Below are 57,671 nucleotides of genomic sequence, written 5' to 3' on the forward strand. Positions count from 1 at the left end.
CTGGTGTGCCAGTTGTTCTGCCAAGGGCATGGCTGGTTGGCTACGTTCGGGAGGGATAACCGCTGAAAGCATCTAAGCGGGAAGCCTGCTTCGAGATGAGGACTCCCACCCACTTGATGGGGTAAGGCTCCCTGTAGACCACAGGGTTGATAGGCCGGAGATGGAAGCCTAGTGATAGGTGGAGTTGACCGGTACTAATAGGCCGAGGGCTTGTCCATAGATGCTCGCGTCCACTGTGAAGTTCGTTGTACGGCCACGCCTTTTAGGGTTCCGGTGGTCATGGCGAAGAGGAAACGCCCGGTTACATTCCGAACCCGGAAGCTAAGCTCTTCAGCGCCGATGGTACTGCATGGGGGACCGTGTGGGAGAGTAGGTCGCCGCCGGACAATTATTGAATAGAAGGGGTGGGGTTCACCGGTACCAATCGGTGAACCCCACCCCTTTTTTGTATTTCTGCATCTTTGGTTCTTTCGGGTATCCCCGCTTTCCGCTTCTACCGTGGACCGGTCACAGCTTGCCGGATGCCTTGAGGGAGAGATACGCGTCCGCGAGAGCGGGCGGGAGCTCGGCCGGTGGGGCCTCGACGACCGTGACGCCCATCGCTCGCAGCCGCTGTGCGGTGCGCCGGCGTTCCGCCCGGTGCTGCGCGGCGGCAGCGGCCTGGTAGACGGCGGTGACGCTGCCGCGCCGCTCGGCCAGCTCCTGGATCTGGGGGTCCCCGACGGCGGCGACCAGCACGGTATGGCGTTCGGTGAGCCGAGGCAGGATCGGCAGCAGGCCGGCCTCCACCGGCGCGGCGTCCAGGCCGGTGAAGAGCACCAGCAGGGCGCGGCGGGGCGCCTGGGCCAGGGTGGTGGCCGCCATCGCGCGGGTGTCGGTCTCCACCAACTCCGGTTCCAGCGCGGTGATCGCGTGGACCACGGCGGGCAGGGCGTCCGTTCCCGTTCGGCCGCGCACCGTGGCGCGGGTGGTGCGGTCGAAGGCGAGCAGATCGACCCGGTCTCCCGCGCGGGTGGCGAGGGCGGTGAGCAGCAGGGCCGCGTCCATGGCGGCGTCCAGCCGGGGGATGTCGCCCACCCGGCCGGCGGAGGTGCGGCCGGTGTCAAGGACCAGCAGCAGATGGCGGTCGCGTTCAGGGCGCCAGGTGCGGACGGCCACCTCGGACTGGCGCGCGGTGGCCCGCCAGTCGATCGAGCGGACGTCGTCGCCCGGCACATAGTCCCTGAGGCTGTCGAACTCCGTGCCCTCTCCCCTGGTCAACAGGGTGGTGCGGCCGTCGAGTTCGCGGAGCCTGGCGAGTTTCGCCGGCAGATGGCGGCGGCTGGTGAACGGGGGCAGCACCCGGACCAGCCAGGGCACCGAGTGGCTGCCCTGGCGTGCGGCCAGGCCCAGCGGGCCATGGGAGCGGATGGTGACCCGCACCGCCCGGTGGTCCCCGCGTCGGGTGGGGTGGAGCACCGTCGTCAGCCGGCGGCGTTCGCCGCCGGGGACGGTCAGCCGGTGCCGGGCGGCGGTGAAGGCGGCGCCTGGTTGCCAGGCGCTGGGCGGCCAGGCGTCGCGGAGATCGGCGCGGAGCGGGCGGCGGCTCGGGTTGGTGACCAGCAGCTGGACCTCGGCGGTCTCGCCGAGCCGTGCCGAGGTGCTGCCCGCGCGGGTCAGCCGCAGCGGGCGCACGGGCGCTGCCCGGGCCAGATCCCACAACACGCCGGCGAGCAGCGGCAGCAGCACGGCGAGGACGCCGTGCCAGCCGGGCAGCAGGCCGACGATCAGGCTGCCCAGCGCGGCGAGCAGCACGGTGCGCCCCGAGATCGCCATCAGCGCGGGACCGGGACGCGGGCCAGCAGGCCGGTCAGCACGCTGTCCGCGGTGATGCCCTCCATCTCCGCCTCGGGCCGGAGCTTGACGCGGTGGCGGAGCGTGGGCAGGGCGAGCGCCTTGACGTCGTCGGGGGTGACATAGTCGCGTCCGGAGAGCCAGGCCCAGGCGCGGGCGGTGGCCAGCAGCGCGGTGGCGCCCCGGGGCGAGGTGCCCAGGGAGAGCGAGGGCGAATCGCGGGTGGCGCGGCAGAGGTCCACCACATAGCCCGTGACCTCGGGCGCCATGGAGACCTTGTGGACCGCTTCGCGGGCGGCGGCCAGATCGGCCGCGGTCGCGACGGGTCGCACGCCGGCGCTCCGCAGATCGCGTGGATCGAATCCCGAGGCATGGCGGGTGAGAACGTCGATCTCCTGATCGCGGGTGGGGAGCGGAAGCGTCAACTTCAGAAGGAAACGGTCGAGTTGCGCCTCAGGCAGGGGGTAGGTGCCCTCGTACTCCACCGGGTTCTGGGTGGCGGCCACCATAAACGGGTCGGGCAGTGGGCGGGGCTTTCCGTCCACCGTGACCTGGCGTTCCTCCATGGCCTCCAGCAGCGACGACTGGGTCTTGGGCGGGGTGCGGTTGATCTCGTCGGCGATCAGCAGATGGGTGAAGACCGGGCCGGGCTGGAAGGAGAACTCCGCGCTGCGGGTGTCGTAGACCAGGGAGCCGGTGACATCGCTGGGCATCAGGTCGGGGGTGAACTGGACGCGTTTGGTGTCCAGTTCGAGCGCGGTGGCGAGGGTGCGGACCAGCAGGGTCTTGGCGACGCCCGGGACGCCTTCGAGAAGGACATGGCCTCGGCAGAGGAGCGCGACGACCAGGCCGGTGACGGCGGCGTCCTGGCCGACGACGGCCTTGCCGATCTCGGCGCGCAGGGACTCCAGTACCGCGTGCGGGGTTTCGGCTGATGGTGCGGTCACGAGCTGCGGTCCTCGCCTTCCGTGGAATCGGGATCATCGGGGGACCCGGGGTGTTCGGGGCCGGTCTGGTGGGTGACGCGGCGTTCCAGCGCGTCGAGTTGGTCGGCGAGGCGGATCAGCGCCCGGTCGTCGCCGGGGGGCGGGCCGAGGAGCAGGGCGTGGACGGCGGTGGGGGAGTCGCCCGTTCGGGCGGCGACGGCCGCCGGCAGGGCCTCGGCGTCCTGGGCGGCCGCCGGCGGGACGCCGACGAGCGGGGCGAGACGGTCGCGGGTGGCGGCGCGGAGCGCGTCGGCCGCGCGGTCGCGGGCGTCGGTCCGGTGGTAGAGGCGGGCGCGTCCCTCGGTGGTCTCGCTGGCCCGGACGGTGATCGGCAGGCGTTCGGTGATCACCGGGCCGAGGCGGCGGGCGCGCCAGAGCGCGGCCAGCGCGGCGGCGATGGCCAGTTGGAGCGCGGCCCAGCGCCAGCCGTCCGGGAGCAGTGCGGTCAGCGAGCGTTCGTCCGCGCTGTGGGGCGCCTCCTCGCCGCTGGGCAGGTACCAGACCAACCGGGGGTGGGCGCCGAGGAGTTGCAGGGCGAGGGAGGCGTTCCCCAGCTCGTCGAGGTGGTCGTTGTGGAGCAGTTCGGGGGTGCCGAGCAGCACGGTGTCGGCGCCGTCGGATGAGGCGCCGGCGGTCGGGGCGATCAGCAGCGTCGCGGCGCCGTCGGCCGGGTAGCAGGCGATCGTCCCCGGGGTGTCGTCCGGCGGGGCGTAGCGGTAGCCGCCGATTCTGGTGCTGCCGGCGCGTTCGGCGAACGGGGCGGCGCAGTGGGGCGCCCGTTCGGTGGCCTCGGCGGGCGGGCCGACCGCGATGTCGGGGGCGAACGTCTCGGTGGCGGTCGGCCCGGGGGCGACCAGCACGGTGCGTCCGCTGCCTCGGGCGGCCTGGCGCAGGGTGGCGGCGGCGTGGTCGGTGAGGGCTTCGGGGTGGGCGATCAGCAGGGTGGTGTCGGGCCCGGTGGCCTCGGCGGCCTCGGCGGCGGTGCCGGCCAGGGTGGTGGGGACGCCGCGTTCGGCGAGCAGTTCGGCGATGGCGCGGCTGCCGGTCGGCACGGTGGAGCGGGGGTGCAGGGTGCCGCTGTCGCCGGAGTTGAAGAGCGCCAGGATCAGCCCGGCGAGCAGCAGGGCGACCACGGCGAGCAGGGGGCCCCGGGAGCGGCGCCAGAGGTCGCGGGCGGTGGGGGAGAGCGCGGTCGGACGGTCGGGGCCGGCGGTGGTGGTGCTCATGGCGCGGTCCAGCCGGGTGCCGTCGCGAGCCGGGGCCTGGTGTCGCGCTGGGCCTCGTCCAGCGCGGTGAGACGGGCGTAGTCGTCGGCGGTGGCGGGCTGTTCGCCGTAGCTGACGGCGTCGAAGAGGGCGGCGGCGGCGAGCAGTCGGGGGCCGAGGTCGGGGAGGGCGTGGGCCGCTTCGGTGGCGGCCTCCGTCGCGGTGCGGCCCGGGCGTGGTTCGAGGAGGGCGCGTTCCTCCAGGGCGCGGACGATGGCGCGCATGCGTTCCCTGACGGCCTCGTTCCAGTGTCCGGCGGCGGCGTGTTCGGCGGCGGCGGCGCGGTGTTCGGCCGAGGTGCGGGGTCGGTCGGTGAAGAGGGTGCCGCCGCGTCCCGGGCCGGCCGCGCCGCGCAGCGCTCCCAGCCGTAGCCGGATGGCGAGCAGCAGCGCGGCGACCAGCAGGACGATGATCAGCAGCCCGAGCCAGCCGCCAGGGGCGTGGAAGGCGGCGGACTCCAGCGTGCCGAAGAGCCGTTCCCAGAGCCAGTTCCAGGCGCGGCGGACCAGTCCCGGCTCGTGCTGGGTGTAGGCGTGCTGGGACAGTTCGCGTTCGGCGGCCTCCCTGGCCGGGTCCCTGGGCACGCCGAGGGGAGCACCGGGCTCGTCCGCCGCGTGCCGCACGGGGTCACAGCCCCGGGCCGTCGGGGTCGGTGGGCCTGTCGATGCCCGCGGCGCGGGCGAGTTCGAGGTCCAGGGCCTCGCGGCGGATGCGTTGGTCGATATAGAGGAGGGCGGTGACGCCCGCGCTGATGGGGAGCGTGATGGTGGCCGCGATCACCGCGCCGATGCCGGAGAGGATCAGATAGGTCCAGCTGGTGTCGCTGAGGCCGCCGGTGAGGGCGTCGGTGCCGCTGCCGTCGATGAATCCGGCGATGGCGGCGGCCGGCAGTTCGATGATGCCGCTGACCACCAACACCAGGACCAGGACGAGGAGTTGGATGCCGAAGACTCGCCACCAGGCGTCCTGGACCAGTTTGGCGGAGCGGCGCAGGGACGGGATGACGCGTTGCCGTTCCAGCATCAGGGCGGGCGCGGCGAGGGAGAAGCGGATGTAGAGCCAGACGGCGAGCACCGCGCCGCCGAGGGTGGCGAGGACGGTGAGGCCGAAGTTGCCCGTGGCGGCGGCCAGGAGGGCGGGGACGGCGACGGCGAGCACGGCGAGCAGGGGCACCAGGAGGACGACGCCGAGCAGGCGCAGCAGTCGGTCCCTTGAGTCGGCCCAGGTCTCGGCGAGGGTGACGTCGCGGCCGAGGACGGCGCGGCTGACCACGATGGTCAGCATGGCGGTGGCGAGGACGCTGCCGAGCAGGGTGACCACGCCGGTGACCGAGCTGAAGGCGAACAGGTCGCCGAGGGCCTGGCGCAGTTCCTCGTCGGTGGGCTCGGGGTTGTTCTCCAGGGCGGCCAGGCCCTCGCTGTCGCTGAGCCAGAGCCGCATGGCGATGGTGGCGACGATCTGGGTGACGATGGCGACGCCCAGGCCGATGACCAGCACCGTGCGCCAGTGGGCGCGGGCGGTGGAGACGGCGCCGTCGAGCATCTCGCCGACGCCGAGGGGGTGGAGGGGGATCACGCCGGGTTTGGGGGCGCGGGGTGGTGGCTGCCAGCCGCCCCGGCCGGGGGCGGGGGCCTGGCCCCAGCCCTGTGGCGGTTGGCCGCCGGGTGGCGGCGCGCTCCGGTCGCCCCGGCCACCGGGGCCGTGCTCGGGGTCGGGGGACGAGGATCCGGGCGAGGCCCAGCCCGGCTTGTCGCTCACGGCTACTCCCTTTGCGTGTGGTTCCCCTGCGGCCGATTGACGGTCCCGCCGCGGTTCTTGGCGCCCATCGTGCCATGGCGGTGGTGACGCCGGGTCGGCCGCGTTCGCCGCGCCGACGTACCTTCTCTCCGCGGCCCCTGGGCGGCAGACTGGGTCAATGGTTGATCTCAGACTCCCTTCCCTGCGCTGGGCCGAGCCCCCCGAGGGCCCGGTGCTGGTGCTGCTCGACCAGACGAGGTTGCCCGCCGAGGAGGTGGAGCTGTCCGTCACCGATGTGCCGGGGCTGGTCGAGGCGATCAGGTCGCTGGTGGTGCGCGGTGCCCCGTTGCTCGGGGTGACGGGTGCCTATGGCGTGGCGCTGGCCGCCGCGCGGGGCTATGACGTGGCGGAGGCGGCGCGGTCGCTGGCCGAGGCGCGCCCGACGGCGGTGAACCTGGCGTACGGGGTGCGTCGGGCGGTGGCCGCCTATGACGCGGCGGGTGGTTCGGGGGAGCGGGCGGCGGCCGCGGCGTTGGCCGAGGCCAGGGCGCTGCACCGGGAGGACGTCGAGGACAGCGAGCGGATGGCGGCGTTCGGGCGTGAGCTGCTGGGCGAGCTGCTGCCGGGCGGGCGGTATCGGCTGTTGACGCACTGCAACACGGGTGCGTTGGTGTCGATGGGGGACGGTACGGCGTTCGCGGTGGCGCGGGCCGCTCATCTGGCGGGCGAGCTGCGGCGGTTGTGGGTGGACGAGACCAGGCCGCTGTTGCAGGGGGCCAGGCTGACGGCCTGGGAGGCGGCGCGCGCGGGGATGCCGTACTCGGTGCAGGTGGACGGCGCCGCCGGTTCGTTGTTCGCGGCGGGTGAGGTGGACGCGGTGCTGGTGGGGGCGGACCGGATCGCGGCGGACGGTTCGGTGGCCAACAAGGTCGGCACGTACGGGCTTTCGGTGCTGGCCAGGCATCACGGGGTGCCGTTTGTGGTGGTGGCGCCGGTGAGCACGGTGGATCTGGCGACGGCGGACGGTGCCGGGATCCGGATCGAGCAGCGGTCGGGGCACGAGGTGACGGAGTTGGCGCCGGGGGTTTCGGTGGCTCCGGTGGGGGCGCAGGCGTACAACCCGGCGTTCGATGTGACGCCGCCGGAGCTGGTGACGGCGATCGTCACGGACCGCGGGGTGGTGTCTCCGGTGGATCACGGTGCCCTTGCGGAAGTGTGTTCCAGATCACGTTCATATCAGTCGCCATCGGGCAATGGGATGATGGGTTCATGAAGGGACGCGTACTCGTCGTCGATGACGACACCGCGCTGGCGGAGATGCTGGGCATCGTGCTGCGTGGGGAGGGGTTCGAGCCGTCGTTTGTGGCGGATGGCGACAAGGCGCTCGCGGCCTTCCGGGAGATCAAGCCCGATCTGGTGCTGCTGGACCTGATGCTGCCCGGAAGGGACGGCATCGAGGTCTGCCGGCTGATCCGTGGCGAGTCGGGGGTGCCCATCGTCATGTTGACCGCCAAGAGCGACACGGTCGACGTGGTGGTCGGTCTTGAGTCGGGGGCCGATGACTACATCGTCAAACCGTTCAAGCCGAAGGAGCTGATCGCCCGGATCAGGGCGCGGCTGCGGCGCTCCGAGGAGCCGGCTCCGGAGCAGTTGGCGATCGGGGATCTGGTGATCGATGTCGCCGGGCATTCGGTGAAGCGTGGCAGCCAGGCCATCTCGTTGACTCCGTTGGAGTTCGACCTGCTGGTGGCGTTGGCGCGCAAGCCGTGGCAGGTGTTCACCCGTGAGGTGCTGCTCGAACAGGTGTGGGGCTATCGGCACGCGGCGGACACCCGGCTGGTCAATGTGCATGTGCAGCGGCTGCGTTCCAAGGTCGAGCGGGATCCGGAGCGTCCGGAGATCGTGGTGACCGTGCGGGGCGTCGGCTACAAGGCCGGATCGAGCTGAGACCCGGTCCAGCGGGGACTGGACCGAGCGAAAGAAACGAGCGACTGGAAGTGTCCGACCGGATGTGGTGGCACAGCTCCCGGCTGCTGTCGGAAGGAGCGACCAGCGGCCGGGCCCAGCCGGCGATCCGGATTTTCGGGCGGGTGGCGCGTGGTCCGCTGCTGTCCGTGATGCGGCTGTGGCGGCGCAACATCCAACTGCGGGTGGTGGCCAGCACGCTGCTGCTGTCGCTGGCCGTGGTGCTGGTGCTGGGCGTCGTGGTGGTGGGCCAGGTGCGCAACGGGCTGCTGGAGGCCAAACGGCAGACGGCGCAGAGCCAGGCCGACGGCGGGTTCGCGGTGGCCGAGGACCTGGCCGCCGACGCCGGGGAGAACGGCGACGCCTCCGCGGCGCAGAGCGTGGACACCAGCAGCTGGCTCAACAGCATCGTCGAACAGCTCGCCAGCGGCGGGCAGGGCGTCTACTACGTGGTGGCGCTCAGCTCCGAGCTGTCCCGGCCGCCGTTCGGCTCGGACTCCAGCCCGGCGCCGCCCAGGGGCACCCGTTCCATGGGGGACATCCGGGCCGGGGAGAGCATCTCGGCCGAGCTGCGGGAGGCCGTCGACCGGTATTCGGCGGCGCATCGGCAGTACGGCACCGTGGTGCGGCAGAACGGCGAGACCGAGGCCGCGCTGATCATCGGAAAGCGGCTGCCCGACAACGAGGGCAACCAGTACCAGCTCTACTACCTCTTCCCGTTCACCCAGGAGGAGAAGTCGCTGAGCCTGGTCACCGGCACGCTGGCCACCGCCGGGCTCTTCCTGGTGGCGCTGCTGGGCGCGATCGCCTGGCTGGTGGTCCGGCAGGTGGTGACGCCGGTGCGGATGGCGGCCAGGATCGCGGAACGGCTGGCGGCCGGCCGGTTGCAGGAGCGGATGAAGGTCAGCGGCGAGGACGATATCGCGCGGCTCGGCGAGTCGTTCAACAAGATGGCCCGCAACCTTCAGCTCCAGATCACGCAGCTGGAGGAGCTGTCCCGGATGCAGCGCCGCTTTGTCTCGGATGTGTCGCACGAGCTGCGCACCCCGCTGACCACGGTGCGGATGGCGGCCGATGTGATCCACGAGTCGCGCGGCGACTTCGACCCGGCGACGGCGCGCTCCGCCGAGCTGCTGCTCAGCCAGCTGGACCGGTTCGAGTCGCTGCTGGGCGATCTGCTGGAGATCAGCAGGTTCGACGCGGGCGCCGCCCATCTGGAGGCGGAGCCGGCCGATCTGCGGGATGTCGTGCACCGGGTCGTCGAGGGCGCCGAGCCGCTGGCCGAACGGAAGGGCGGTCGGCTGCTGGTCAGGGGCGATGGCTCGCCGGTGGTCGCCGAGGTCGATCCGCGCCGGATCGAGCGGGTGCTGCGCAATCTGGTGGTCAACGCGATCGAGCACGGCGAGGGCCGCGATGTGGTGGTGCGGCTGGCCGCCGGCCGGGACGGCCAGGCGGTGGCCGTGGCCGTGCGGGACTACGGCATCGGGCTGCGGCCCGGCGAGGCGGAACGTGTCTTCAACCGCTTCTGGCGCGCGGATCCGGCGCGGGCGCGCACCACGGGCGGCACTGGCCTGGGGCTGTCCATCGCGATGGAGGACGCCCGACTGCACGGCGGGCTGCTGGAGGCGTGGGGCGAGCCGGGCGGCGGCGCGCAGTTCCGGCTGACGCTGCCCTGCACGGTGGGCGCCACGCCGCGCAGCTCCCCGCTGCCGCTGGAGCCGGACGACTCGCAGGCCCGCCGGGCGCTGCGGGCCGGCGCGGTCGCGGGGGCCCGCGCGGTCTCCGCGCCGCCGGGCGCGCCGCCCGGCGCGGCGTCGGACGCGGACGCGTCGGACGGTTCGGACACGTCAGCGCCCGGGGAGGCCGGCCATGAACGGTGAGCGGACGCGGGGCGGCTGGCGGTGGGTCGGGCTGCTGACCGCCGCCCTGACCCTGGCCGGCTGCGCGTCGATGCCGGGCAGCGGCTCGGTGCAGCGGGTGGACGCCTCGCAGCGGGCGGAGGGCGATTCCCAGGTGCGGGTGGACGGCGTCAGCCCCCAGGAGAACGCCTCCCCGCAGGAGATCGTGCGCGGCTTCCTGGAAGCGGTGACCAGCGACGACGCCGAGTACGAGACGGCGAAGGAGTATCTGACGCCGGAGCGGCGCGAGGCATGGGATCCGTTCCACAGCATCACGGTGCTGGCCAACGGCCCGATCTTCGAGCTGACCGGCCGGGACGCCGTGCCGGACGAGGACGCCGAGACCGACCAGGTGGAGGTCAGCGGCTCCCGGCTGGCCGAGGTCAACGACGGGCATGTCTACACGCCGCGCGACGACGACTTCCGGACGGTGTTCCTGCTGCGGATGGTCGATCAGCAGTGGCGGATCGACAGCCTGCCGGACGGGCTGGTGATGGGCGAAGCGGACTTCCGCCGGATCTACCACGCCGTCAGCACCTACTATTACGCGGATCTCGCCGCCGAGTCGGACCGCGCCCAGCGGGGCGACGGGGTGCTGGTGCCGGATCCGATCTATGTGCGGCGCCGGGTGGAGCCGGTCTCCGAGGCGGTGCGCACCCTGCTGGCCGGCCCCAGCGAATGGCTGAGCCCGGTGGTCACCTCCGCCTTCCCCAGCGGTGTGCGGCTGACCGACGACGGCGTGAACATCGACGGCGGCGGTCGGCTCAGCCTCCGCATCGACGGCATCCCCGACGAATGGCCGGCCCCGCGCTGCGAACGGATGGCGGCGCAGGTGCTGCACACCGCGCGGGACGTGGCCTCCGTGGAGATCAGCGAGGTCCGGCTGCGCTCCGCCTCGGGCGGTCAGCTCTGCACCCAGACGGCCGCCGAGGTGCGCGATCTGGCGCCCGGGCTGCTGGACGGCGACGGCGGCCAGGGCTACTTCCTGGACGAGGCGCGGCGCCTGGTGTCGCTCTCCGCCGACCACGCCGACAAGCCGTATCCGGTCAGCGGGCCGCTCGGGCAGGGCGATGTCGTGCTGCGCAGCGCCGCCGTCAGCCGGGACGGCGACTCGGCGGCCGGGGTGAGCGAGGACGGCAGCACGCTCTATGTCGCCCCGCTGGACGGCCGGGACGCGGAGCTCGAAGCGCTGCCACTGGCCGATCCGGCGGACGAGAACGGCGGGCTGACCGCGCCGAGTTGGGACGGTCTCGGCGATCTGTGGCTGGCCGACCGGGATGCCGAGGAGCCCGGGTTGCTGCGGCTCAGCGCCGGCCGGGGCGAACCCCGCGAGGTGCCCGTCGACGGGCTGGGCGCGGGGCAGCGGATCGAGGCGCTGCGAGTGGCGCCGGACGGGGTGCGGATCGCCATGCTGATCGGCGACGGGGAGCGCAGCTCCCTGATGCTCGGCCGGGTGGAGCGGGTCGGCTCGGAGCAGGGCGTCGCCGTGACGGTGAACGAGCCGAGGCCGGTCGCCCCGCAGCTGGCGGACACGGTGGCGGTCTCCTGGGCCGGCGACCAGGGGCTGGTCGTGGTCGGCCGGCCGGTCGACGGCGTGGAGCAGATCAGCTATGTGGAGACGGACGGCTCCACGGGGGGCGCGCCCAGTGTGCCCGGGCTCAACGATGTGCGCGCGGTGGCCGCGAGCGAGGAGGAGAGCCGTCCGATGCTGGCCGAGAGCGGCGGCCGGATCGCCAGGCTGGGCGACGACGGTCAGTGGAAGCTGGTCGCCGAATCCGGCTCCGCGCCGTTCTACCCGGGCTGACCCCCCGGGCTCGTCCCCCTGCGGGGTGGACGGCGCGGCTCGAAGTTGACCTCGCCTCGCCCGTCGGGGGGAACCGCCCCGGTTGACGGCGCCCCGCCGGCGTGGATCGGGGACGGTGGGGCCATGCGCGGATGGTGGCGGGAGATCTCCTCCCTGGTGCTGCCCACCGAGTGCGCCGGCTGTGGCCGGGGGCGTTCGGCGGTGTGCGCCGGGTGCGTGGCCGAGCTGGGCACGGGGCGGGCGCGTCAGGTGCGGCCGACGCCCAGACCGGCGGGGCTGCCGCCGGTCTGGGCGGCCACCGCCTACGCGGACCGGGCGCGCGGGATGCTGTTGGCCCACAAGGAACGCGGGATGTTGGGTCTGGCCGGGCCGCTGGGCGCGGCGCTGGCGCGCAGCGCGCGGGCCGCCGCGGTCGCCTCGGGCGGCGAGCCGGGCCCGGGCGCCGTGCCCCTGGTGCTGGTTCCGGTGCCGTCGGCCCGGCTGGCCGTGGCCAGGCGCGGGCACGATCCGACGCGCCGGATCGCGTTGCGGGCGGCGGCGCGGCTCCGCCGGGACGGGCTGGCGGTCCGGGTGCTGCCGGCGCTGCGCTTCGTCCGCCCGGTGCTGGACCAGGTGGGCCTGGCGGCGCCGGAGCGGGCGGCGAACCTGGCGGGGGCGCTCGGCGTACGCCCCGGGCCGAGCCTGGTCGGGGTGCCCGTGCTGGTGGTGGACGACGTGGTGACGACGGGCGCCTCGCTGGCCGAGGCCGCTCGGACCCTGCGTCGGGCCGGTGCTCTGGTGTGGGGCGGCGCGGTGGTCGCCGGGCCCTCGGGGGAGTGGATCGACCGGACGCGTGGGTAGGGGCGCCACACCGGGACGGACAGCGGTACGTTCGAAAGAGACGGAAGCGATCGAAGCGGCCGAAGCGACGGGACAGACGGAACAGATGGAAGGGGACGGTTTGTTCGCCCCATCCGTTATAAGTGCATACAGGTTTGTGATCGCGATCGGTCGACTCTTGAGCGTCTGCCCAGGGCAACGGGAGGTGTTGATCTTCCTCACCGGGGAAGGGGAGGTGCAAGTCGTAACCCCGACGTAACGCCGGGGTCGGGCCGTGGACACCGGCTCGCCCCGCGCCATCGCACCAAGGAGGGGCCGCGCCGAGAGGCGGGTTCCTTCGGGAACGGAGTTCGCGTGGACATCGTCGTCAAGGGCCGCAAGACCGAGGTGCCGGAGCGTTTCCGGCGGCATGTGGCCGAGAAGCTGAAGCTGGACAAGATCCAGAGGATCGACGGCAAGGTGACACGCCTCGACGTGGAAGTGTCCAAGGAACACAACCCGCGTCAGGCGGACCGTTCCGACCGGGTGGAGATCACCCTGCGCCATCGCGGTCCGGTGGTCCGGGCCGAGGCGGCCGCGGCCGATCCGTATGCCGCGCTCGATCTGGCGGTCGAGAAGCTGGAGTCCCGGCTCCGTCGGGAGAACGACAAGCGCACCTCGCGCCGTGGGCGCGGTCGCATTCCCGCCAGCGAGGTGGCCGACGTGGTGCCGGACGCGGTCACGGTGGATGTCGGCGGGGTGCCGGCCCCCTCGGCCGAGCCCGAGGTGCCGGTGCGGCGGGTCGGGCCCGTGGTGGTGGAGGGCGACGGTCCGCTGGTGGTCAGGGAGAAGACGCACACGGCGGCTCCCATGGGCCTGGACCAGGCGCTCTACGAGATGGAGCTCGTCGGCCACGACTTCTATCTGTTCGTCGACATCGAGACCAAGCAGCCCAGCGTGGTGTACCGGCGGCACGCGTATGACTACGGTGTGATCCGGCTGGAGACCGATCCGCTGAGCGAGGTCGCCCCCGAGGGCGCCGGCGGCGCGCTCGGCGGCTGACCGGGCCCGTTCACCTGGGCACCCTTGGCCGGATCGTGGATCCGGCCAAGGGTGCCGCCATGGAATCATGGGGTTGCCGAGTGTGGCGGCGCGTACCAGCCCGGCCAGGGGGAGGATTCGATGGTGGACACGTTCGGGCCCAGGATGCCCAGGGGGCGGCCGGCGGCCCGCGAGGAGCGGGCGCCGGCGGCGGAGCGCGAACCGATCCGGGTGTTGGTGGTGGACGATCACGAGCTGTTCCGCCGGGGGTTGGAGATCGTGCTCGCCCAGGAGGCGGACATCGAGGTGATCGGGGAGGCGGGGGACGGCGCCGAGGCGGTGGAGAAGGCCGCCGACCTGCTGCCCGACATCGTGCTGATGGATGTGCGGATGCCCAGGCGGGGCGGGATCGAGGCGTGTACCTCGATCAAGGAGGTGGCCCCCTCCGCCCGGATCATCATGCTCACCATCAGCGACGAGGAGGCCGACCTCTATGACGCGATCAAGGCCGGCGCCACCGGCTATCTCCTCAAGGAGATCTCCACCGACGAGGTGACGGCCGCGATCCGGGCGGTGGCCGACGGGCAGTCGCAGATCAGCCCCTCGATGGCGGCCAAGCTGCTGACCGAGTTCAAGTCGATGATCCAACGCACCGACGAGCGCCGGCTGGTGCCCGCCCCGAGGCTCACCGACCGGGAGCTTGAGGTGCTCAAGCTGGTGGCCACGGGGAAGAACAACCGGGACATCGCCAAGGAGCTGTTCATCAGCGAGAACACCGTCAAGAACCATGTGCGCAACATCCTGGAGAAGCTGCAGCTGCACTCCCGGATGGAGGCCGTGGTCTATGCCATGCGGGAGAAGATCCTGGATCTGGAGACGGGCTGATCGGGGTCCGGGTCATGGCGTCGCCGGCTGGGCCACGGCCACGGCGGCGGACAGCGGGGCGGTCAGCTCGGGCGGGGTGCAGCGCTCCACCCTGACCTGGTCGCAGCCGACCCAGCTCGCCGCCTCGACCAGCGCCTCGGCCATCGCCGGCACCGCCTTGGCCGCCTGCGGAAGGGCGCCCTCGAAGGCGGCGTGCCGGGCGACCAGCGTGCTCCCCTCGCGGGCCGGGTCCACCCGCCCCAGCAGCCGGCCGCCGGCGAGCAGCGGCATCGCGAAGTAGCCGTATATCCGCTTGGGGCGGGGCACATACGCCTCCAGCCGGTGGGTGAAGCCGAAGATCCGCTCCGTGCGCGGACGGTCCCAGACCAGGGAGTCGAACGGGGAGAGCAGCGTGGTGCGGTGCCGGCCGCGCGGCGGTGTGGCCAGGGCGGCGGGATCGGCCCACGCGCGGTGCCGGCCGCTCCGGCTCTCGGCCGCCGGCCAGCCGGCCACCTCGACCGGGACCAGCCCCGTGTCCCTGATCACCGCCTCCACGGCGTCGGCCCGCAGCCGGTGGTAGTCGGCCAGATCCGCCTGGGTGGCGACCCCCATCGCGGCGCCGGCCTGGGCCACCAGACGTCGCAGGCACTCCTCGTCCGTCAACCGATCGTGGTAAAGCTCCTCGGGCACCGCTCGCTCCGGCAGGTCGTAGACGCGCTTCCAGCCACGGCGGCTGGTGACCACCACATCGCCCGTCGACAGGGCCCGCTCGACGGCGACCTTGCTCTCGCTCCAGTCCCACCACAGGCCGCCGTTCTTCGCGCCGCCCAACTCCGTTGCCGTGAGCGGGCCCTCGGCGCGCAGCTGGTCGAGCACCCGGCGGTGGTCCGAGCCCGACGGCCGCTGGCCGTCCCGGTACCGCTGCTGATAGCCGCGGCGGCGGAAGGCGAACAGCGGCCACTCCTCGATCGGCAGCACACAGGCCGCGTGCGACCAGTACTCGAAGGCGCGCTCGCCCGTCCAGTACGCCGACTCGACGGCCTCCCGGCCGACCGCGCCGAGCCGGGCGTAGGGGAGCAGCTCGTGCGAGCGGGCGAGCACGGAGATCGTGTCCAGCTGGACGGCGCCGAGACGCCGGAGCACGCCGGGCACCCCGCCACGGCGGTCGGGGGCGCCGAGCAGCCCCTGGGCCCGGAGGGCGATGCGGCGAGCCTCGTCGGCGGAGAGGGAGAATCCAGCAGCAGTCATAGCGGGATGGTAGGACCGACCACTGACACCCGTCGTGGCGCTCGCATACCATGGCCGGTGCGGCGGGGCCATCTCGCTGTGCCCGCGCCTTCAGTCGCGCCAGGCCCGACCGGCAAGGAGACCAGCCCTCGTGTCCGTCTTCAACAAGATCATGCGTGCAGGCGAAGGCAAGATCCTGCGCAGGCTGCAGCGCCTCGCCAGAGAGGTCAACTCGATCGAAGAGGACTTCGTCAACCTGACGGACGCCGAGTTGCGGGCCCTTACCGACGAGTACAAGGAGCGGTACGCCGGCGGCGAGAGCCTGGACGATCTGCTCCCGGAGGCGTTCGCCACGGTCCGTGAGGGGGCCAAGCGGGTACTGGGCCAGCGGCACTACGACGTGCAGCTGATGGGCGGCGCCGCGATGCATCTGGGCTATGTGGCCGAGATGAAGACCGGTGAGGGCAAGACCCTGGCCGGCACGCTCCCCGCCTATCTCAACGCGCTCTCCGGCAAGGGCGTGCACATCATCACGGTCAACGACTACCTGGCACAGCGTGACTCGGAGTGGATGGGCCGGGTGCACCGCTTCCTCGGCCTGAGCGTGGGCTGCATCACCTCGGGGATGCGTCCGGCGCAGCGCCGTGAGCAGTACGGCTGCGATATCACCTACGGCACCAACAACGAGTTCGGCTTCGACTACCTGCGCGACAACATGGCGTGGTCGAAGGAGGAGTTGGTGCAGCGCGGCCACAACTTCGCCACCGTGGACGAGGTGGACTCGATCCTGATCGACGAGGCCAGGACCCCGTTGATCATCTCGGGCCCCGCCGACCAGGCCACCAAGTGGTACGCGGACTTCGCCAAGCTGGCCAAGCGCCTGGAGAAGGGCGAGGCGGCCGTTCCCACGCGGCAGCAGGCCGAGACGGGCGACTACGACGTCGACGAGAAGAAGCGCACGGTCGCCATCCACGACGCCGGGGTCAGCAAGGTCGAGGACTGGCTGGGCATCGACAACCTCTACGAGTCGGTCAACACCCCGCTCGTCGGCTATCTGAACAACGCCATCAAGGCGAAGGAACTGTTCAAGAAGGACAAGGACTACGTCGTCATCGACGGCGAGGTCGTGATCGTCGATGAGCACACCGGACGCATTCTGGCCGGGCGGCGCTACAACGAGGGCATGCACCAGGCGATCGAGGCCAAGGAGGGGGTGAAGATCAAGGACGAGAACCAGACGCTCGCCAAGATCACCCTCCAGAACTACTTCCGGCTCTACGACCGGCTCTCCGGCATGACCGGTACGGCGATGACCGAGGCGGCCGAGTTCCACCAGATCTACAAGCTCGGCGTGGTCCCGATCCCCACGCACCGCCCGATGGCCCGCAAGGACCAGGCGGACCTGATCTACCGCACCGAGGTGGCCAAGTTCGCCGCCGTGGTGGACGACATCGTGGAGAAGCACGAGAAGGGCCAGCCGGTGCTGGTCGGCACGACCTCGGTGGAGAAGTCCGAGTACCTGTCGCAGCAGCTCAACAAGCGCGGCGCCCGGCACGAGGTGCTGAACGCGAAGAACCACGAGCGGGAGGCGGCGATCGTCGCCAAGGCCGGCCGCAAGGGCGCGGTCACGGTGGCCACCAACATGGCCGGCCGTGGCACCGACATCAAGCTCGGCGGCAACCCGGACGACATCGCCGAGGAGGAGCTGCGCGGCAAGGGGCTCGACCCGGTGGAGAACGCCGAGGAGTGGGCGGCCGCGCTGCCCGCCGCGCTGGAGCGCGCGAAGCAGGCGGTCGAGGCCGAGTTCGAGGAGGTCAAGGGGCTCGGCGGGCTCTATGTGCTGGGCACCGAGCGGCACGAGTCGCGCCGGATCGACAACCAGCTGCGCGGTCGTTCCGGCCGGCAGGGCGACCCGGGCGAGTCCCGTTTCTACCTCTCGCTGGGCGACGACCTGATGCGGCTGTTCAAGGCGCAGATGGTCGAGCGGGTGATGGCCATGGCCAACGTGCCCGACGATGTGCCGATCGAGAACAAGATGGTCACCCGCGCGATCGCGTCCGCGCAGGGACAGGTCGAGCAGCAGAACTTCGAGATCCGGAAGAACGTCCTCAAGTACGACGAGGTGCTCAACCGGCAGCGCGAGGTCATCTACAGCGAGCGGCACCGGGTGCTCTCCGGTGAGGATCTGCACGAGCAGGTGCGGTTCTTCATGGACGACACCATTGAGGCGTATGTCCAGGCGGAGACCGTGGAGGGCTTCGCCGAGGAGTGGGACATGGAGCGGCTCTGGGGGGCGTTCAAGCAGCTCTACCCGGTGTCCGTGACGGTCGAGGAGCTGGAGGAGGAGTGCGGCGGCCGGGACGGGCTGACGCCGGAGTTCATCGCCGACTCCGTCAAGGAGGACGTCTCCAAGCAGTACGACAAGCGCGAGGAGGAGCTGGGCTCCGAGGTGATGCGCGAGCTGGAGCGCCGGGTGGTGCTCTCCGTGCTGGACCGCAAGTGGCGTGAGCACCTTTACGAGATGGACTACCTCCAGGAGGGCATCGGGCTGCGGGCGATGGCGCAGCGCGACCCGGTGGTGGAGTTCCAGCGCGAGGGCTTCGACATGTTCACCGCCATGATGGACGGCATCAAGGAGGAGTCCGTCGGCTATCTGTTCAACCTGGAGGTCCAGGTGGAGCGGCAGGTCGAGCAGGTCCCGGTGCAGGGCGGCGACAAGGAGCAGGAGGCCGCCGGCGAGGAGCGGCGGGCCCCGGCCGGCGCCGCGCAGGGCGGGGCGCGCCCCGCGATCCTGGCCAAGGGCCTGGAGGCGCCCAAGCGCGCCGAGGGGCTGCGGTTCTCCGCGCCGACGGTGGACGGCGCCGGCGGCGTGGTGGAGGGCGACTTCGCCGCGGGCGACGGTGCTCCGGCCGCCGAGGCCACCAGCTCCGGCTCCGGCCAGACCCGCGCCGAGCGCCGCAAGGCCCAGAAGGGCGGCGGCCGGCGCCGCAAGAAGTGACGGCACGGCGTTGAGCGGCCCTCGGGGGCGCGTCCCGGGCGGGACGCGCCCCCGAGGCGTGTCCGGCGTCAGGGCACCGTGTCCAGCTCGACGGCGGTGCAGCGCCAGCCGCCGCCGGGACGTCGCTCCAGCCGGAAGGCGAGCGCCCTGGTGCGCTCGCCGACCCGGACCAGGGCGCACGCCTCGATGGCCGAGCTGGCCGGGCAGGAGCCGCGCACCAGCAGGAGCCTGGGCGCCGGGCCGCCGCCCTCGGGGCGCAGCGGGGCGAGGGGGGCGAGCTGGCCGAGTTGTTCGTACGCCGTGTCCCTGACGTGCCCGAGGAGGATCGTGACCGGGCGCTGACCGCTGAGCACCAGCAGGAGCCGGCCGGCGAACCACTCCTGCGGGCGCGGCGGTGGGCTCGGTCGTGACCGGTGTCGTGGGTGCCGGGAGTCGACGCGCCGGCCGGCTGGCCCGGTCGGCCGCGGGCCCCGATTGCTGAGCATTGTCGCTGGACCGTCCCCGTGTGTCTGTCGCGTTACCGGCCAGTAGCCAATGCGGAGTGTAATCAACTCCGCACCGAGCGGCAAGAGTTGTCCGGCGCACGCCGGAGGCGCGGGCGCTGTGTCTCTGTGCCCCGTGCGCCCCCTGGTAGGGTGGGCCGGCTTACGGCCAGGAAGGAGACGGCGGTTCCGTGCGCGTCTATGTTCCCCTCACGCTCTCCGGGCTGGCCCGGCTGCACGAGTCGGGCGAGGTCGGTCCGGCCCCGCTCACGGCCTACGCCGTCACTCCCGCGCTCCGCGAGTGGTATCTCTCTGGCGGCGAGGAGGAGTTGGAGTACGCCGCGTTGAGCAGGGCGGCGGCCGCCTCGCTGCGGTTGGTCGCCACCGATCCCGAGGTCGCCAGGCGGCGGGTGGTGCTCGCCGCCGAGGTGCCGGACCGGGCGGCGGTCGCCGATCCGGATCTGACGCTGGCCGTCGAGGCGTTGGGCGAGGTCAGGATCGCCGAGGTCGTTCCGCTGCGCTGGCTGGCGGCCGTCCATGTGGACGCCGAGGAGGCGGCGGACGATATCGCGCTGGCCGCCGCGGCGGTGGGCGCGGCCGACCAGGGCGACGACGACGCCCGGTTCACCGTCGACGGGGCGGCCGACCACGAACTGCTCTGGTACGGGGTGCAGGAGATCGACGGGCTGCTGTAACCGGCCGCTCGCCGGCGCTCTGTCCCGTTGTCAGTGGCGGCCCGTAATGTGCGGGGTATGGCTTTTCCGCACCTCCCGAGCACTCCGAGCCCCACGAGTACCCCGAGCGCACCGAGCAACCAGGTAACCGCCCCGCATATCGTGTGGGACTGGAACGGCACGCTGCTGCACGACATCGACGCCGTCATAGCGGCGACCAACGCCTCCTTCGCCGAGGTCGGGATGGCCGGCATCACCCTGGAGCGCTATCGCGAGCTGTACTGCGTTCCGGTGCCCCTCTTCTACCAGCGCCTCCTCGGGCGGGCGCCGAGCGACGAGGAATGGGCCGTGATGGATGCCACATTCCACCGGCACTACTTCGCCAGGGCCGACTCCGCCCGGCTCACCGAGGGCGCGGAGCGGCTGTTGGCCGAGTGGGTGCTCGCCGGCCGCACCCAGTCCGTCTGCTCGCTGGCGCCGCACGAGCGGCTGGGGCCCTGGCTGGCCAGGCTGGGCATCGCGGAGCACTTCATACGGGTGGACGGTCATCTGGGCGAGGGCGGGAAGATCGGCAAGGCCGCGCAGATGGTCCGCCATCTGGCCGGTCTGGAGGGCGTCTCGCCGGAGTGGGTCGTGGTGATCGGCGATGCCACGGACGACGCGGTGGCCGCCGCGCACGCGGGCGCCAAGGCCGTGTTGTACACGGGCGGTTCGCACAGCCGGCGCAGTCTGGAGCGGGCCGGGGTGCCCGTGGTCGACAGCCTGGCGGAGGCGGTGGCCGTGGCCCAGGAGGTGGTGGGGCGAGGCTGACGCGCCCTCCCTGGCGCCCTGGCGCCCGTTCGCTCTTCAGGTTGGGGCGCTAGCCTTGCCATGTGATCAGTGCGATATCGGCCGTCACCTCGGCCGGGAGGCAGTGTGGCCTCCCCTCGGTATCCAGCCCGCGCCGGGCCGGCTCATCGGCTGATTCCCCCCATCGGGACCACCGGGAGCGCCCCACCCTCGCGGGCGAGCGCTGCCCTGTGGCCGTTTCTCGACGTCACGCGACGGTGCGCGACAGGAGTAAGAGGACATGCACAGCAAGCTGGACGAAGTCAAGGACGAACTGCTGGCCCAGGCGGCCCGGGTAGCCGAACAGGGCTCATCCCAGGGGCAGCCACCCGCACACGGGATGGACGCCGAAGCGCTCCGCTCCTATCTACGCCGCTACTACCTCTTCATCGCCGCCGAGGACGTGACCGATCGGGACCCGGTGGATCTCTACGGCGCCGCCATGGCGCACCACCGACTGGCCGGCGAGCGCCCCCAGGGCACCGCCAACGTCCGCGTCTACACCCCGTCCATCGAGGAGATCGGCTGGACGTGCAGTCACACCGTGGTCGAGGTGGTCACGGACGACATGCCCTTCCTGGTGGACTCCGTCACCAACGAGCTGTCCCGGCAGGGGCGCGGCATCCATCTGGTGGTGCATCCGCAGATCGTGGTCCGCCGCGATGTCACCGGCCGGCTGCTTGAGGTGCTGGACGCCGGGCGGGACATGGAGGGCGGCCTCCCCGTCGACGAGCTGCCGCCGGACGCCGTGGTGGAGTCCTGGATCCATGTCGAGATCGACCGGGAGACCGACCAGGGCAACGTCCAGCAGGTCGAGGCCGATCTGCGGCGGGTGCTCGGCGATGTCCGCGAGGCCGTCGAGGACTACCAGAAGATGCGCGCCATCGCGCTGCGGATCGCCGAGGGGCTGCCCGACGAGCCGCTGGCCGACGAACTGCGCCAGCAGGACATCGAGGAGGCCGGCGAGCTGCTGAGCTGGCTGGCCGCCGACCACTTCACCTTCCTCGGCTATCGCGAGTACGAGCTGGCCAGGGAGGACAACGGCGGCTCGGGCGACGTGCTGCGTCCGGTGCCGGGCACCGGGCTCGGCATCCTGCGCTCCGATCCGCCCTATGCCGTCGACCCCGATCTGCCGGCCGAGTCGGCGGCGTTCAGCCGGCTGTCGCCCACGGCCAGGGCGAAGGCCAGGGATCCCAAGCTGCTGGTCCTCACCAAGGCCAACAGCCGGGCCACCGTGCACCGTCGCTCCTATCTGGACTATCTGGGCGTCAAAAAGTTCGACAACCAGGGACGGGTGGTCGGGGAGCGGCGCTTCCTGGGCCTGTTCTCCGCCGCCGCGTACACGGAGTCGGTGCGTCGGGTCCCGGTGATCCGACGCAAGGTCGCCGAGGTGATGCAGGCGGCCGGCTTCAACACCCAGAGCCACAGCGGCCGGGATCTGCTGCAGGTACTGGAGACCTATCCGAGGGACGAGCTGTTCCAGACGCCGGTGGACACACTGCGCAGCATCACCACCGCCGTGCTGCATCTCCAGGAGCGCCGCCGGCTGCGGCTCTTCCTGCGGCAGGAGGAGTACGGCCGCTACTACTCGGCGCTGGTCTATCTGCCGCGCGACCGCTTCACCACCTCGGTCCGGCTGCGGCTCACCCAGATCCTCCTGGAGGAACTGGACGGCAACAGCGTCGACTTCACCGCCTGGAACACCGAGTCGGTGCTCTCTCGGCTGCACTTCGTGATCCGGGTGGCGCCGGGCAGCGAGCTGCCGGAGCTGACGGAGTCCGATCTGGACCGGATCGAGGCCCGGCTGGCCGACGCGTCCCGGTCCTGGACGGACGGGTTCACGGACGCGCTGCTGGCCGAGTGCGGCGAGGAGCAGGCCGCCGATCTGGGGCGCCGCTTCCACAACGCCTTCCCCGAGGGCTACAAGGCCGACTTCCCGCCCCGGGCGGCGGTGGCCGATCTCCAGTACGTGATCGGTCTGCGCCCCGAGCCCGGCCGGGACTTCGCGCTCAGCCTCTACGAGCCGGTCAACGCCGCGCCCGGCGAGCGCCGGTTCAAGATCTACCGGATCGGCGAGCCGGTCACCCTGTCGGCCGTGCTGCCCGTCCTGCAGAACCTCGGCGTCGAGGTGGTCGACGAACGCCCCTACCACCTGCGGCCCGACGACGGCGCGCCCGCCTGGATCTACGACTTCGGGCTGCGGCTGCCCCCGGCGCTGGCCGACGGGCTGGGCGGGGGCGCCAGGCAGCGCTTCCAGGACGCGTTCGCCGCGGCGTGGACGGGCGCGGCCGAGGACGACGGCTTCAACGCGCTGGTGCTCTCCGCCGGGCTGACCTGGCGTGAGGCCATGGTGCTGCGCGCCTACGCCAAGTACCTGTGGCAGGCGGGTTCCCGGTTCGCCCGGGAGAACATGGAGGCCACGCTCCGCCGCAACGTGCACACCACCCGCCTGCTGGTGAACCTCTTCGAGGCCCGGCACGCCCCGACGCGGCAGAGCGCGGGCCGGGAGCTGACGGACGGTCTGCTGGAGGAGCTGGACGGCGCCCTGGAGGAGGTGCAGAACCTCGACGAGGACCGCATCCTCCGCGCCTTTCTGACGGTCATCAAGGCGACGCTGCGGGTCAACTACTTCCAGCGCGACGCGGACGGCCGCCCGCACGACTACCTGTCGATGAAGCTCGATCCGCAGGCCATCCCCGAACTGCCGGAGCCGCGCCCGGCGTTCGAGATCTGGGTCTACTCGCCCCGGGTCGAGGGCGTGCATCTGCGGTTCGGCAAGGTCGCCAGGGGCGGTCTGCGCTGGTCGGACCGGCGCGAGGACTTCCGCACGGAGATCCTGGGCCTGGTGAAGGCGCAGGAGGTCAAGAACACGGTGATCGTGCCGGTGGGCGCCAAGGGCGGCTTCGTCGGCAAGCGGCTGCCCGATCCGGCGGCCGACCGGGACGCCTGGCTGGCGGAGGGCGTCGACTGCTACCGCACCTTCATCTCCGGCCTGCTCGACATCACGGACAACCTGGTGGACGGCGCGGTGCGGCCCCCCGCCGACGTGGTCAGGCACGACGAGGACGACACCTATCTGGTGGTCGCCGCCGACAAGGGCACCGCCACCTTCTCCGATATCGCCAACGAGGTCGCCGAGTCCTACGGCTTCTGGCTGGGGGACGCCTTCGCCTCCGGCGGCTCCGCCGGCTACGACCACAAGGGCATGGGCATCACGGCGCGCGGCGCCTGGGAGTCCGTCAAGCGGCACTTCCGCGAGCTGGGCCACGACACCCAGTCCGAGGACTTCACGGTGGCCGGCATCGGCGACATGTCGGGCGATGTCTTCGGCAACGGGATGCTGCTCTCCGAGCACATCAGGCTGGTCGCGGCCTTTGACCACCGGCATATCTTCCTGGACCCGGATCCCGATCCGGCGGTGGGCTTCGCCGAGCGCCGCCGGCTGTTCGAGCTGCCCCGCTCGTCCTGGGCCGACTACGACACCGGCCTGCTCTCCAAGGGCGGCGGGGTGCATCCGCGTACCGCCAAGTCCATCCCGCTCACCCCGCAGGTGCGCGAGGCGTTGGACATCCCCGACGACATCCTCTCGCTGACGCCGGCCGAGCTGATGCGGACGATCCTGCGCGCCCCCGTCGACCTGCTGTGGAACGGCGGCATCGGCACCTATGTGAAGGCGGCGGCCGAGAGCCACGCCGACGCGGGGGACAAGGCCAACGACGCGATCCGGGTGAACGGCCGGGAGCTGCGTGCCAAGGTGGTGGGCGAGGGCGGCAACCTGGGCCTCACCCAGCTGGGCAGGATCGAGTTCGCGCTGGCCGGCGGCCGGTGCAACACGGACGCCATCGACAACAGCGCCGGCGTGGACACCTCCGACCACGAGGTCAACATCAAGATCCTGCTGAACGCGGTGGTCGCGGGCGGCGATCTCACGGTGAAGCAACGCAACGCGCTGCTCGCCGAGATGACGGACGAGGTGGGCACGCTGGTGCTCCGCAACAACTACGCGCAGAACGTCGCGCTGGCCAACGGCGAGGCCACCGCCGCCGGCCTCGTCCTGGCGCACCAGCGGGTCATCGCCCGGCTGGGGGAGCGGGGCCTGCTCGACCGGGAGCTGGAGTTCCTGCCCTCGGACGACGAGTTCCGTGAGCGGCGCGCCGCGGGGCGAGGGCTGAGCCAGCCCGAGCTGTCGGTGCTGCTGGCCTACGGCAAGCTCACCGCCACCACGGAGCTGCTGGGAACGAGCCTGCCGGACGACCCCTATGTGGGCCGGCTGCTCTCCGCCTACTTCCCGCGCGCGCTGCGGGAACGATTCCCCGAGCTGATCGAGCGGCACGCGCTGCGCCGGGAGATCATCACCACCCTGCTGGTCAACGACACGTTGAACGTGGCGGGCTGCTCCTTCATCCATCGGATGCAGGAGGAGTCGGGGGCCTCCACGGAGGAGATCGTCCGGGCGCACACCGCCGCGCGCGCGATCTTCGGGCTGGCCGACATCTGGGACACGGTGGAGCGGCTGGACAACCAGGTGGCCGAGGCCACGCTCACCCGGATCAGGCTGCACGCCCGGCGGCTGGTCGAGCGCGGCGCGCGCTGGCTGCTCAACAACCGCCCGCAGCCGCTGCGGCTGGCGGAGACGATCGAGCTGTTCGCCGAGCGGGTCGGTCAGGTCCGGCAGGAGCTGCCGTCGTTGCTCCGTGGCCAGGAGCTGGACTGGATCGCGGCGCAGCGGGAGGAGCTGGAGGCGGCCGGGGTGCCGTCGGAGCTGGCCGGTCGGGTGGCCGGGTTCTCCGCCGTCTTCTCCGCGCTCGACATCGTGGCGGTGGCCGACCGCACGGGCCGTGAGCTGCTGGATGTCGCCGAGGTGTACTACCACCTCAGCGACGAGCTGAGCATCTCCCGGCTCCAGGACCGGATCAGCGAGCTGCCCAGGGCCGACCGTTGGCAGTCCATGGCCCGCACCGCGATCAGGGAGGACCTTTACGCGGCGCATCAGCTGATCGCCGCCGATGTGCTGGCCGAGGGGAGTGCCGAGGCCGAGCCGGAGGAGCGGTTCGCGGCCTGGGCGGAGCGCAGCGCGGCGATCCTGGGCCGGGCCCGGGCCACCCTGCACGAGATCCAGTCCTCGGAGAGCTTCGATCTGGCCAATCTCTCGGTGGCCATGCGCACCATGCGCACCCTGCTGCGCAGCAACCGCTGAGCCGAGGCGGGGGAACCGGGCGGCCGGCGCGGAAGCGCTTCGGCCGCCCGGCGAGCGGTCACCCGCGATCTGTCGTCCACGGACAAATCTGCCGCCCACGGATAAAGGTGATATTCGTAGCGATAGGTGGCCGGGGGCCCGTTCCGGGCCGTCCGGGCCGCCGCATCCGGACCGCGTAGTCGGCGACGAAGGGGCGTGCACATGGCGGTGCCCGCGCGCGGGGCCGAAACCCCGTCCACGGTGGCGACAGTGGTGACGGTGGTGATGCCCACCTACAACGAGGCCACCACGCTGCCCAGGACCGCGGCCGCGCTGCTGGCCCTCCCGCTGCCGGGGCTGCGGCTGCTGGTGGTGGACGACAACAGCCCCGACGCCACCGGGGAGATCGCCGACCGCCTGGCCAAGCGGCATCCGGAGCGGGTCGAGGTGCTGCACCGGCCGGCCAAGAGCGGACTCGGCCGCGCCTATGCCGCGGGCCTCCGGCATGCCCTCCGCGACGGCGACGCCCACTATCTGCTCCAGATGGACGCCGACGGCAGCCATGCCGTGGCCGATGTGCCCCGGCTGCTGGGTGCCGCGCTGTCCAGTGGCGCGGGCCTGGTGGTGGGCAGCCGCTATGTGCCGGGCGGCCGGCTGGCCGCCGACTGGCCGGCCCATCGCCGGCTGCTCTCCCGCTGGGCCAACCGCTATCTGGCCACGGTGTTGCGCGGCGGGCTGCGCGATATCACCGCCGGGTTCGCCCTCTGGCGGGCCGACACCCTCAGGGCGCTGGGGCCCGCGCCGGCGCGCAGCGTCGGATACGGCTTCCAGGTGGAGCTGAAGTACGCGGCGGTGCGCGCGGGTTGTCCGGTGGTGGAGATTCCCATCGGCTTCGCCGGGCGGTTCGACGGCGCCTCCAAGCTGTCGGCGGCCAGCCAGCTGGAGGCGGCCGTGCTGCCCTGGCGCCTGCTGCTCGGCCGCCCGCGCGGCGGCGTCCGGCCGGGCCCGCCACCTCGGCCGCCGCGCGTGGCCGTCCGCGCGTCGCGGGCCGCAGGGCCGGTAGCCGCCGGGCGGCAGGAAGCGTCGTCGTCCGGCCCGGCTGGTGCGGGGCGGCCGAGCCGGCGTCAACCGTAGGTTCAGGGAAGGAAGATGACGTGTCCGCATCCGGACATCACCAGCACCACCAGCGCCGCGGAGAGCACGGGGCCGAGGCGGTGGACTTCGACTGGGACGCGGCCGGCGCGCAGCTCGTCCGGGGCGCCGAACTGCACGCCGTCGCGCTGCGCGCGACCGTGCGCTGGCTGCGTGGCGAGCAGCCGGGCGCGCGGCGGATCCTGGACGTGGGCAGCGGTCCCGGGGTGGCCAGCGCGCTGTTGGCCGAGGAGTTCCCGGACGCCGAGGTGGTCGCCCTGGACGGCTCCCCCGAGCTGCTGCGGCTGGCCGACGAACGCGCCCGAGCGGCGGGGCTCGGCGACCGGGTGCGGACCCGGCAGGCCGAGTTGCCGGCCGGGCTGGCCGGGATCGAGGGCGGCTTCGACCTGGTCTGGGCGAGCCTCTTCGTCCACCATCTGGGCGACCAGCGGGGCGCGTTGGGGCGACTGGCCGCCCTGCTGCGGCCCGGTGGCGCGCTGGCGCTGACCGAGGGCGGGCTGCCCACGCGCTGCCTGCCCAGGGATTTCGGCCTGGGCCGGCCGGGGCTGCAGGAACGGCTGGACGCGGCGCACGCCGAATGGTTCCAGGAGATGCGTGACGCGCTTCCCGGTGCCGTCGCCGTGCCCGAGGACTGGCCCTCGATGCTGACCAGCGCGGGCCTGGCGCCCGTCGCCTCGCGCACCTTCCTCACCGAGCTGCCGGCCCCGCTCCCCGCCGACGCCCGGGAGTATCTGCGGGAACGACTGAGCCGGCAGCGGGAGCAGCTGGCCGACCGGCTCGCTCCCGAGGACCGTGCCACCCTCGATGCCCTGCTGGACCCCGAGGCCGCCTCGGGCATCCTGCACCGGCCCGACGCGTTCTATCTCGCCGCCGGCACCGTGCACCTCGGCCGCGCCGGCTGACCGACAAGAAAAGGGGCCGGCCGGGGTGTCAGCACCCCGGCCGGCCCCTGGCCGTCCGTCCGTTCCTCCCGGGACGGCTACTTCACCGCGCCCGCCATCACGCCGGAGACGAACTGCTTCTGGAAGGCGAAGAAGATCGCCAGCGGAATCAGCATGGTCAGGAATGCGCCGGGGGCCAGCACGTCGAAGTTGCTGCCGAACTGCCGCATCTCCTGCTGCAGCGCCAGCGTCATCGGCGGCGAGCCCGAGTCCGCGAAGATCAGCGCCACCAGCATGTCGTTCCAGACCCACATGAACTGGAAGATGGCCAGCGCGGCGATCGCCGGGCCGCCCAGCGGCAGCACCACCTTGAAGAACAGCCGCAGTTCGCCTGCCCCGTCAAGGCGGGCCGCCTCCAGCAGTTCGCGCGGGATCTCGGAGAAGAAGTTGCGCAGCAGGAAGATCCCGAAGGGCAACCCGAAGGCCGAGTGGAAGAGCACCACGCCCAGCGTCGTCTCGAAGATGCCCAGCGTGTTGAAGAGCCGGGCCACCGGGATCAACGCGATCTGGACCGGGACCACCAACAGCCCGACGACCACCAGGAAGATCCAGTCGCGGCCGGGGAAGTCCAGCCAGGCGAAGGCGTAGGCGGCCAGCGCGGCGAGCGCGATCACCAACACCGTGGCCGGCACCGTGATCGCCACGGTGGTCCACACCGAGCCGGTGAAGGTGTCGTTGCCCAGCAGGCTGTCGTAGTTGGACCAGGTCCACTGGCCCGGATCGGTCAGCGCCTCCCACCAGCCGGTGGAGGCGATATCGCGCGGATCGCGGAACGAGGAGACCAGCAGACCGGCGGTGGGCAGCAGCCACAGCACCCCGATCACCACCAGAATCACCCGCACCACGGATCCGGCGGCGAGGGAGGCGAGACGGTTGCCCACCGAACGCCGGGGCGGGCCCACGGCGTCCGACGCCGGGGTGGGCGCCGGGTCGGGTACGTGTGCGGTCAAGGTGGGAGCGGTCACCGCTGGTTCTCCCGTCGCAGCCTGCGCAGATTGATGATCATCACGGGCACCACGAGCAGCAGCAGGAACACCGCGATCGCGCTGCCCACGCCCTGGTTCGCCCCGGCCCCGAAGGAGGACAGATACAGTTCGAGCGCCAGCACGTTGGCGTCCGCCTGGGACGAGGCGGGTGCGATGACATAGACCAGGTCGAAGATCTTCAACACGTTGATCATCAGTGTCACCGCCACCACCCCCAGCACCGGCGCCAGCAGCGGAACCGTGACCCGGCGGAAGACCTGCCACTCGTTGGCGCCGTCGACCCGGGCCGCCTCCAGGGTCTCCCTGGGTACGGAGGCCAGTCCGGCGGCGATCAGCACCATGGCGAAGCCGGCCCACATCCACACATAGCTGGCGATGATCGCCGGTGTGATGACCTTGGGCCCGAGCCATTCGATGCCGTTGTAGGGGGCGGTGAAGTTGTCGGCGGCGAGCCTGAGTTGGGCGCCCTCCGCCTCGGCGGGGAGCTGGAACGTGCCGTCCCCGCCGGTCTTGGTGTCGGCCACGACCTCGCCGTCCCGCACCGCCTCGACCTTGATCCCGGAGAGCGCCTTCTCCTCCGGGTCGATGGCGCCCTCGACGCCCTGGCCGCCCCGGGTGAAGTCCATCCAGATGGCGCCGGTCACCTGGCCGGGGTCGCTGACCGGCTCCTGGGCGAGATCGGCGCCCGACAGCTTCGGCTGCGGGACCGCCACCAGCGGAAGCAGCACCGGGCTGCCGGCCGAGACGGTCTCCTCCAGCAGATACGACCCGTCGTCCTGAACGGTCAACGGACCGCCGGGACGCGGTTCGGCGTCGGGCCAACTGGAGCTGCTGGCGAAGGTGTCGTGCACGGTCGTCGCCAGCGCGTTGGCCAGACCCCGCTCGGGGTCCTGCTCGTAGACCATCCGGAAGATGATTCCGGACGCCAGCATGGAGATCGCCATCGGCATGAAGACGATCAGCTTGAAGACCGTCGCCCAGCGGATGCGTTCGGTCAGCACCGCGAAGACCAGACCCAGCGCGGTGGCCACCGTCGGCGCCACCACGATCCAGATCAGGGTGTTCTCCAGCGCGGTCCTGATGCCGTCGTCGCTGAATATCTCCTTGAAGTTGTCCAGGCCGACAAAACTGTCGCCGGACGCGTCGAACAGGCTGCGCTGCACGGAGTACCCGATGGGGTACACCACCAGCGCGCCGAGCAACAGCAGCGCCGGGAACAGGAAGCACACCACGGCCCAGGGGCGTGCCCTGATCACCGCCTTGCCGGATGCCATGGGAAGTCAGTCTCCGTCCGTCAGTCGCCGTAAGCGCTGGCCGCCTGGGACTCCAGGTACGCCTGGGCCCCCTCGATGTCGTCGGGGTCGCGCAGGAAGTTCTGCAGTCCTTGCCACATGCCCTGGCCGGTGGTGCCACCGAAGGCGGCCGGGGTCTGGTCCGACATGTCGAACCTGAAGTCGTCACCCGCCGCGATGAGCGCTTCGGCGATTCCGCGCTGCACCTCGTTCGGGTAGACGTCGAACTCAAGCGACTTGTTCGGTGAGACGAAGCCGCCGGGCTCCGCCCAGATGGCGGCCGCGTCGGTGGAGGCCAGGAAGGTCATCAGCGCCTCCTGCGCCTCGCTGGCCCGGCCGTCCGTGGAGACCGCGACCGCCGCGTCACCGGCGCTGACCACCGGTGGGTCCCCGGCGTCCACCGCCGGGAACGGGAACACCCGGGCGTCCTCACCGATCACCGCGTCGGTGCTGTCGGTGATCACCGACCCGACGAAGTCCGCCTCGAAGACCATGGCGGCGTCGGGGGTGGTGAGGTTGATGAACGTCTGGGTGACGGAGGTGGGGAAGTCGGTCCCCAGCGATCCGCTCGCGCCGCCGCGCAACAACCGGTTCTCGCCGAAGAGTTCGCCGAGGGTGGTGAGCGCGTCGGTGACGCTCTGGTCGGTCCACGGGATCTCGTGCGCGGCCAACTGGTCGTACATCTCCGGCCCCGACTGGGAGAGGTAGATGTTCTCGAACCAGTCGGTCAGCGTCCAACCGTCGGCGCCGGCGACCGAGACGGGCGTGGTGCCCGACTCCCACACCGTCCAGGCGGTGTCGACAAACGCGTCCCAGGTCTCCGGGGTCGGCACCCCCGCGTAGTCGAACGCGGTGGAGCTGTACCAGATCAGGGACTTGTTGGCGGCCTTCACATAGACCCCGTACGGGTCGCCGTCCCAGGAGGCCAACTCGTGCCAGCCCGGCGTGTAGTTGGCCTCCAGCTGCGCGAGTGTCGTCTCGCCCAGCGGGGCCAGCCACCCCTTCTCGGCGAACTCCCGCAGCACACCCGGCTGCGGCACCATCACCACGTCGGGCGGCGAACCGCCCTCGATCTTGGTGCCGACGAACTGGGAGACGTTGTCGCTGCTGGGTACCACGGTGACCGAGGCGCCCGTTCGGCTTTCGAACTCGTCCATCACCCGAACAAAGTTGTCCCGTTCCGCGCCTGTCCAGACCGCGGCCACTTCCAGGGACTGACCACTCAGGTCAGGGAGTTCGATGGTGGGCTCTCTGTCGCTACGGTCGCCCTCGTCGTCGTTGCCGCACGCTGTCAGCGTCAGCGCGGTGGTGGCCACCACCGCCGCTGCCACCCGCGTCATTCTCCGGCCAGGGCTTGGGCCCGAACCGCGCATGAACACCGCCTCACTTGGATGCGGCAGTGTCCCTACGAAATGCAGGGCCTGCCACGCCGCACGTCCTACGCCGCACGTTCCTACGCGCAGTCGGCTTTCCGATCAAGGCGGATGGGGTCTCAACTGACCTTTGTGATGGGCCTGTTACCGGCCAGTCAGGATTCCCTCGGACAATGTACGCGTACCCGCCGGGCGCGGACGCCGGCGCGCGTCGCCCGCGCCGGGCGCGACGATTCCGGGGAAGGCGGGCGGCGTCGACAGGGCGCGCCGGCCCCGCTGGCCTGCGGGAAGAGCACGCCGGGCGGGGCGGGCCCGTGGGCCGTCAGACGGGGGTGGCGCTCGCGGTCCTGGGGGTCTGCGCTGCGCGCGTGGCCGCGCTGGCCAGCAGGGCGATATCCGTGGGGCCGTTGCCCAACTCGCGGACCGGCCGCCGGGCCGGCGGATCCCCGACCCGCTCCCAGTCGAGCCGGGTGACCGTGGGGCGCAGCGTGGCCGTGCGGGGGATCCGCCCCGTGACCCGGCCCGTCTGCAACGGGGTGCGGGCGCCGCCGGGGGAACGCAACTCGGCCCGCCCCGGGGGCGTGCCCGTCAGGGCCAGCCGCAGCGCGACCGAGAGATCCAACGGATCGCCCGCCGCCGGCGGGCCGCCCGCCAACACCAGCCGCACCCCGAGACGGGGGCCCTCCCGCCGCGCCGCCTCCAGCACCCGCACCATCGAGCCGGCGGCCTGCCGGCCCGGCGCGCCCAGCGGGGGCGCCAACAGCGCGGGCAGATCGTCGACCAGGACCACCAGCCAGGGCAGCGGCGCGCTGCCGGGGACCCGCATCGGCGGCTCGGGGACGGACGCCTCCTGGCCGTGCCAGCCGCTCGGCTCGTGCCCCGACCTCGGGGAGATCACCCGCCCCTCGGCCAACGGGCCGCCGTCCGCCCCCGGCTCGCCCTGCAACAGCTGGGCGCCGCCCAACTCCTGCGCGGCGAACGCCGACTCGCCCAGCAGCAGCGCCCGCCGCTTCAACTCGGCGCGCAGCGCCTGCGCGAAGGCGCGGATCCGCAACGGATCCGTGGCGCCCAGATAGGAGGCGACCTGCGGCAGCTCGGCCGAGGGACGCAGCCCGTCCGCCGCCCCCTCGACCAGCAGCAGCGACAGCTCGTGCGGGCCCAGCGTCGCGGCCAGCGAGGCGGCCAGCGCGTTGAGCAGCTCGGTGCGCCCGGAGCGGGCGGCGCCCTCGATCAACAGCGGGGCGGCCAACTCCGAAAGATTGACCGAAACCCGACCCCGTTCGCCCAGACCGAGGGCCAGCGGCAGCTCCGAGCCATGGGCCCAACGCTCCCGCAACGCGCCCGGGGTGACGCGGGACAGCTCCAACACGTCGAGCAGCCGACAGCTGTCGGGCAGCGGGGTGGGAGCGGGGGCGCCCGGGGCGCTCGGCGGGGATCCCAGGGTGTCCTCGGAGAGCGGGGCGAGCGCGCGGGCGAAGCGCTCGGCCCAGGCCCGGGAGACCGCGTCGGCGCTGGCCGGGGGGCCGGGACGCCGATCGGCGCCGACCAGCCGCACCGCCGTGGCCACCGCGCCGCTGAGCAGCCCGACCGCCCCGCACCCGGCGAAGGCGGGCAGGGCGGCACCGGCGGCCTCCAGCGCCTCGGCCACCGGCGACTCCGGGGTGGCCGGGGGCGCCTCGGCCAGACAGAGCAGATGGATGCCGGCGGCGGCGCCGTCCGAGGCCAGCCGGGCCAGCGCCGTGGCGGCGGGGCCGTCGACCCGGCCGTCGACCAGCACCACCGTGCGCCGCCGGGGGGCGGCGCCCGGCGCGGCCGCCAGCTCGGCCAACTCGGCCAGCCGGGCGGCCACCTGCTCCTCGTCGAAGCCGAGAAGCAGCCGGCAGTCCTGGCCGCGCAGCGGCTTCACATGGGGCAGCCAGCCGAGCCAGGACCACTCCTCGGCCCGGCCGGGGGCCAGCGCCACCAACTCCAGGGCGCTGGGCGGATGCAGCGCGGCCAGCTGGGCGAGCGCCGAACGGGCGAGCCCCGTGACCCGCTCCCTGGGCCCGGCCAGGCCGAGGGAGCCCACCGCCGGCAGGCTCACCGTGACCGGTGGGAGCCCGCCGCCCGCGCTCTGCGCCGTGCCCAGCCGTATCCCGTAGGCGTCCGGATGCCCGGGGCCGCGCTCCCAGAGGCGCGGGCCCGACTCGACCGCCATCAGCAGCACGGCCGCCAGATCCGGCCAACGGGACTCGTCGACCGGCTCCGCCGGGACGGGCGGCGGGACCGTCGTGCCGAGGTGTGTCTGCTCGGGCGCGGGGGCCAGCCGCCCCCGCGCCCAGCCCGCGAGACCGCCGCCGCGCCGCTGCGGCCGGCCCGGCGCGCCGCCGACCGGCGGGCCGCCGACCGGGGCCGCGACGGGCGGGGCCGAGGCCGGCGGCGGCACGGAGCCGTCCGCAGCGATCACCCGCAGTGCGGACTCGCCGAGCCGCAGTATCCCGCCGGGGGGCACGCGTTCCGGCTGCTCCCCGACCGGCCGCCCGTCCACCGAGGTGCCGTTCGTCGAGCCGAGATCGGCGACGGTGACCGTGCCGTCGGGGCGCAGCGTGAGCGAGCAGTGCAGCCGGGAGACATCCGGATCGTCCAGCGGGATGTCGGCGTCGGCGGAACGCCCGATGGTGGCCGTGCCGCCGCGCAGCAGATGCACGCCGCCGGCGTCGGGCCCGGAGACCACCAGCAGCCTGGCCGGCACCGGCTCGGCGCCCGGGGCCTCCAGCGGGCGGTGCAACGAGAGCACCGCGCCGTCCACCAGCGGCGGCTCGCCGAGCAGGCTCTGCCGCGGATCCAGCCGGCTGTCCTCGCAGAAGACCGCGCCGGGGGAGGCGCCGCCGGGCGCGACGGAGCCGGCCAGGGAGCCGAGAACGGCGGAGAGCGGGGTGCCGGACGGGGCCGTGACGGCGACATCGACCCCGCCGGCGGCGCCATGCCCGAGAACGGTCAACCTGATCTGAATCGGCATCGGCCCTCCCGGTCGCTCGCCAGCCCGGCTGTCATGTTCCGATCCGCATCGGATGCCGATGCTGAGGGCATCCTCGCACCCGCCACTGACACCGCTCCGCGCCCCTGGTGCTTAATGATCTTGATTGGCCATATCTGACCAGATCTGATCGGTGAATGCCAGGGGGAGAGAAAGCGCATTCTCCACCTTCACTCCCATACGCCTCACCGGACCCGCCCCACTTCCTCACCCGACTCCCTCTCCCGGCGCACCCCGACCGGTCCCACGGCCACGCCCCGACCGCGCCACGGCCATGCTCCGACGGCACCCCGACCGCGTCCGGCACGCCAGCCGCCCGGGCCCGACGCTGCCTCATCCGTCCCCGCCGGATCGCGCCGGCGGAACCGAACCGGCCGAATCCGCGTCCAGAGGGGCGTCGGTCCGACCGAGCCCCCTCGGCCCGGGCCGAGGCCGGGACGGTCCCACGACACCCCCCGCTGTCGGAGGGCGGCACTACAGTAGGGGGCTCAGATCTCGTCACCACCAGCGAAGCATCGAAGCATCATCGAAGCATCAGGGAGCACACGTGCGGCCGGTAGGCAGCAAGTACCTGCTTGAGGAGCCGCTCGGGCGCGGAGCCACGGGCACCGTCTGGCGCGGTCGCCAGCGCGAGGCCGCCGGCGACGACGCGGCGGTGGCCGGTCAGCCGGGCGAGTTGGTCGCGGTCAAGGTGCTCAAGGAGGAGCTGGCGCACGACCCGGACGTGGTGATGCGCTTCCTGCGGGAGCGCTCCGTCCTGCTGCGGCTGTCGGCTGCCAACCACGGCAACATCGTGCGCACCCGCGATCTGGTGGTCGAGGGCGAGCTGATAGCCCTGGTGATGGATCTGATCGACGGTCCGGACCTCCATCGCTACCTCTACGAGAACGGCCCGCTGAGCCCCGTCGGCGCTGCCCTGCTCACCGCCCAGATCGCCGACGCGCTGGCCGCCGCGCACGGCAAGGGCATCGTCCACCGCGATCTCAAGCCGGCCAACGTGCTGCTCGCCGGCGGCCGGGACGGTCAGCCGCTGCGCCCGATGCTGACCGACTTCGGGATCGCCAGGCTCGCCGACTCCCCCGGCGTCACCAGGGCGCACGAGTTCGTCGGCACCCCGTCCTATGTCGCGCCCGAATCGGCCGAGGGCCGGGAGCAGACCTCGGCGGTCGATGTCTACGGCGCCGGCATCCTGCTCTACGAACTGGTCACCGGGCAGTTCCCGTTCGGTGGCTCCAACACCCTCCAGGTGCTCCAGCGGCACATCAGCGAGCAGCCACGGCAGCCCGAGGGAATGCCGGGGCCGCTGTGGACGGTCGTCGACTGCTGTCTGCGGAAGTCGCCGGGCGAGCGCCCCTCGGCCGTCAACCTCGCCCGTGCGCTGCGCACCGTCGCCGCCGGGATCAACGAGAACGCCACCCCCGAGCAGCGGAACGCGGCGCTCGGCGTCACCGCCCTGCTGCTGCCCGACGCCAGCCCGGTCAAGGTCCCCGACACCGGCATCAGCCCGCCGGGATCCGCCGAGCCGACGCGGGTCATGCCCGGCGGATCGGGAAGCGGCGGATCGGGAAGCGGCGGCGCGGGGGACGACGCGGGCGGGTTCGGCGCCGACCCCAACGCCTCGACCAGCCTGCTGCCCACCGCCGGCCGCGACGACAGCGGCGGCGACGACGTCGATCTCGGGCTCGACACCACCCGCGCCATGCCGGCCCAGGGGCCCGGTTCGGGGCCGGGGGCCGACGGCCCGCATCCCTGGGGCGACCAGATGCGCGCCGCGAGGGACCGCAACGAGCCGACCCGGGTGCAGCCGGCGCAGCAGGCGCAGGATCCGCTCTACCGCCCCCCGCAGCGACGTCCGCAGCGGCGCCCCCCGCAGCGACCCCAGCCGCAGCCCCAGCCGCAGCGCCAGGACGGCTATGGCTATCCGGCCCAGCAGCCGCCGCCCCAGCACTACCAGCAGCCGCAGCAGTACCCCCAGCCCCAGCAGTACCAGCGGCCGGCCCCGCCGCCCTACCAGGAGCCCCCGCCCCGGCGCGCGGCTACCCCGCGTGACGATCGCGAGCCGCGCGGCCGTTCCGGCAGCGCCAATCCGATGCGCATCCCCGGGCTCGGCTGCCTCAAGGGCTGCCTGTTCATGGTGCTGATTCTCGTGGTGATCGGTTTTCTGGTGTGGAACTTCACCCCGCTCCAGGACTGGATCGCGGACGGCAAGAGTTTCTGGAACACCGTCGAGGACTGGTTCAGGGACGCGGGGGAATGGCTCGGGCTCATCGAGGAGGCGAGCGACAACGTCTCGGAGATCCAGGAGAACCTCCCCAATACCGAATGAGGCGAATGCCGTGCCCCGCACGGCGTTTTCCCGGTTCCCGGGAAAAGCGGGGAGCCCGCGGTGCCGTGTCGGTGCCAGGGCGGTGTGAAGTCGACGCCAACTCCTCGGCGACCTCGGTGATTTATCGACTTCCCATCAGATAATTTCGGCCGGACATGCCAGCAAACCGGGACAAGCCCGGCGTGCGGGGCCTGTGGGAAACGAGGCCGCGTCGTAGCCTCACGCCATGGCACGGAACATCGGCAGCCACTACACCGCCCACCGTGTGCTCGGCCGCGGCAGCGCCGGAACGGTGTGGCTCGGGGAGGGGCCCGACGGGCCCGTCGCGATCAAGGTGCTGCGGGAGGATCTCGCCGCCGACCCCGATCTGGCCGAGCGCTTCGCCCACGAACGGCACGCGCTCCTCGGCCTCGAACACCCCCATGTCGTGGGCGTCCGCGAGCTGGTCATCGCGGATCCCGAGGGCGACTCGGGGGGCGGCGACATCGCCCTGGTGATGGATCTGGTGCGCGGCCCCGACCTGCGGGCGCACCTGGAACGCGAGCGCCGGCTCGCGCCCGCCGAGGCGGTGGCCCTGACCGCCGGGGTGGCCAGCGGCCTCGCGGTGGCGCACGCCGCCGGCATCGTCCACCGCGACGTCAAGCCGGAGAACATCCTGCTCGACAACTCCAAGGAGCAACCCACCGCCCTGCTCACCGACTTCGGCGTCGCCAAGCTGATCGACGAGCCACGGCACGGCGGGCGCTCCGGGGTGGTCGGCACGCCGGACTACATGGCGCCGGAGATCGTCGAGGGCCTGCCGCCCCGCGCGGCCGTGGACATCTACGCCCTGGTCACCGTGCTCTACGAACTCCTCGCCGGCTTCACCCCGTTCGGCGGCGGGCATCCGGGCGCGGTGCTCCGCCGGCAGGTCACGGAGAAGGCCGCCGAACTGCCCGGGCTGCCCAAGGAGCTGTGGGAGCTGATCCAGCAGTGCCTGGCGAAGGCGCCGGCCTCCCGGCTGCGCGCCGCCGAACTGGCCTCCCGGCTCCGCGAGCTGCAGCCGTCGCTGGCCGGACTGCCCCCGCTCGACCTGGGCGATCCCACCGAGGACGAGGGGCGGGCGGCCTATGGCGAACTGGCCGAGCTGGGCGAACTGACCGAGCTGGCCGAGTCCGCCGAGCTGGCGCCGGCCGCCGCCGGCCGCGCCGCCGTGCCCCTGGTGCGCGGTGCCGCCCCGGACTCGGAGCGGGCCACCCACACCCGTATGCGGGTGCCCGACGCCGAGGAGTTGGCGGGCGGCGCCCATGGCACGGCCCGTGCGCCCCGCGCGCCGGGCCAGCCGCGCGCCGGGTCGGCCCGCAACGCCGCCAGCAACCGCCGCCGCCGGCGGCTCACCGTGACGGTGGCCGGTGCCGCGGTGCTGGCCGCGCTCGGCGGCTGGCTGCTGTTCTCCGGGGATGGCGGGGACGGTGGCGACGGCGGCGAGGGCGGTTCCGACGGCCGGGGCCCGGTCGAAAGCGTGGTCAGCGAGGTGGACGAGCTCGGCTGAGCGCCGTTCCCGCCCCGGCGCCCGGCGCCGCGTGGCGGAGCCCCGCCCATCGGTACGGTCGGGCGGCGGATCGCCGTGGTCGCCAGCGGTTACGCTGGGGGGGTGGCAGTCGTCGATGTTTCCGAAGCGCTGAAGTCCCTCACCTCCACCATGGAGTCCATCGAGGCCGTGATCGATCTCGACCGGATGCGGGCCGACATCGCCCAGCTCGAAGAGCAGGCGGCGGCGCCCAGCCTCTGGGACGACCCGGAGAGCGCCCAGCAGGTCACCAGCCGGCTGTCGTGGCTCCAGGGCCAGCTGCGCAAGGTCGAGGAGCTGCACTCGCGCATCGACGACCTCGCGGTGCTCTTCGAGCTGGCCGAGGACGAGAGCGACGCGGACACCCGCCGGGAGGCCGAGGAGGAGCTGTCCTCGGTGCGCAAGTCCGTGGACGAGCTTGAGGTGCGCACCCTGCTCTCCGGCGAGTACGACCCCCGCGAGGCCATGATCAGCATCCGCGCCGAGGCCGGTGGCGTCGACGCGGCGGACTTCGCCGAGCAGCTGCAGCGGATGTATCTGCGCTGGGCCGAGCGCCGCGGCTACCCCACCGAGGTCCTGGACACCTCCTATGCCGAGGAGGCGGGGATCAAGTCCACCACCTTCACGGTCAAGGCCCCCTACGCCTACGGCACGCTCTCCGTCGAGCAGGGCACCCACCGGATGGTGCGGATCTCCCCGTTCGACAACCAGGGCCGCCGTCAGACGTCGTTCGCCGGCGTCGAGGTGCTTCCGGTGGTGGAGCAGACGGACCATATCGAGATCCCGGAGAACGAGATCCGGGTGGATGTCTTCCGCTCCTCGGGCCCGGGTGGTCAGTCCGTCAACACCACGGACTCAGCCGTCCGTATCACGCATCTGCCGACCGGCATCGTGGTCTCCTGTCAGAACGAGAAGTCCCAGATCCAGAACCGCGCCGCCGCGATGCGCGTGCTCCAGGCGCGCCTTCTCGCCCATCAACGTGCCGCCGAGCAGGCCAAGATGGACGCGCTCAAGGGCGATGGCGGAAACTCCTGGGGCAACCAGATGCGGAGTTACGTTCTTCAGCCGTACCAGATGGTCAAGGACCTGCGCACGGATCATGAAGTCGGAAACCCGCAGGGCGTGTTGGACGGGGATATCGACGAGTTCCTCGATGCGGGAATCCGCTGGCGTAAACAGCACGAGAAGTAACCTTCACACAACTCTTCATCCTGGGAAGCCACTTACCGGACATCCTGCTTGACGTGGATGCTTTCAGGGGGAAAGCTGTTCGCTTGGCACGCCTGTCATCCGTGGGTGCGAGCTGCGCACGGGGCGCGCGAGAGTCTAGGTGAGTGCCCCGCACGGCCATCGCTCTTGCGTGAGGCGGCTCCATTGACGGGACACTGTCACGAACCATATAGCTACAGGGGGTAGTGAATAGATGGCCAGTCCCAAGACACGGGCCAACGTGGCACGGGTGGCCGCAGCGGCTGTCTTCGCCGCCGGCGCCTCGCTCGCCGTGGTCGGCACCGCGTCGGCGAGCAACAACTCCGCCAAGCCTCCGGCGGGCAGCAACGACGCCGCCATCGACGGTGTCCTTGAGGGCACCCTTGACGGTCTGCTCGAGGGTGCGATCGGGGGCGACGACGAGGGTCCGGGCGGCGAGGAGCCGGGCGACCCCGAGGGTCCCGGTGAGGACCCGGGTGGTCCGGGCGAGGACCCGGGTGGTCCGGGCGAGGACCCGGGTGGTCCGGGTGAAGACCCGGGCGGTCCCGGTGAGGACCCGGGTGGTCCGGGCGAGGACCCGGGTGGTCCGGGTGAAGACCCGGGTGGCCCCGGTGAGGACCCGGGTGGTCCGGGCGGCGAGGACCCCGAGGGCCCCGGTGGGGACCCGGGTGACCCCGAGGGTCCGGGCAACGGCCCCGAGGGAGTTGCCGAGGGCGCCAGCAGTGGCGGGCTTGAGCCCGACACCGAGGGGGGCAGCAGCCCGATCGAGCAGGACACTCCCACCGAGGACCTGACCGAGACCGAGGTGCCGGCGGAGGAGGACCGCGGCGAGCTCGCCGAGACCGGTTCCTCCACCAACGAGACGCTGCTGATCATCGGTGCCGCCACCATGATCGCCGGTGGCGTCGGCTTCCGTTACCTTCCGCGTCTGATCAACAAGGGTGGCGCCGCCGCTGCCTGAGGGCCGCGCTGACGCATCCTGACACACGGCGACGGGCCCGGAACGCAGAGTCGTTCCGGGCCCGTTGTCCGTGTTCCGGACCGCTCCCGTCGACGTTCCGGGCCGCTCCCGCCGACAGGCGCTCGCGAGCGGCCCCCGCCCCGGCCTCTCGCTCAGGCCGGGCGGGCCACCAGGAGGGCCACGGCGGCCAGCCCCAGCAGCAGGGCGATCAGCCCAGCGGGGCCGCCCAGCGTGGCCCAGGGGTTTCGTTCCTGCCGGAGCCGCGCCAGCTCGGCACGGCATACCGCGCACCGCCCCTCGCTCACCCGCCCCGCGCAGTTCGCGCATACCAGCCACTCGGCGGTCATGCGATCGTCTCCTCTCGATCCCCCCGTCACCCTCCACTGTGCCAGGAACGCGGCGCGAACGCAGACCGCGCGCGGGAGACGGAACCGCCGGTCGGTGCCGCAGCGAAACCCCTACAAGAACGGACAAGCGGGATGCCGTTGTGGGCGCCGACTGCGCGCCGCGCGGCGCTTCGCGTAGGGTCTGCCCCAGCGTGGGGAAGCCCCTCGCAGATACCCAGTCCCGACATGGTGTAACCGTGATTCGATTCGACAACGTCTCCAAGACATATCCCCGGCAGCAGGCGCCGGCGCTCAGCGGCGTCTCGCTGGAGGTCGAACGTGGCGAGTTCGTCTTCCTGGTGGGTTCGTCAGGCTCGGGCAAGTCCACCTTCCTGCGGCTGCTGCTGCGCGAGGAGCGTGCCTCCCAGGGCACCGTGCACGTGCTGGGCAAGGACCTGGGCCGGCTGTCCAACTGGAAGGTTCCCCAGGTGCGGCGTCAACTCGGGACGGTCTTCCAGGACTTCCGGCTGTTGCCCAACAAGACCGTGGGGGAGAACGTCGCGTTCGCCCTGGAGGTCATCGGCAAGCCGCGCGGGCAGATCCGCAAGACGGTGCCCGAAGTGCTGGACCTGGTCGGTCTGGGCGGCAAGGACGACCGGATGCCGGGCGAGCTCTCCGGCGGTGAACAACAACGCGTCGCGATCGCCCGGGCGTTCGTCAACCGTCCGATGCTGCTGATCGCGGACGAGCCCACCGGCAACCTGGACCCGCAGACGTCGGTCGGCATCATGAAGCTGCTGGATCGCATCAACCGCACCGGAACCACGGTGATCATGGCCACCCACGACGCCCAGATCGTGGACCAGATGCGTAAGCGCGTGATCGAGCTCGAACGTGGTCGGTTGGTCCGTGACCAAGTACGCGGCGTCTACGGCTACCAACACTGACTCGACCACTGGAAGGACGCCATGCGCGCTCACTTCGTCCTCTCGGAGATCGGGGTCGGTCTCCGTCGCAATCTGACGATGACCTTCGCGGTGATCGTCTCCGTCGCCCTCTCCCTGGCCCTGCTGGGAGGTGCGCTGTTGGCCAGGAAACAGGTCAACAGCATGGAGGACTTCTGGTATGACCGGGTCGAGGTGTCGATCTTCCTCTGCAACGAGATCGACGCGGAGAACGACGCGGCCTGCTCCCGGGGGGCGGCGACCGACGAGCAGCGGGACGCGATCTACGACGAGTTGAAGGAGCTGCCGCTCGTCGAGGAGGTCTATGTCGAGTCCGCCGAGGAGGCGTACGAGCGCTACCAGGAGCAGCAGAAGGACTCGCCGTTCGCCGCCGTGGTGACGCCCGAGCAGATGCAGCAGTCGCTGCGGGTCAAGCTGGAGGACCCGACCCAGTACGAGGTGATCTCCTCGGCCTTCGCCGGCCGGGAGGGCGTGCAGTCCGTCACGGACCAACGTTCCCTGTTGGAGAACCTGTTCAACCTGTTGAACGGTGTGAACGTCGCCGCGCTGGGGCTGATGCTGCTGATGCTGGTGGTGGCCGTGCTGCTGATCGTGAACACGGTGCGGGTGTCGGCGTTCAGCCGACGGCGGGAGACCGGGATCATGCGGCTGGTGGGGGCGTCCAGCTTCTATATCCAGATGCCCTTCATCCTGGAGGCCACCATCGCCGGGCTGATGGGCGCGCTCTTCGCCTGTGTGCTGCTCCTCGGCGTCTACTTCGCGATCGACAACTTCCTCGCGGAACGCATCCCGGTGATCGACTTCGTCGGCTGGGACGCGGTGTTCTCGGTGCTCCCCTATGTCCTCGCGGTGGGCGTGGCGATGCCGGCCCTTGCAGCATTCTTCGCGTTGTACAAGTACCTGAAGGTGTAATTCGGGTGTGACGTATCCCCGGTGCGCGCCGGATGCCAACTGCCGTGCGCGCGCCGGAGATGTCCTACACTCCGCAGCATGTCACGTCCGTCCCACCGTGGTTCGTCCCGGAGCGTCCGGAGTGGTGTGGCCCTGGCCTGTGTCTTCACCGGGGTGTTGGCCGCCGGCGCGGTCACCGGATCCTGGCCCGAGGCGGCCGACGGCGTCGAGTCGCGGGTGCTCGCCTCCGGCCTCAGCCGCTCGGGCGGCACCGCGCCCGCGGCCGAGGACGATGCCAGACGGCTGGTGAGCGACAGCGGGGACCGCTGGTCGGCCGCCTATACCGCCGAGGAGTACGAACAGCTGCGCCGCGGCCTTGAGGGCGAGTACGTCGGCACCGGAATAGCGGTGTTGCGCACCGCCGACGGCCGGATCGAGGTCGCCGAGGTGCACCGGGACAGCCCGGCCGAGCGGGCCGGGATCGCGCCGGGCGACGAGATCCTGGCCATCGACGGGGTGCCGCTGGCCGGTGGCCCGGTCACCGATGTGGTCAGCCGGCTGCGCGGCAGCGACCAGGCCGAACAGGCGGGTCCTGGCAGCACGGTCCTGCTGGAGCTGGCACGTGACGACCGCCGCTGGGATCTTGAGGTCGAACGGGCCAGGCTCGCCGTGCGCAGCGTCTCGGTCTCCGAGAGCGGCGACGGCGTCACCCGGATCGAGGTGAGCTCCTTCACCCGGGGGGCGGCCGAGCTGCTGCGCGAGGCGGTGGCCGAGGTGCCGGACGACCACGGGATCGTGCTCGACCTGCGGGGCAACGCGGGCGGGCTGCTCACCGAGGCGGCCGAGGCGGCTTCGGTCTTCCTGGACGGCGGACTGGTCGCCACCTACGAGGTCTACGGCGACGAGCGGGCCCTGCACGCCGAGTCCGGCGGGGACACCGGCACGCCGCTGGTGGTGCTGGTGGACGGCGGCACCATGAGCTCGGCCGAGATGCTGACCGGCGCCCTCCAGGACCGCAACCGCGCGGTGATCGTCGGCGCCAGGACCTTCGGCAAGGGCACGGTGCAGATGCCGAGCGAGCAGCCGGACGGATCGGTGGCCGAGCTGACCGTTGGGCACTATGTCACCCCGTCGGGGCGGACGGTCGACGAGGACGGGATCGTGCCCGATCTGCTGGTCGGCTCGGGGCAGGACGCCGAGGAGGAGGCCAGGACGGTGCTCGGCGGGCTGGAGGCCGGAGGCTAGCCGGGGGCGGCGGCGGGCCGGGAAAATCCCCGGGGCCGGCGGCGGGCTGATGGGTAGACTTGGCGGGCCATGGCTAAGGAAAAGGGTCGCAAACTCATCGCGCAGAACAAGCGGGCGCGGCATGACTACCACATTCTGGATACCTATGAGTGTGGTCTGGTGCTGACCGGCACCGAGGTCAAGTCGCTGCGCGCCGGTCGCGCCTCGTTGGTCGACGGCTTCGGCCAGCTCGATGCCGGTGAGGTCTATCTGCACAATGTGCACATTCCGGAGTACGCGCAGGGCACGTGGACGAACCACAGCGCCCGGCGCAAGCGCAAGCTGCTGCTGCACCGTGCCGAGATCGACAAGCTGATCGGCAAGCTCCAGGAGTCGGGGCTGACCCTGGTGCCGCTCGCGCTGTACTTCTCGAACGGTCGGGCCAAGGTCGAGATAGCGCTGGCCAGGGGCAAGCGCGAGTACGACAAGCGGCAGACGCTGCGCGAGAAGCAGGACCGCAGGGAGGCGGAGCGGACGATGTCGGCGGTCCGCCGCCGGGAGCGCGGCTGACGGCCGTCGCGCTATACTGGACGACGGAGCACAGCGCACGAGCCGGGCCCTCGAACGGGGCGGTGCCGCGAGGCGGGCCGGGGCAGGAAGTATCCCGGTGGCTCGTTTGTTAACTCAACATGGGGATGATCGGTTTCGACAGCGAATGTTGAAGCAGGGGAAGCGAGCCGAGGAAGCGGCAATGATCTCGTTAACCATATGTCGCAAAAAAATAATCGCCGATTCCAAGCGCGATTCCTTCGCCCTCGCTGCCTAAGTAGCGAACGCGAAGTGTCAGTCCGGGCTTGTTCCCGTCCCGGGTCCTGGCATCAGCTAGGGGACTCACCGTTCACTCCGGTCACGGGAGTTGAGCGGGACACCAAACAGTGACTGAGCCCGTCGGAGACTTGTCCGCGTGATCTCCGGGGCCGAGAAAATCGCAGCGGACTGCGCTCGGAGAAGCCCTCCTTCTGCTTCGTTGGACGCGGGTTCGATTCCCGCCATCTCCACCTCAGTGCCGGCCCGGTAGCCCCGGGCCGGCGCATCGCCCCGATCCGGTGCTCCGGATCGGGGTTTTTCCATGCCCACGACTGGCTCTCCGCCGTTTCCGGGCCCCTTGTCTCCGCGCACGCCCGGCTTTTGACAGTGTGGCCGGGTAAGGTCGCGCCATGGCGAACAGCGGATCTGGATGGATTCCCGCGCGAACGTCCGGGAGTTGGCGGAGCCACCGTTGGACGTTCATCGGCGCAGCGGCGCTGGTGACGGTGCTGGCCGTGGGGGCGGTGCTGCTGCTGCGCGGTGGCGGCGGGGACAACGGGAACGAGCGGGCCCGGGCGGCTGTCCAGGACTTTCTGGACGCCTGGGCCGAAGGGGAGTTGGCGCGGGCGGCCGAGGGCACGGACGATCCGGCGGAGGCCGAGTCCCTGCTGGAGTCGGTGATGTCCAACACCGCCCCGGAGGAGATCTCCTTCGAGGTCGGCGACGACAGCGCGCCGTCGGACGCGGCGCAGGCCCCGGACGGCGCGCGGGCGGTGCCGTTCACCGCCCGGCTCACGCTCGCCGGGTTCGGGGAGCTGTCCTACGAGAGCGAGGCCCTGGCGGTGCCGGGGGAGGGCGACGCCTGGACGCTGCGCTGGGAGTCCGCCCTGCTGCATCCCGAGTTGGCGGAGGGCCAGACGCTGGTCAACACCGTGCTCTGGCCGGAGCGTGCCCCCATACTGGCGGCCGACGAGAGCCCCCTCGCCGATCGTGCCCCGGTGTGGGAGATCAGCATATGGCCGGCCCAACTCACCGACGAGGAACGGGCCTGGAGCGTGCTGGAGGAGCTGGACGCCGGTATAGACGTGGCGGCGTTGAGCGAGCGGGTCGCCGAGGCGGAGCCGGACCAGGCGGTGCCGGTGGTCACGGTGCGCGAGGAGGTCTACGCGGCGCATGCCGAGGAGCTGCTTCCGGTGCCGGGGCTCCAGTTCGCCGAGCGGGAGCGGACGTTGGCGCTCGCGGCCCGCGCGGTGGTCGGGAGCGTCGATCCGGAGACCGGCGAGGGCACATCGGGGCTCCAGGCGCGGTATCAGGAGCTGTTGGCCGGCACGCCGGGGGCCAGGCTGGTGATCGCGGACCGCGCCACCGGCGAGGCGGTGCGCACCCTGGAGGAGCGGGAGGGCGAGTCGGGGCGGCCCGTCGCCACCACCATCGATCCCGAGGTGCAGCGGGCGGCGGAGGAGGCGCTGGCCGACGCGGGCAAGGACGGTTCCATCGTGGCGGTGCGGCCGTCGACGGGCGAGGTGTTGGCGTTGGCCGACGCCCCGGCGGGCGGGTTCGACCGTTCCCTCCAGGGGCAGTTGCCGCCCGGGTCCACCTTCAAGGTGATCACCGCGGCGCATCTGCTGGAGAGCGGGGTGGCGGTGGACGATCCGCTCGGCTGCCCGCGCTATGTCACGGTCAACGGCCAGCGCTTCGAGAACCAGGGCGAGTTCGAGCTGGGGGACGACACGGATCTGCATGACGCGTTCACCGCCTCGTGCAACACCGCCTTCATCGGCCAGCTGGACCGTTTCGAGCCCGATTCGTTGGGCGCGACGGCGGAGGCGTTCGGTATCGGCGGCACCTGGGACGTGGGCGCCGCCACGTTCGACGGCGCGGTGCCGGTCAGCGAGGAGGACAACCAGCTGGCCGCCTCGCTGATCGGGCAACACCAGGTGCAGGCCAGTCCGTTGGTGATGGCATCGGTGGCGGCGACGGTCGCGGCCGGTGGGTTCCACCAGCCGGTGCTGGTGCCGGAGGCGGTGGAGGCCCCGCACGCCCCGGCCGTCGAGCTGTCCGACGCCACCTTCGAGGCGCTGCGCGGCCTGATGCGGGACACGGTGACGGAGGGCTCCGCCTCGGCGCTGGCCGGGGTGCCGGGCGAGCCGCATGGCAAGACCGGCACCGCCGAGTTCGAGAACGAGGAGGGCGAGGTGGCCACGCACGCCTGGATGATCGGCTATCTGGGCGCGGAGGACGTGGCGTTCGCGGTGATGTTGGAGGACGGCGGTTCGGGCGGCCGGGACGCGGGGCCGCTGGCGGCCGACTTTCTGAACGGGTTCCTCGGCCGGGGCTGAGCCGCCCCGGTCGGGCCCCGCGGGTCCGCTCGGCGGCGCGGGGTCCAGACCAGCAGGCCGCCGGCCGTGGTGAGCAGGGGACGAGGGCGGTCGCCGGAGGCCGCCTCCTGGCGTCGTCGGGCATCGGAAAAGGAAGGACCAGGCATGTTCCCCAGCCTGGCCGGACGCTCCCTTGGGCGTCCAACACCAGGTCAGCGGGCATTTACCGGCCCGTGGTGTGAATCGCGGGCGGGCGGGGGGCCGGGAAGATGACGCGGGACACCGACCCCAGGCTGCTGCGCTCGTTCGTCGCGGTCGCCGAGGAGTTGCACTTCACCCGGGCCGCCGCCCGGCTCTTCGTGGCGCAGCAGGCGTTGAGCCGGGACATCGCCCGGCTGGAGCGCGGCTGGGGGACGACGCTCTTCGTCCGCAGCACCCGCCGGGTCGCGCTCACCCCCGCCGGCGTGCGGCTGCTCCCGTTGGCCCGCGAGGTGTTGGCCGCGCACACCCGGCTGGCGGCCGAGGTGGGGCGGGGCGGCAGCCGGCCGCTGGTCGTCGATGTCGGCGCGCCGGCCGCCACCGGCCATCGGGTGCTGGACGCCGCGCGTGAGGCCGCGCCCGAGGTGGAGCTCGTCGCCCGGTTCCGCAGCGGTCTGGCCGGCGCGGCGCTTGAGGTGCTGGACGGCCGGCTGGATGTCTCCTTCGGCCGGGTGGCGGGGCTGGCGCCGGCGTCGCGCGCCGAGTTGGCGCACCGCCTCGTCCGCTACGAGCGGCTGGCGGTGCTGCTGCCGGACGGGCACCGGCTGGCCGCGCTGCCCCGGGTGCCGATGGCCGCGCTGGCCGGCGAGACGATCTACGCGGCGGCCGGCAACGAGGACACCACGGAGTGGACGGACTACGCCAGGGCGCTCTTCGCCGCCTGGGACATCGGGTTGGTCCCGCCCTTTCCCAAGATCGAGGGGGACGCCGAGTTCAGCCGGACGGTGCGCCGGCAGGGCTGGACGGTGCTGATCAACGACGCCTTCATGGAGATCCCGGGGACGGTGGCCCGCGCGCTGGTCGATCCGGTGCCGATCTCCCCGGTTTCCATGGTGTGGCGGCGGGGGCTGCGGCATCCGGGCCTCGACGTGCTGCTGGAGCAGGCCCGGCGGCTGGGCGTCGCCGAGGGCTGGGCGCACCGGCCGTCGGACCACTGGCTGCCCGAGGCGGACCGCGCGCTGCTCTCGGAGGCCGGCCAGCCGGACCGACCGGACTGAGCGGGCTCCGAAGGCGCTGACGGCTCCCAAGGCTCCCAAGGCCCCGAAGGCGCTGACGGCCCCCTGGGTCAGCTGGTGAGCCAGCCCCGGGCGGCGGCCCGTACGCCCGCCTGGAAGCGGTTGGTGGCGCCCAGCCGGTGCATCAGTTGGGCCACCACCCGGCTCACCGACCGCTGGGAGACGCCGAGGCGTTCGGAGATCTCGTCGTTGGAGAGGCCGGCCGCCATCATCAGCAGCACATCGCGGTCCAGCCCGACGGGGGCCGCGGTGGGCGCGTGGTCCTGGGGGGCGGGCGGCGGCGGTTCGGCGAAGTCCTGGGCCTCGCTCCAGCAGAGGCCGAAGAACTGGCGGGCGTAGTCGACCACGGCCAGGTCGCGGACCAGGGCCACTCCGGCGGACGAGTTCGCCGGGTCGAGCGGCAGCACCGCCACGTCCCCGTCGTAGATCAGCAGCCGGGAGGCCAGGACGCCGGTGACGCGGGCCTCGCAGCCGGCGGCGAGCAGCCGCTCCACATGGCGGGCGGTGGGCCGGTGGTGGCGGGCGCCGTGCTGGTAGAGGGCGCGGATCCGGACGCCGCGTTTGAGCAGGCCCAGGGAGACGGGCCGGGAGGCGCGGAGGGCCGCCTCGGTCTGGCCGCCGCCGGGGACGACGGAGTCCAGGGACTCGGTGCAGGTGCGGGCCAGATCGTCGATGACGGCGCGGATGTTCTCGATGCCCTCGACGACCTCGATGCTGGTGCGCGCCGAACGCAGCGAGCGGGCCTGGAGGTAGTCGCCGGAGAGGGCGTGCAGTCGTTCCCTGGTGGCGGCCATCGCCACCCGTCGTTCCAGGATGTCGCCCTCGATCGGCGCCAGCAGGGACTCGGCGGCGTTCTCCGGGTTGATGGCGACCCAGCCGCCGCCGGGCGAGGGCTGCAGGAGGCCGAGCCGGGCGAGCCTTCGTTCGGCGTCCAGCACCTCCTCCACCGTCAGCTCCAGCTGCCGGGACAGCTCGTTGGCGTCCGCCGTGGGGTGGGTGACCCGGAGTTGGTAGATCCGTACCGTGGTGGCGTCGATCTCGTGGTCGATCACGTCAGTCGCTTCCCTGTCGGGACAACCTCCGCCGGGGGAACGGAGGTTCTGGAGACAGTTGGGGTCGGACAGTCGAGGACGGTCGGCTGCGTGGGGTTGGTTGCGCGAGTGCGGTCGCGCGCGGGCGGTTGCGAGGGTGGGGCGTGGGCGGGGAGGTGTCGCGTGGGGGCGCGACGGGTCAGGTGAGCCAGCCCTGGAGCGCCGCCCGGGCCCCGGCCTGGAACCTGCTGTCGGCGCCGAGACGTTCCATCAGCCTGGCCACGATCCTGCTCACCGACCGTGGTGACATGCCGAGTTGGTGGGCGATGGCTTCGTCCTTCTTGCCGGCGGCCATCAACACCAGGACGTCACGCTCCACATCGCTCGGCTCGCTGCCCGAGCGCTGGTCCTCCTCGGCGAAGTCGATCGCGCGGTCCCAGTAGTGCTCGAAGAGCTGCTGGAGGAAGTTGAGGACGGCGGGCGCCCGCACCAGGGCGACGCCGGCCGCCGTGTGCAGCGGGTCGATCGGCAGCACCGCGCAGCTGGCGTCGTAGATCAGCATCCGGGAGGGCAGCACGCTGGCGCTGCGCACCTGGGCGCCGGCGCCCACCAGGGTCGCCGCGTAGACCACGGTGGCGCGGTGTTTGCGGGCGGTGTGCTGGAACAACATCCGGGTCTTGACGCCGCGTTCCAACGTTTCAAGGTCGAGCGGGGTGGCGGCGCGGATGGCGCCCTCCGGCTGGCCGCCGCCGGGGACGAGGGCGTCCAGCGTCTCGGTGCAGGTGCGGGCCAGATCGTCGATGACGGCGCGGATGTTCTCGATGCCCTCGACCACCTCGATGCTGCTCTTGGCCGACCGCATGGAGCGGGCTTCGAGATAGTCGCCGGAGAGGGCGTGCAGCCTGGCCCTGGTCGCGGCCATGGCGATCCGCCGCTGGAGGATGTCCTGTTCGAGGGGGGCCAACAGGGCGTCGGCGGCGCTCTCCGGGCTGATCGCCACCCGGCCGCCGCTGGGCGAGGTGCGCAACAGGCCGAGGGTGAAGAGGCGTTCTTCGGACGAGGTGACCTCGTCCTCGGTCAATCCGGCGCGGACCGCGATCTGACTCACGGAATCTGTGGGATGGATCACGCGGAGCCGGTAGACTCGGGTCGCCGCTGCGTCTATTTCGCCGGATTCGTGCACGCTCTTCTTCCTCGAACGACGTCGGCCAGCCCCTTGGCGTCAACTTGACAGGCGAGATGATGCCACAGTGACTCTATCGACTTCTCCGTGAATGCTCGTGAGCATGATTGCGCCAGCATGCCACTCATGTTCGTCTATGTGGACACGGAAGAGGGAACCCGTGAAGAAGTTTGCTCTCGCCCTTAGCGCAGCCCTTTTGGTCGCGGCTGTGTCCGGAGGAGTAGCCGCCGCTCAGGGCTCCGCCTCGGAATCCGGTTCGAACCAGGCCGTCTCGACGCTCAACATCTGGGCCTGATCAAGGGTCTCGGAAGGTCCGTGTGAGCAGCGAGGGCGGCATGATCAAGCCACCAGCGCCGTTGGCGGTGCTGCTCAGCCCGCGGCGATCCGTGGTCGAGGCCGCCAGAGCTGTGGGTGCCCGCAGCCTGGTCCTCGCGCCGGACCTTTCGAGCCCCGAGATCCAGGAGGCCGTGGAACTGGCCGACGAGGCCATGACCGTGGAGTGGTCCGACCACTCGCGGTTGATGATGTCCATCGGTCACCTCGCGAACCTTCCTGTCAGGATCTCCGTCTTCGGTTTCGCCGAGGCCAGCGCACTCGCGGCGGCCCGGGCGAACGAGGTGCTGCGTTTTCCTGGCAATCCCCATGCGGCCGTCGCGTACCTCACGGACAAGGCGGCCCTGCGTGGCAAGGTCAACCAGCTCACCGGTGCCCCCGTCCGGTTCGAGCAGTGCGACCGGGCCGCACACCTGGAAGCCGCCGCCGCGCGAGTGGGCTTTCCGTGTGTGGCCAAGCCACGCACCGGGTTCGGCGGCCAGGGCGTCCATCTGCTGCGTGACGCGGCGGACGCGGCGCTCCTGGCCGCCGGACTGGCGGCGGAACCCGCCCTGATCGTCGAGGAGTTCCTGGAGGGCCCGGAGTTCAGCGTGGAGGCCCACTCCCGGGCGGGCACCCACACCATCCTGGCGGTGTCCAGGAAGTACACCTCGGGGATACCCGAGGGCACCGAGACGGGCTACGACCTGCCGGCGGAACTGGATGAGGAAACGACTCAGCAGATCCACCAGTTGGTGGTGGCCACCCTCAACACCGCGGGACACCGCAGTGGCCCATCCGGGACCGAGGTGATCCTCACCAAGGCGGGGCCACGCCTGATCGAGTCGCACGCCCATCCGGGCGAGGACTGGATCAGCGATCTGCTGGTGCTCGCGGAGGGCACGGACCTCGCGGCGCTGACCATCGCCGCCGCGCTCGAACTGCCCCAGCCGGCCAGCCGACCACCGCGCCGCTACGCCGGTATCCGTCAACTGCGCCTGCCACCCGGAGTGTTGGCGGCCGTGGAGGGCGTCAACGAGGCGTTGGCGCTGCCCGGGGTGACGGGGGTCGAGATCTCCGTCCCCCTGGGCGGCCATGTTCCGGAGACCACCAGCCGGGTCGCCGGACATGGTTCCGTCACCGCTGTCAGTGACGGCCCCCAGGCGTTGGAAGCCGTGCTCAGAAAGGCGCAGGACACCCTTCGGCCGATCGTGGTACCCGTGTCCGCAAGCGAGGAGGAGCACTCTGCTGCCTGAGCTGTCCCGCCCGCTGGTGCCGCCGAGCAGCCCGGCCCCGCGCGCGGATCTGCTGCTCCCCTTCCACGGTGTGCTCGCCCGTCCCCTCGACCGCGCCAGCTACTACGTGCTGGAGCGGATGGACGCGGTGGGGGCGGTGGAACAGCGGGGCGTGCTCGGCGCGTTGAGCCTGCAGGGCGTGGAGAGCGGGCATGTGCTGCGCCATCAGCAGGTGGGCGAGTCCGCCGTGCGGCTCCAGGCCAGGCTGCTGAAGGAGCGCGGCGGCAGCGTCGATCCGCTGCTGTTGGCCGCGCCCAGCCTGGGCGCCTTCCGCAGCTGTGTCGAGGAGACGGTGCGCCGGCCGGCCGTCCAGGAGTTGGGCACCCCCGAGGGCGGCGTGCAGCGGCTCTGGGTGTGCGATCCGCGGTGGGCGCTGGAGCCGCCCCCGTTGCCCCCGCTGCTGCTGGCCGACGGCCACCACCGTCTTGAGGCCGCGCGCCGGCTGTACCGCGCGCATCCGGGCGCGGTGGGGGACCGGCTGCTGGCCCTGGTCGTGGACTACCGGCAGTACCCGTTGACGTTGTCCGCGACGCACCGGGTGGTGCCTGGGCTCGATCTGAACCGTGCGGTGCGGTCCGCTGCGCGGATCGCCCGGGTGCGTGAACTCCCGCCGGCGCAGCGGCCGGTGCCGCGTCCCGGCACCTATCTGCTGACCGGGCACGGGCGGATCTGGGGCCTGTCGGAGATCTCGCCGCAGGCCCTCGCCGGGCGGCTGCGCACCCTGCCGGCCGAATGGGTCGAGCTGCCGGCGGCGATCAGCGACCATGTGCTGATCCCGGTGCTCTGCGAGGACCAGCAGCTGGTGCCGGTGCCGCGCTACACCAGCCAGTACCCGGCGTCGGACGAGGTGGCGCTGATCCTGCCGCCGCCCACCTGGGACCAGATCTGGGCCGGTGCCGCCAGCGGTGCCGGGATGCCGCCGAAGAGCACCCATCTGGGGCCCTCGCCGGTCGGCGGCCCCCTGGACTGAGGGCCCGCCGGGTGCGCGGGCCGGTCAGGCCGGGGCCGTCCTTTCTCACGCGGGGCGGGGCGGCCGGGTGAGACCGAGGTTTCGTCCATGTCACCTCCCGCCAACAGACCGGAAGTGCGGCGTCCCTAGCTTCGGCGGTACGACCACGGGACCCGGATATCGCTGGAGGCGCCATGACAGTCACCCAACCGAAGTCCGCCCGCCGTGGTGGGCGCTGGATCGAGGAGTGGGAGCCGGAGGACGAGCACTTCTGGCGCACCAGGGGCGAGCGGATCGCCCGCCGCAACCTGGCGTTCTCCATCGTCTCCGAGCACATCGGGTTCTCGATCTGGACGCTCTGGTCGGTGCTGGTGCTCTTCATGGGCGACGAGTACGGCATCGACGCCGCCGGGAAGTTCTTCCTGGTCTCGGTGGCCACCCTGGTGGGCGCGCTGGTCCGGGTGCCCTACACCTTCGCCGTCGCGCGGTTCGGCGGGCGCAACTGGACGGTGGTCTCGGCCTCGTTGCTGCTGCTGCCCACGGTGGCGGCCTGGTGGGTGATGGAGCCGGGCACCTCGTACAGCACCTTTGTCTGGGTCGCCGTCCTCACCGGCGTCGGCGGCGGCAACTTCGCCTCCTCGATGACCAACATCAACGCGTTCTTCCCGCTGCGCAAGAAGGGTTGGGCGCTGGGTCTGAACGCGGGCGGCGGCAACATCGGGGTGCCGGTGGTCCAGCTGGTCGGCCTGCTGGTGATCGCCACTGCGGGGGACGGCAGCCCCCGGGTGCTGCTGGCCGTGTACGCGCCGCTGATCGTGCTGGCCACGGTGCTGGCCTGGCGCTGCATGGACAATCTCGCGCCGGTCACCAACGACACCGGGGCCGCCCGCGAGTCGGTCGGGGACGCCCACACCTGGATCATGTCGTTCCTGTACATCGGCACCTTCGGCTCCTTCATCGGCTACAGCTTCGCCTTCGGTCTCGTGCTCCAGAACCAGTTCGACCGGACCCCGCTGCAGGCCGCCTCGATCACCTTCATCGGGCCGCTGCTCGGCTCGTTGGTGCGGCCGATCGGCGGCCTGGCGGCCGACCGGTTCGGCGGCGCGCGGATCACCCTGGCCACCTTCGTCGGCATGGCGGCGGCCACCGGGGTGGTGATCGCGGCCTCGCGGAGCGAGTCGCTGCCGGTCTTCCTCGTCGGCTTCACCGCGCTCTTCGTGCTCAGCGGGGTGGGCAACGGATCGACGTACAAGATGATCCCGGGGATCTACCAGGCCAAGGCCGGCGCCCTCGGACTGACCGGGGAGGCGGCGGCGGCCTACGGGCGGCGGCTCTCCGGCGCCGCCATCGGCCTGATCGGCGCGGTGGGCGCGCTGGGCGGCCTCGGCATCAACCTCGCCTTCCGGCAGTCCTTCCTCGCCACCGGTTCCGGCGCCGGCGCGTTCACCGCGTTCCTCGCCTTCTACGCCGCGTGTTCCGTCGTCACCTGGGCCGTATACCTGCGGGGCGGCGGCCGCTCGGGGGCCTCCTCCGGCGGGCGGGTGGCGGCCGGGAATCGGCCCAGCGAGGAGCCCGCCTACGTGGGGGTGTGAGCCCGGCCGGGCGCCCGACCCGCGCGACAGGTCGGGGTCGGGCGTAACACCGGGGAAATCCGTGGGAACCAGGCCCGTCATGGCAGATTGACAGGGTCAGCCGCACGCTATCGATCACAGGTGGAACGGTCAGGCCGATGCCGCAGGAACAGCAGCACCAGGAAAACCCCGTCCGGCCACTGGATGGCTTCACCGTCGGTGTCACGGCGGCCCGGCGCGCCGAGGAGTTGGGCGCGCTGTTGCGGCGACGGGGCGCCGAGGTGGTGCACGCTCCGGCGCTGCGCATCGTGCCCCTCGCCGACGACGACCAACTGCTCCACTCCACCGAGCGGTTGATCGAGCAGGCGCCCGATCTGGTGGTGGCCACCACCGCCATCGGCTTCCGGGGCTGGGTGGAGGCGGCCGACGGCTGGGGCCTGGGCGAATCGCTGCTGGCCACCCTCTCCACCGCCGAGGTGCTGGCGCGCGGCCCCAAGGTGCGCGGCGCGATCCGGGCGGCGGGGCTGACCGAGAGCTGGTCGCCGGCGTCCGAGTCGATGGCCGAGGTGCTGCAACGCCTGCTGGACCAGGACGTCTCGGGCCGCCGCATCGCGCTCCAACTCCACGGCGAGCCGCTGCCGGGGTTCATGGAGGCGCTGCGCGCCGCCGGCGCCGAGGTGGTGGACGTCCCGGTCTACCGCTGGATGCCGCCGGCCGACATCACACCCGTCGACCGGATGATCGATACCGTGATCGCCCGTGGCCTGGACGCCGTCACCTTCACCTCGGCCCCCGCCGCCGCCTCGCTGCTCCGCCGCGCCGAGGAACGCGGCCAGCTGGAACCGCTGTTGGACGCCTTCAAACGCGAGGTCCTGGCCGCCTGCGTGGGCCCGGTCACGGCGCTGCCGCTCCAGACGCACGACGTGCCGACCAGGGCCCCGGAACGGTTCAGGCTCGGCCCGCTGGTCCAGCTGCTCTGCGCCGAACTGCCCGCCAGGGCCGAGGTGTTGCCGGTGGCCGGCCACCGGCTGGAGATCCGGGGGCGCGCGGTGGTGCTGGACGGCGCGCTCCGTCCGGTGCCGCCGGCGGGCATGGCCCTGCTGCGCGCCCTGGCGCGCAGGCCGGGGTGGGTCGTCGCCCGTGCCGATCTGCTGCGCGCGCTCCCGGGCGCCGGGCGCGACGAGCACGCCGTGGAGACGGCGATGGCCAGGCTGCGCACCGCGCTCGGCGTCCCCGCGGTGATCCAGACCGTGGTCAAACGCGGCTACCGGCTGGCCCTCGACCCGGCGCTCGAAGCCCCCAAGTACGGCGACTGACCAGCACCCGGACGTGTCGCGGCGGCTGTCGGGGCCGCCAACTTCGCGTACGGTTGACGGCTGCCCTGCACTGCAGCAGAAGGGGGCCGGAGCGTTGGACGCGCGGGACCGGGAGATCCGGAACGAGCAACGGCATCTCGACGTCGTCTACGGACGGCTCACGGAGAAGATCCACGAGGCCGAGTACCTGATGGCGGACGCCGCCAGCCGAGTCCAGGTCGGCACCCCGGGAGCGCTCGCCGAACGCGACGCCCAGGTCTTCCAGGCCGGGCTCCATCTCTCCCGGCTCAACCGGGAGTTCGAGGACTTCCTCTTCGGCAGGATCGACCTGCTCGCCGGCAAGGACGGGGTGCGTGGCCCGGACGGCGCCTCCACCTCCGTCGAACCGGCCGACGACGCGGTGCGCGAGGAGAACGGCGAGCCGGTCGCCGATATCGCCGAGACCCTGCACATCGGCCGGCTCGGCGTGCTCGACGCGGAGTACGTCCCGCTCGTCATCGACTGGCGCGCGCCGGCCGCCGCGCCGTTCTACCGCGCCACCCCGCTGCGCCCGGGACGGGTGGTGCGCCGCCGGGTGATCCGCAGCCGGGGGCGGCGGGTGCTGGGCGTGGAGGACGATCTGCTCCGCCCCGGGCTGCGCGCGCTGCTCGCCGGCGAGGAGCTGCCGGTGATCGGCGACGGCGCGCTGATGGCAGCGCTGGGCCGGGAGCGCGGCCACCGGATGACGGATATCGTCGCCTCGATCCAGGCCGAGCAGGACGAGGTGATCCGCGCCCCCGCCGGCAAGGTCACCGAGGTCACCGGCGGCCCAGGCACCGGCAAGACCGCGGTGGCGTTGCACCGCGCCGCCTACCTGCTCTACCAGGACCGACGCCGTTACGCCGGCGGCATCCTGGTGGTTAGCCCGACCCCGCTGCTGGTCTCCTACACCGAGGGCGTGCTGCCGGCGCTCGGCGAGGAGGGGCAGGTCGTCATCCGCGCGCTCGGCTCGCTGGTGGACGGCTTCGAGGCGGACTCCTACGACGAACAGCGGGTCGCCGCCGTCAAGGGCTCGGCCGCCATGGCGCGGGTGCTGGCCCGCGCGGCGCGTGGCGCCGTGGACGCGCCGGGCGGGCCCAGGACGCTGCGGGTGGTCGCCTTCGGCCGCCGGGTCGAGCTGGACGCGGACCGCCTCGACCAGGTCCGCCGACAGGTGCTCGGCGGCACGGCCCCCGTCAACCTGCTGCGGCCCCGGGCCCGCCGGCTGCTGCTGGACGCGCTCTGGGAGCGTTCGGGGGCCGGTTCGCGGTTCGGCGATCCGGAGTTGGCGGCCGAGGCCAGGGAGGCGTTCGCCGAGGACATCGGCACCGAGGACGTGTTTCTCGACTTCCTCGCCGCCTGGTGGCCCGAGGTCACCCCGCTCGACGTGCTGCTGTCGATGGCCGACGAACAGCGGCTCTCCCGCTGGGCCAGGCGGCTGCTCCGCCCGCGCGAGGTGCGTCTGGTCGCCCGTTCGCTGCGCCGGATCACGCCGGTGGGCGCCGGGCTCTCGGCGCACGATGTGGCGCTGCTCGACGAGTTGCGCGCCCTGCTGGGTGCCCCCGCCAGGCCGGCGCCGGCCCGGGACGCCGGCAGCGGCGGCCTCGACGCCCTTGAGGCGCTCAGCGGCGTCGCCGAGTTGACCACCTATGGGGAGCGCGCGGAGCGCCGTGCCAGGGCCGCCCGGGACGACGAGGAACGCGCGGACTACACCCATGTGATCGTGGACGAGGCCCAGGACCTCACCCCGATGCAGTGGCGGATGGTGGGTCGGCGCGGCCGGCAGGCCAGTTGGACGGTGGTCGGCGAT

42 protein-coding genes, 2 rRNA genes and 1 other RNA gene (1 of these 45 running past the window's edge) are annotated in these 57,671 nt (G+C 72.2%); 31 read left to right on the forward strand and 14 right to left on the reverse strand.

The window, feature by feature from the left end:
* A 23S ribosomal RNA gene (locus AOM46_RS00010) occupies nucleotides 1-218 on the forward strand; the annotation flags it as partial.
* Nucleotides 219-269: 51 nt separating this feature from the next.
* A 5S ribosomal RNA gene (rrf, locus tag AOM46_RS00015) occupies nucleotides 270-386 on the forward strand.
* A 121-nt stretch (nucleotides 387-507) separates the two neighbouring features.
* Here rrf and AOM46_RS00020 read toward each other — a convergent pair.
* The 5 genes from AOM46_RS00020 to AOM46_RS00040 are packed head-to-tail and all read right to left on the reverse strand — an operon-like array spanning nucleotide 508 to nucleotide 5,842.
* Nucleotides 508-1,815 (reverse strand): DUF58 domain-containing protein, encoded by a 1,308-nt coding sequence (locus AOM46_RS00020; protein WP_062203676.1) that lies wholly within the window; start codon nucleotides 1,813-1,815, stop codon nucleotides 508-510.
* On the reverse strand, nucleotides 1,815-2,780 hold the full coding sequence (locus tag AOM46_RS00025; protein WP_062203679.1) for a MoxR family ATPase: 966 nt from the start codon (nucleotides 2,778-2,780) through the stop codon (nucleotides 1,815-1,817). The genes AOM46_RS00020 and AOM46_RS00025 overlap by 1 nt, the downstream gene beginning before the upstream one ends.
* Entirely contained in the window at nucleotides 2,777-4,045 is a 1,269-nt protein-coding gene (locus AOM46_RS00030; protein WP_062203682.1) for a DUF4350 domain-containing protein, read from the reverse strand. Before AOM46_RS00030 ends, AOM46_RS00025 begins: the two co-directional genes overlap by 4 nt.
* Nucleotides 4,042-4,707, reverse strand: a complete 666-nt coding sequence (locus AOM46_RS00035) for a DUF4129 domain-containing protein (protein WP_062203685.1) — start codon at nucleotides 4,705-4,707, stop codon at nucleotides 4,042-4,044. The genes AOM46_RS00030 and AOM46_RS00035 overlap by 4 nt, the downstream gene beginning before the upstream one ends.
* A 4-nt stretch (nucleotides 4,708-4,711) precedes the next feature.
* Nucleotides 4,712-5,842 (reverse strand): hypothetical protein, encoded by a 1,131-nt coding sequence (locus tag AOM46_RS00040; RefSeq protein WP_062203688.1) that lies wholly within the window; start codon nucleotides 5,840-5,842, stop codon nucleotides 4,712-4,714.
* Between the two features lie 157 nt (nucleotides 5,843-5,999).
* Here AOM46_RS00040 and mtnA point away from each other — a divergent pair, with 157 nt between their 5' ends.
* The 7 genes from mtnA (at nucleotide 6,000) to AOM46_RS00075 (ending at nucleotide 14,212) form a co-directional block, all read left to right on the forward strand.
* Nucleotides 6,000-7,094 (forward strand): S-methyl-5-thioribose-1-phosphate isomerase, encoded by a 1,095-nt coding sequence (gene mtnA / locus AOM46_RS00045; protein ID WP_078856334.1) that lies wholly within the window; start codon nucleotides 6,000-6,002, stop codon nucleotides 7,092-7,094.
* Nucleotides 7,091-7,768 carry a two-component system response regulator MtrA gene (gene mtrA, locus AOM46_RS00050; RefSeq protein WP_062203694.1) on the forward strand — a complete coding sequence of 226 codons (678 nt, stop codon included), beginning with the start codon at nucleotides 7,091-7,093 and terminating at the stop codon, nucleotides 7,766-7,768. Before mtnA ends, mtrA begins: the two co-directional genes overlap by 4 nt.
* A gap of 62 nt (nucleotides 7,769-7,830) precedes the next feature.
* Nucleotides 7,831-9,666, forward strand: coding sequence for an MtrAB system histidine kinase MtrB (mtrB, locus tag AOM46_RS00055; RefSeq protein WP_062206138.1), 1,836 nt, complete (start codon nucleotides 7,831-7,833; stop codon nucleotides 9,664-9,666).
* Nucleotides 9,656-11,488: an LpqB family beta-propeller domain-containing protein gene (locus AOM46_RS00060; RefSeq protein WP_062203697.1), complete on the forward strand. Its 1,833-nt coding sequence runs from the start codon at nucleotides 9,656-9,658 to the stop codon at nucleotides 11,486-11,488. The genes mtrB and AOM46_RS00060 overlap by 11 nt, the downstream gene beginning before the upstream one ends.
* A 123-nt stretch (nucleotides 11,489-11,611) precedes the next feature.
* Complete coding sequence (locus AOM46_RS00065) at nucleotides 11,612-12,328, forward strand: ComF family protein (protein ID WP_062203700.1); 717 nt, start codon at nucleotides 11,612-11,614, stop codon at nucleotides 12,326-12,328.
* 333 nt (nucleotides 12,329-12,661) lie between these two features.
* The gene (gene hpf / locus AOM46_RS00070; protein WP_062203703.1) at nucleotides 12,662-13,348 is read left to right on the forward strand and encodes a ribosome hibernation-promoting factor, HPF/YfiA family; all 687 of its coding nucleotides are present in this window, start codon (nucleotides 12,662-12,664) and stop codon (nucleotides 13,346-13,348) included.
* 120 nt (nucleotides 13,349-13,468) lie between these two features.
* A complete protein-coding gene (locus AOM46_RS00075; protein ID WP_062203706.1) occupies nucleotides 13,469-14,212 on the forward strand; it encodes a response regulator transcription factor in 744 nt (247 codons plus the stop codon).
* A gap of 12 nt (nucleotides 14,213-14,224) precedes the next feature.
* Here AOM46_RS00075 and AOM46_RS00080 read toward each other — a convergent pair whose 3' ends face one another.
* Nucleotides 14,225-15,439: a winged helix-turn-helix domain-containing protein gene (locus tag AOM46_RS00080; RefSeq protein WP_062203709.1), complete on the reverse strand. Its 1,215-nt coding sequence runs from the start codon at nucleotides 15,437-15,439 to the stop codon at nucleotides 14,225-14,227.
* A 130-nt stretch (nucleotides 15,440-15,569) separates the two neighbouring features.
* Between AOM46_RS00080 and secA the strand changes: the two genes are divergently transcribed.
* Nucleotides 15,570-18,416, forward strand: a complete 2,847-nt coding sequence (gene secA / locus AOM46_RS00085; RefSeq protein WP_062203712.1) for a preprotein translocase subunit SecA — start codon at nucleotides 15,570-15,572, stop codon at nucleotides 18,414-18,416.
* A 68-nt stretch (nucleotides 18,417-18,484) separates the two neighbouring features.
* On the opposite strand, the gene AOM46_RS00090 is transcribed toward secA, so the two are convergent.
* A complete protein-coding gene (locus AOM46_RS00090; protein ID WP_234313568.1) occupies nucleotides 18,485-18,769 on the reverse strand; it encodes an Rv3235 family protein in 285 nt (94 codons plus the stop codon).
* A gap of 320 nt (nucleotides 18,770-19,089) precedes the next feature.
* On the opposite strand from AOM46_RS00090, the gene AOM46_RS00095 reads away from it, so the two are divergent.
* The 5 genes from AOM46_RS00095 to AOM46_RS00115 all read left to right on the forward strand — a co-directional run bounded on the left by AOM46_RS00095 (nucleotide 19,090) and on the right by AOM46_RS00115 (nucleotide 27,630).
* Complete coding sequence (locus tag AOM46_RS00095) at nucleotides 19,090-19,593, forward strand: hypothetical protein (RefSeq protein ID WP_062203717.1); 504 nt, start codon at nucleotides 19,090-19,092, stop codon at nucleotides 19,591-19,593.
* Nucleotides 19,594-19,650: 57 nt separating this feature from the next.
* The gene (locus AOM46_RS00100) at nucleotides 19,651-20,382 is read left to right on the forward strand and encodes an HAD family hydrolase (RefSeq protein WP_078856335.1); all 732 of its coding nucleotides are present in this window, start codon (nucleotides 19,651-19,653) and stop codon (nucleotides 20,380-20,382) included.
* 259 nt (nucleotides 20,383-20,641) lie between these two features.
* Complete coding sequence (locus AOM46_RS00105) at nucleotides 20,642-25,597, forward strand: NAD-glutamate dehydrogenase (RefSeq protein WP_062203722.1); 4,956 nt, start codon at nucleotides 20,642-20,644, stop codon at nucleotides 25,595-25,597.
* Between the two features lie 201 nt (nucleotides 25,598-25,798).
* On the forward strand, nucleotides 25,799-26,710 hold the full coding sequence (locus tag AOM46_RS00110) for a glycosyltransferase (RefSeq protein WP_067225780.1): 912 nt from the start codon (nucleotides 25,799-25,801) through the stop codon (nucleotides 26,708-26,710).
* Between the two features lie 20 nt (nucleotides 26,711-26,730).
* Complete coding sequence (locus AOM46_RS00115) at nucleotides 26,731-27,630, forward strand: trans-aconitate 2-methyltransferase (protein WP_062203725.1); 900 nt, start codon at nucleotides 26,731-26,733, stop codon at nucleotides 27,628-27,630.
* A gap of 77 nt (nucleotides 27,631-27,707) precedes the next feature.
* Here AOM46_RS00115 and AOM46_RS00120 read toward each other — a convergent pair whose 3' ends face one another.
* The 4 genes from AOM46_RS00120 to AOM46_RS00135 all read right to left on the reverse strand — a co-directional run bounded on the left by AOM46_RS00120 (nucleotide 27,708) and on the right by AOM46_RS00135 (nucleotide 34,312).
* On the reverse strand, nucleotides 27,708-28,619 hold the full coding sequence (locus AOM46_RS00120; protein ID WP_062206142.1) for a carbohydrate ABC transporter permease: 912 nt from the start codon (nucleotides 28,617-28,619) through the stop codon (nucleotides 27,708-27,710).
* 11 nt (nucleotides 28,620-28,630) lie between these two features.
* Nucleotides 28,631-29,929 carry a carbohydrate ABC transporter permease gene (locus AOM46_RS00125; RefSeq protein WP_062203728.1) on the reverse strand — a complete coding sequence of 433 codons (1,299 nt, stop codon included), beginning with the start codon at nucleotides 29,927-29,929 and terminating at the stop codon, nucleotides 28,631-28,633.
* Between the two features lie 20 nt (nucleotides 29,930-29,949).
* A complete protein-coding gene (locus AOM46_RS00130) occupies nucleotides 29,950-31,287 on the reverse strand; it encodes an ABC transporter substrate-binding protein (protein ID WP_062203731.1) in 1,338 nt (445 codons plus the stop codon).
* A 355-nt stretch (nucleotides 31,288-31,642) separates the two neighbouring features.
* A complete protein-coding gene (locus AOM46_RS00135) occupies nucleotides 31,643-34,312 on the reverse strand; it encodes an FHA domain-containing protein (protein WP_062206143.1) in 2,670 nt (889 codons plus the stop codon).
* A 571-nt stretch (nucleotides 34,313-34,883) separates the two neighbouring features.
* Between AOM46_RS00135 and AOM46_RS00140 the strand changes: the two genes are divergently transcribed.
* The 4 genes from AOM46_RS00140 to AOM46_RS00155 all read left to right on the forward strand — a co-directional run bounded on the left by AOM46_RS00140 (nucleotide 34,884) and on the right by AOM46_RS00155 (nucleotide 40,381).
* Nucleotides 34,884-36,662, forward strand: coding sequence for a serine/threonine-protein kinase (locus AOM46_RS00140; protein ID WP_062203734.1), 1,779 nt, complete (start codon nucleotides 34,884-34,886; stop codon nucleotides 36,660-36,662).
* Nucleotides 36,663-36,888: 226 nt separating this feature from the next.
* Nucleotides 36,889-38,193, forward strand: coding sequence for a serine/threonine-protein kinase (locus tag AOM46_RS00145; protein ID WP_062203737.1), 1,305 nt, complete (start codon nucleotides 36,889-36,891; stop codon nucleotides 38,191-38,193).
* A gap of 102 nt (nucleotides 38,194-38,295) precedes the next feature.
* Nucleotides 38,296-39,402 carry a peptide chain release factor 2 gene (prfB, locus tag AOM46_RS00150; protein ID WP_062203739.1) on the forward strand — a complete coding sequence of 369 codons (1,107 nt, stop codon included), beginning with the start codon at nucleotides 38,296-38,298 and terminating at the stop codon, nucleotides 39,400-39,402.
* A gap of 268 nt (nucleotides 39,403-39,670) precedes the next feature.
* A complete protein-coding gene (locus tag AOM46_RS00155; protein ID WP_158920152.1) occupies nucleotides 39,671-40,381 on the forward strand; it encodes an LPXTG cell wall anchor domain-containing protein in 711 nt (236 codons plus the stop codon).
* Between the two features lie 152 nt (nucleotides 40,382-40,533).
* On the opposite strand, the gene AOM46_RS00160 is transcribed toward AOM46_RS00155, so the two are convergent.
* Nucleotides 40,534-40,728 (reverse strand): hypothetical protein, encoded by a 195-nt coding sequence (locus AOM46_RS00160; protein WP_062203746.1) that lies wholly within the window; start codon nucleotides 40,726-40,728, stop codon nucleotides 40,534-40,536.
* A gap of 236 nt (nucleotides 40,729-40,964) precedes the next feature.
* Between AOM46_RS00160 and ftsE the strand changes: the two genes are divergently transcribed.
* From ftsE to AOM46_RS00195, 7 genes are all read left to right on the forward strand, one after another.
* Complete coding sequence (gene ftsE, locus AOM46_RS00165) at nucleotides 40,965-41,654, forward strand: cell division ATP-binding protein FtsE (protein WP_062203749.1); 690 nt, start codon at nucleotides 40,965-40,967, stop codon at nucleotides 41,652-41,654.
* Nucleotides 41,655-41,675: 21 nt separating this feature from the next.
* Nucleotides 41,676-42,584, forward strand: a complete 909-nt coding sequence (gene ftsX, locus AOM46_RS00170) for a permease-like cell division protein FtsX (protein WP_062203752.1) — start codon at nucleotides 41,676-41,678, stop codon at nucleotides 42,582-42,584.
* Nucleotides 42,585-42,662: 78 nt separating this feature from the next.
* Nucleotides 42,663-43,808: a S41 family peptidase gene (locus AOM46_RS00175; RefSeq protein WP_062203755.1), complete on the forward strand. Its 1,146-nt coding sequence runs from the start codon at nucleotides 42,663-42,665 to the stop codon at nucleotides 43,806-43,808.
* 69 nt (nucleotides 43,809-43,877) lie between these two features.
* Nucleotides 43,878-44,357 carry an SsrA-binding protein SmpB gene (gene smpB, locus AOM46_RS00180; RefSeq protein ID WP_062203757.1) on the forward strand — a complete coding sequence of 160 codons (480 nt, stop codon included), beginning with the start codon at nucleotides 43,878-43,880 and terminating at the stop codon, nucleotides 44,355-44,357.
* 121 nt (nucleotides 44,358-44,478) lie between these two features.
* Nucleotides 44,479-44,848: a transfer-messenger RNA gene (gene ssrA, locus AOM46_RS00185) on the forward strand.
* A 156-nt stretch (nucleotides 44,849-45,004) separates the two neighbouring features.
* Nucleotides 45,005-46,933 carry a penicillin-binding transpeptidase domain-containing protein gene (locus tag AOM46_RS00190; RefSeq protein WP_062203761.1) on the forward strand — a complete coding sequence of 643 codons (1,929 nt, stop codon included), beginning with the start codon at nucleotides 45,005-45,007 and terminating at the stop codon, nucleotides 46,931-46,933.
* 248 nt (nucleotides 46,934-47,181) lie between these two features.
* Nucleotides 47,182-48,168, forward strand: coding sequence for a LysR family transcriptional regulator (locus AOM46_RS00195; protein ID WP_062203765.1), 987 nt, complete (start codon nucleotides 47,182-47,184; stop codon nucleotides 48,166-48,168).
* A 68-nt stretch (nucleotides 48,169-48,236) separates the two neighbouring features.
* Here AOM46_RS00195 and AOM46_RS00200 read toward each other — a convergent pair whose 3' ends face one another.
* Entirely contained in the window at nucleotides 48,237-49,238 is a 1,002-nt protein-coding gene (locus AOM46_RS00200; protein WP_062203767.1) for a LuxR C-terminal-related transcriptional regulator, read from the reverse strand.
* A gap of 178 nt (nucleotides 49,239-49,416) precedes the next feature.
* A complete protein-coding gene (locus AOM46_RS00205) occupies nucleotides 49,417-50,325 on the reverse strand; it encodes a helix-turn-helix transcriptional regulator (protein WP_062203770.1) in 909 nt (302 codons plus the stop codon).
* Nucleotides 50,326-50,735: 410 nt separating this feature from the next.
* On the opposite strand from AOM46_RS00205, the gene AOM46_RS00210 reads away from it, so the two are divergent.
* From AOM46_RS00210 to AOM46_RS00230, 5 genes are all read left to right on the forward strand, one after another.
* A complete protein-coding gene (locus AOM46_RS00210; RefSeq protein WP_158920154.1) occupies nucleotides 50,736-51,968 on the forward strand; it encodes an ATP-grasp domain-containing protein in 1,233 nt (410 codons plus the stop codon).
* A 16-nt stretch (nucleotides 51,969-51,984) separates the two neighbouring features.
* Nucleotides 51,985-52,977 (forward strand): DUF1015 family protein, encoded by a 993-nt coding sequence (locus AOM46_RS00215; protein WP_062203776.1) that lies wholly within the window; start codon nucleotides 51,985-51,987, stop codon nucleotides 52,975-52,977.
* A gap of 173 nt (nucleotides 52,978-53,150) precedes the next feature.
* Entirely contained in the window at nucleotides 53,151-54,548 is a 1,398-nt protein-coding gene (locus AOM46_RS00220) for a NarK/NasA family nitrate transporter (protein ID WP_062203779.1), read from the forward strand.
* Between the two features lie 137 nt (nucleotides 54,549-54,685).
* A complete protein-coding gene (locus AOM46_RS00225; RefSeq protein WP_062203782.1) occupies nucleotides 54,686-55,843 on the forward strand; it encodes a uroporphyrinogen-III synthase in 1,158 nt (385 codons plus the stop codon).
* A gap of 94 nt (nucleotides 55,844-55,937) precedes the next feature.
* Nucleotides 55,938-57,671 carry the 5' portion of a UvrD-helicase domain-containing protein gene (locus tag AOM46_RS00230; RefSeq protein WP_234313569.1) on the forward strand. The gene runs 579 nt beyond the window's last position, so the window shows 1,734 of its 2,313 coding nt (coding positions 1-1,734); its start codon is at nucleotides 55,938-55,940; the stop codon falls past the right edge of the window.

Origin of the sequence: Streptomyces sp. NBRC 109706, assembly GCF_000974485.1 — a bacterium.
In the GTDB taxonomy this organism is placed as follows: domain Bacteria; phylum Actinomycetota; class Actinomycetes; order Streptomycetales; family Streptomycetaceae; genus Streptomyces.

Excerpts from the sequence above, each read along its gene's own strand:
- AOM46_RS00020 (WP_062203676.1), bottom strand. The coding sequence starts at position 1,815 with ATGGCGATCTCGGGGCGCACCGTGCTGCTCGCCGCGCTGGGCAGCCTG.
- AOM46_RS00030 (WP_062203682.1), bottom strand. The coding sequence starts at position 4,045 with ATGAGCACCACCACCGCCGGCCCCGACCGTCCGACCGCGCTCTCCCCC.
- mtnA (WP_078856334.1), top strand. The coding sequence starts at position 6,000 with ATGGTTGATCTCAGACTCCCTTCCCTGCGCTGGGCCGAGCCCCCCGAG.
- mtrA (WP_062203694.1), top strand. The coding sequence starts at position 7,091 with ATGAAGGGACGCGTACTCGTCGTCGATGACGACACCGCGCTGGCGGAG.
- mtrB (WP_062206138.1), top strand. The coding sequence starts at position 7,831 with ATGTGGTGGCACAGCTCCCGGCTGCTGTCGGAAGGAGCGACCAGCGGC.
- AOM46_RS00060 (WP_062203697.1), top strand. The coding sequence starts at position 9,656 with ATGAACGGTGAGCGGACGCGGGGCGGCTGGCGGTGGGTCGGGCTGCTG.
- AOM46_RS00065 (WP_062203700.1), top strand. The coding sequence starts at position 11,612 with ATGCGCGGATGGTGGCGGGAGATCTCCTCCCTGGTGCTGCCCACCGAG.
- AOM46_RS00075 (WP_062203706.1), top strand. The coding sequence starts at position 13,469 with ATGGTGGACACGTTCGGGCCCAGGATGCCCAGGGGGCGGCCGGCGGCC.
- AOM46_RS00080 (WP_062203709.1), bottom strand. The coding sequence starts at position 15,439 with ATGACTGCTGCTGGATTCTCCCTCTCCGCCGACGAGGCTCGCCGCATC.
- AOM46_RS00100 (WP_078856335.1), top strand. The coding sequence starts at position 19,651 with ATGGCTTTTCCGCACCTCCCGAGCACTCCGAGCCCCACGAGTACCCCG.
- AOM46_RS00105 (WP_062203722.1), top strand. The coding sequence starts at position 20,642 with ATGCACAGCAAGCTGGACGAAGTCAAGGACGAACTGCTGGCCCAGGCG.
- AOM46_RS00110 (WP_067225780.1), top strand. The coding sequence starts at position 25,799 with ATGGCGGTGCCCGCGCGCGGGGCCGAAACCCCGTCCACGGTGGCGACA.
- AOM46_RS00125 (WP_062203728.1), bottom strand. The coding sequence starts at position 29,929 with ATGGCATCCGGCAAGGCGGTGATCAGGGCACGCCCCTGGGCCGTGGTG.
- AOM46_RS00130 (WP_062203731.1), bottom strand. The coding sequence starts at position 31,287 with ATGACGCGGGTGGCAGCGGCGGTGGTGGCCACCACCGCGCTGACGCTG.
- AOM46_RS00145 (WP_062203737.1), top strand. The coding sequence starts at position 36,889 with ATGGCACGGAACATCGGCAGCCACTACACCGCCCACCGTGTGCTCGGC.
- AOM46_RS00160 (WP_062203746.1), bottom strand. The coding sequence starts at position 40,728 with ATGACCGCCGAGTGGCTGGTATGCGCGAACTGCGCGGGGCGGGTGAGC.
- ftsX (WP_062203752.1), top strand. The coding sequence starts at position 41,676 with ATGCGCGCTCACTTCGTCCTCTCGGAGATCGGGGTCGGTCTCCGTCGC.
- AOM46_RS00175 (WP_062203755.1), top strand. The coding sequence starts at position 42,663 with ATGTCACGTCCGTCCCACCGTGGTTCGTCCCGGAGCGTCCGGAGTGGT.
- smpB (WP_062203757.1), top strand. The coding sequence starts at position 43,878 with ATGGCTAAGGAAAAGGGTCGCAAACTCATCGCGCAGAACAAGCGGGCG.
- AOM46_RS00190 (WP_062203761.1), top strand. The coding sequence starts at position 45,005 with ATGGCGAACAGCGGATCTGGATGGATTCCCGCGCGAACGTCCGGGAGT.
- AOM46_RS00195 (WP_062203765.1), top strand. The coding sequence starts at position 47,182 with ATGACGCGGGACACCGACCCCAGGCTGCTGCGCTCGTTCGTCGCGGTC.
- AOM46_RS00210 (WP_158920154.1), top strand. The coding sequence starts at position 50,736 with ATGATCAAGCCACCAGCGCCGTTGGCGGTGCTGCTCAGCCCGCGGCGA.
- AOM46_RS00220 (WP_062203779.1), top strand. The coding sequence starts at position 53,151 with ATGACAGTCACCCAACCGAAGTCCGCCCGCCGTGGTGGGCGCTGGATC.
- AOM46_RS00225 (WP_062203782.1), top strand. The coding sequence starts at position 54,686 with ATGCCGCAGGAACAGCAGCACCAGGAAAACCCCGTCCGGCCACTGGAT.